The organism is Umezawaea sp. NPDC059074 (assembly GCF_042738955.1).
Taxonomy (GTDB): Bacteria; Actinomycetota; Actinomycetes; order Mycobacteriales; family Pseudonocardiaceae; genus Umezawaea.
On the sequence record NZ_JBHYHC010000081.1, the window covers coordinates 1 to 41,858 of the forward strand.

39 protein-coding genes and 1 pseudogene are annotated in these 41,858 nt (G+C 73.0%); 20 read left to right on the top strand and 20 right to left on the bottom strand.

The annotated features are described in order from the left end of the window. The 3 genes from ACFWW9_RS29955 to ACFWW9_RS29965 all read right to left on the bottom strand — a co-directional run. Positions 1–371, bottom strand: a 371-nt coding sequence (locus ACFWW9_RS29955) for a hypothetical protein (RefSeq protein ID WP_390384802.1), incomplete at its 3' end; no start/stop codon positions are given. 161 nt (positions 372–532) lie between these two features. Then, positions 533–1,126, bottom strand: coding sequence for a dihydrofolate reductase family protein (locus ACFWW9_RS29960; RefSeq protein WP_390384804.1), 594 nt, complete (start codon positions 1,124–1,126; stop codon positions 533–535). Between the two features lie 12 nt (positions 1,127–1,138). Beyond that, positions 1,139–2,272 (bottom strand): FAD-dependent oxidoreductase, encoded by a 1,134-nt coding sequence (locus ACFWW9_RS29965; protein ID WP_390384806.1) that lies wholly within the window; start codon positions 2,270–2,272, stop codon positions 1,139–1,141. Between the two features lie 69 nt (positions 2,273–2,341). Between ACFWW9_RS29965 and ACFWW9_RS29970 the strand changes: the two genes are divergently transcribed. Then, positions 2,342–2,965 carry a TetR/AcrR family transcriptional regulator gene (locus tag ACFWW9_RS29970; RefSeq protein ID WP_390384808.1) on the top strand — a complete coding sequence of 208 codons (624 nt, stop codon included), beginning with the start codon at positions 2,342–2,344 and terminating at the stop codon, positions 2,963–2,965. On the opposite strand, the gene ACFWW9_RS29975 is transcribed toward ACFWW9_RS29970, so the two are convergent. The 5 genes from ACFWW9_RS29975 to ACFWW9_RS29995 are packed head-to-tail and all read right to left on the bottom strand — an operon-like array spanning position 2,954 to position 7,413. Beyond that, positions 2,954–3,952 carry an amidohydrolase family protein gene (locus ACFWW9_RS29975; RefSeq protein ID WP_390384810.1) on the bottom strand — a complete coding sequence of 333 codons (999 nt, stop codon included), beginning with the start codon at positions 3,950–3,952 and terminating at the stop codon, positions 2,954–2,956. The two genes, ACFWW9_RS29970 and ACFWW9_RS29975, sit on opposite strands and share 12 nt — an antisense overlap. Then, the gene (locus ACFWW9_RS29980) at positions 3,949–4,725 is read right to left on the bottom strand and encodes a DUF1932 domain-containing protein (protein ID WP_390384812.1); all 777 of its coding nucleotides are present in this window, start codon (positions 4,723–4,725) and stop codon (positions 3,949–3,951) included. Before ACFWW9_RS29980 ends, ACFWW9_RS29975 begins: the two co-directional genes overlap by 4 nt. Then, complete coding sequence (locus ACFWW9_RS29985) at positions 4,722–5,672, bottom strand: VOC family protein (protein ID WP_390384814.1); 951 nt, start codon at positions 5,670–5,672, stop codon at positions 4,722–4,724. The genes ACFWW9_RS29980 and ACFWW9_RS29985 overlap by 4 nt, the downstream gene beginning before the upstream one ends. Next, positions 5,669–6,724, bottom strand: a complete 1,056-nt coding sequence (locus ACFWW9_RS29990) for a 4-oxalomesaconate tautomerase (RefSeq protein ID WP_390384816.1) — start codon at positions 6,722–6,724, stop codon at positions 5,669–5,671. Before ACFWW9_RS29990 ends, ACFWW9_RS29985 begins: the two co-directional genes overlap by 4 nt. Further along, positions 6,721–7,413, bottom strand: coding sequence for a 4-carboxy-4-hydroxy-2-oxoadipate aldolase/oxaloacetate decarboxylase (locus ACFWW9_RS29995; protein WP_390384818.1), 693 nt, complete (start codon positions 7,411–7,413; stop codon positions 6,721–6,723). Before ACFWW9_RS29995 ends, ACFWW9_RS29990 begins: the two co-directional genes overlap by 4 nt. 195 nt (positions 7,414–7,608) lie before the next feature. On the opposite strand from ACFWW9_RS29995, the gene ACFWW9_RS30000 reads away from it, so the two are divergent. The 4 genes from ACFWW9_RS30000 to ACFWW9_RS30015 all read left to right on the top strand — a co-directional run bounded on the left by ACFWW9_RS30000 (position 7,609) and on the right by ACFWW9_RS30015 (position 10,865). Continuing rightward, on the top strand, positions 7,609–8,286 hold the full coding sequence (locus tag ACFWW9_RS30000) for a GntR family transcriptional regulator (RefSeq protein ID WP_390384820.1): 678 nt from the start codon (positions 7,609–7,611) through the stop codon (positions 8,284–8,286). Between the two features lie 36 nt (positions 8,287–8,322). Next, entirely contained in the window at positions 8,323–8,832 is a 510-nt protein-coding gene (locus ACFWW9_RS30005; RefSeq protein WP_390384822.1) for a CGNR zinc finger domain-containing protein, read from the top strand. A 121-nt stretch (positions 8,833–8,953) separates the two neighbouring features. Then, on the top strand, positions 8,954–9,952 hold the full coding sequence (locus ACFWW9_RS30010; protein ID WP_390384824.1) for a proline racemase family protein: 999 nt from the start codon (positions 8,954–8,956) through the stop codon (positions 9,950–9,952). 67 nt (positions 9,953–10,019) lie between these two features. Then, positions 10,020–10,865, top strand: coding sequence for an SDR family NAD(P)-dependent oxidoreductase (locus tag ACFWW9_RS30015; RefSeq protein WP_390384826.1), 846 nt, complete (start codon positions 10,020–10,022; stop codon positions 10,863–10,865). Here ACFWW9_RS30015 and ACFWW9_RS30020 read toward each other — a convergent pair. Genes ACFWW9_RS30020 through ACFWW9_RS30035 form a run of 4 tightly spaced genes read right to left on the bottom strand, consistent with a single transcriptional unit; the run spans position 10,862 to position 14,095 of the window. Further along, a complete protein-coding gene (locus ACFWW9_RS30020) occupies positions 10,862–11,680 on the bottom strand; it encodes an IclR family transcriptional regulator C-terminal domain-containing protein (protein WP_390384829.1) in 819 nt (272 codons plus the stop codon). The genes ACFWW9_RS30015 and ACFWW9_RS30020 overlap by 4 nt on opposite strands. A gap of 23 nt (positions 11,681–11,703) precedes the next feature. Then, the gene (locus ACFWW9_RS30025) at positions 11,704–12,477 is read right to left on the bottom strand and encodes an SDR family NAD(P)-dependent oxidoreductase (RefSeq protein ID WP_390384831.1); all 774 of its coding nucleotides are present in this window, start codon (positions 12,475–12,477) and stop codon (positions 11,704–11,706) included. Between the two features lie 8 nt (positions 12,478–12,485). Continuing rightward, the gene (locus ACFWW9_RS30030; protein WP_390384833.1) at positions 12,486–13,232 is read right to left on the bottom strand and encodes an SDR family NAD(P)-dependent oxidoreductase; all 747 of its coding nucleotides are present in this window, start codon (positions 13,230–13,232) and stop codon (positions 12,486–12,488) included. Continuing rightward, on the bottom strand, positions 13,229–14,095 hold the full coding sequence (locus ACFWW9_RS30035; RefSeq protein ID WP_390384835.1) for a TIGR03619 family F420-dependent LLM class oxidoreductase: 867 nt from the start codon (positions 14,093–14,095) through the stop codon (positions 13,229–13,231). Before ACFWW9_RS30035 ends, ACFWW9_RS30030 begins: the two co-directional genes overlap by 4 nt. A 153-nt stretch (positions 14,096–14,248) precedes the next feature. Between ACFWW9_RS30035 and ACFWW9_RS30040 the strand changes: the two genes are divergently transcribed. Genes ACFWW9_RS30040 through ACFWW9_RS30075 form a run of 8 tightly spaced genes read left to right on the top strand, consistent with a single transcriptional unit; the run spans position 14,249 to position 21,491 of the window. Further along, positions 14,249–15,205, top strand: a complete 957-nt coding sequence (locus tag ACFWW9_RS30040) for a VOC family protein (protein ID WP_390384837.1) — start codon at positions 14,249–14,251, stop codon at positions 15,203–15,205. Beyond that, positions 15,202–16,008 carry an amino acid ABC transporter ATP-binding protein gene (locus ACFWW9_RS30045; RefSeq protein WP_390384839.1) on the top strand — a complete coding sequence of 269 codons (807 nt, stop codon included), beginning with the start codon at positions 15,202–15,204 and terminating at the stop codon, positions 16,006–16,008. Before ACFWW9_RS30040 ends, ACFWW9_RS30045 begins: the two co-directional genes overlap by 4 nt. Next, positions 16,008–16,748 (top strand): amino acid ABC transporter permease, encoded by a 741-nt coding sequence (locus ACFWW9_RS30050; RefSeq protein WP_390384841.1) that lies wholly within the window; start codon positions 16,008–16,010, stop codon positions 16,746–16,748. The genes ACFWW9_RS30045 and ACFWW9_RS30050 overlap by 1 nt, the downstream gene beginning before the upstream one ends. A gap of 23 nt (positions 16,749–16,771) precedes the next feature. Continuing rightward, positions 16,772–17,641 carry a transporter substrate-binding domain-containing protein gene (locus ACFWW9_RS30055; RefSeq protein ID WP_390384843.1) on the top strand — a complete coding sequence of 290 codons (870 nt, stop codon included), beginning with the start codon at positions 16,772–16,774 and terminating at the stop codon, positions 17,639–17,641. Between the two features lies 1 nt (position 17,642). Continuing rightward, positions 17,643–19,082: an FAD-dependent oxidoreductase gene (locus tag ACFWW9_RS30060; protein WP_390384845.1), complete on the top strand. Its 1,440-nt coding sequence runs from the start codon at positions 17,643–17,645 to the stop codon at positions 19,080–19,082. After that, a complete protein-coding gene (locus ACFWW9_RS30065; RefSeq protein WP_390384847.1) occupies positions 19,079–20,263 on the top strand; it encodes an NAD(P)/FAD-dependent oxidoreductase in 1,185 nt (394 codons plus the stop codon). Before ACFWW9_RS30060 ends, ACFWW9_RS30065 begins: the two co-directional genes overlap by 4 nt. After that, positions 20,260–21,183, top strand: coding sequence for a dihydrodipicolinate synthase family protein (locus ACFWW9_RS30070; RefSeq protein ID WP_390384849.1), 924 nt, complete (start codon positions 20,260–20,262; stop codon positions 21,181–21,183). The genes ACFWW9_RS30065 and ACFWW9_RS30070 overlap by 4 nt, the downstream gene beginning before the upstream one ends. Further along, entirely contained in the window at positions 21,180–21,491 is a 312-nt protein-coding gene (locus tag ACFWW9_RS30075; protein ID WP_390384851.1) for a (2Fe-2S)-binding protein, read from the top strand. The genes ACFWW9_RS30070 and ACFWW9_RS30075 overlap by 4 nt, the downstream gene beginning before the upstream one ends. A 19-nt stretch (positions 21,492–21,510) precedes the next feature. Here ACFWW9_RS30075 and ACFWW9_RS30080 read toward each other — a convergent pair whose 3' ends face one another. Next, positions 21,511–22,941: an NAD-dependent succinate-semialdehyde dehydrogenase gene (locus ACFWW9_RS30080; protein WP_390384877.1), complete on the bottom strand. Its 1,431-nt coding sequence runs from the start codon at positions 22,939–22,941 to the stop codon at positions 21,511–21,513. Between the two features lie 221 nt (positions 22,942–23,162). Between ACFWW9_RS30080 and ACFWW9_RS30085 the strand changes: the two genes are divergently transcribed. Genes ACFWW9_RS30085 through ACFWW9_RS30105 form a run of 5 tightly spaced genes read left to right on the top strand, consistent with a single transcriptional unit; the run spans position 23,163 to position 29,460 of the window. Further along, positions 23,163–24,530: an aminotransferase gene (locus ACFWW9_RS30085; protein ID WP_390384853.1), complete on the top strand. Its 1,368-nt coding sequence runs from the start codon at positions 23,163–23,165 to the stop codon at positions 24,528–24,530. Next, on the top strand, positions 24,527–25,612 hold the full coding sequence (locus ACFWW9_RS30090; protein ID WP_390384854.1) for an ATP-NAD kinase family protein: 1,086 nt from the start codon (positions 24,527–24,529) through the stop codon (positions 25,610–25,612). The genes ACFWW9_RS30085 and ACFWW9_RS30090 overlap by 4 nt, the downstream gene beginning before the upstream one ends. A gap of 16 nt (positions 25,613–25,628) precedes the next feature. Beyond that, the gene (gene gcvPA, locus ACFWW9_RS30095) at positions 25,629–27,023 is read left to right on the top strand and encodes an aminomethyl-transferring glycine dehydrogenase subunit GcvPA (RefSeq protein ID WP_390384856.1); all 1,395 of its coding nucleotides are present in this window, start codon (positions 25,629–25,631) and stop codon (positions 27,021–27,023) included. Beyond that, positions 27,020–28,528 (top strand): aminomethyl-transferring glycine dehydrogenase subunit GcvPB, encoded by a 1,509-nt coding sequence (gene gcvPB / locus ACFWW9_RS30100; protein WP_390384858.1) that lies wholly within the window; start codon positions 27,020–27,022, stop codon positions 28,526–28,528. The genes gcvPA and gcvPB overlap by 4 nt, the downstream gene beginning before the upstream one ends. Continuing rightward, positions 28,525–29,460, top strand: a complete 936-nt coding sequence (locus ACFWW9_RS30105; RefSeq protein ID WP_390384860.1) for a 3-hydroxyacyl-CoA dehydrogenase — start codon at positions 28,525–28,527, stop codon at positions 29,458–29,460. Before gcvPB ends, ACFWW9_RS30105 begins: the two co-directional genes overlap by 4 nt. A gap of 78 nt (positions 29,461–29,538) precedes the next feature. Here the strand turns inward: ACFWW9_RS30105 and ACFWW9_RS30110 are convergent, their stop codons facing one another. Both ACFWW9_RS30110 and ACFWW9_RS30115 read right to left on the bottom strand, forming a co-directional pair. Then, positions 29,539–30,327 (bottom strand): DUF899 domain-containing protein, encoded by a 789-nt coding sequence (locus tag ACFWW9_RS30110; RefSeq protein ID WP_390384861.1) that lies wholly within the window; start codon positions 30,325–30,327, stop codon positions 29,539–29,541. 60 nt (positions 30,328–30,387) lie between these two features. Further along, the gene (locus ACFWW9_RS30115; RefSeq protein WP_390384863.1) at positions 30,388–31,428 is read right to left on the bottom strand and encodes an SDR family oxidoreductase; all 1,041 of its coding nucleotides are present in this window, start codon (positions 31,426–31,428) and stop codon (positions 30,388–30,390) included. Positions 31,429–31,562: 134 nt separating this feature from the next. Between ACFWW9_RS30115 and ACFWW9_RS30120 the strand changes: the two genes are divergently transcribed. After that, entirely contained in the window at positions 31,563–32,414 is an 852-nt protein-coding gene (locus ACFWW9_RS30120) for a helix-turn-helix domain-containing protein (RefSeq protein ID WP_390384865.1), read from the top strand. Between the two features lie 12 nt (positions 32,415–32,426). On the opposite strand, the gene ACFWW9_RS30125 is transcribed toward ACFWW9_RS30120, so the two are convergent. Next, a complete protein-coding gene (locus ACFWW9_RS30125; protein WP_390384868.1) occupies positions 32,427–34,445 on the bottom strand; it encodes a cellulose binding domain-containing protein in 2,019 nt (672 codons plus the stop codon). A gap of 115 nt (positions 34,446–34,560) precedes the next feature. Between ACFWW9_RS30125 and ACFWW9_RS30130 the strand changes: the two genes are divergently transcribed. Further along, entirely contained in the window at positions 34,561–35,106 is a 546-nt protein-coding gene (locus ACFWW9_RS30130) for an AAA family ATPase (protein ID WP_390384870.1), read from the top strand. Positions 35,107–35,116: 10 nt separating this feature from the next. Here ACFWW9_RS30130 and ACFWW9_RS30135 read toward each other — a convergent pair whose 3' ends face one another. The 4 genes and pseudogenes from ACFWW9_RS30135 to ACFWW9_RS30150 form a co-directional block, all read right to left on the bottom strand. Beyond that, complete coding sequence (locus tag ACFWW9_RS30135) at positions 35,117–36,754, bottom strand: helix-turn-helix domain-containing protein (protein ID WP_390384871.1); 1,638 nt, start codon at positions 36,752–36,754, stop codon at positions 35,117–35,119. Between the two features lie 82 nt (positions 36,755–36,836). Next, positions 36,837–37,925: a M20 family metallopeptidase gene (locus tag ACFWW9_RS30140; RefSeq protein ID WP_390384873.1), complete on the bottom strand. Its 1,089-nt coding sequence runs from the start codon at positions 37,923–37,925 to the stop codon at positions 36,837–36,839. Then, positions 37,925–41,176 (bottom strand): serine hydrolase, encoded by a 3,252-nt coding sequence (locus tag ACFWW9_RS30145; RefSeq protein ID WP_390384875.1) that lies wholly within the window; start codon positions 41,174–41,176, stop codon positions 37,925–37,927. Before ACFWW9_RS30145 ends, ACFWW9_RS30140 begins: the two co-directional genes overlap by 1 nt. A 26-nt stretch (positions 41,177–41,202) precedes the next feature. Next, positions 41,203–41,858: pseudogene (locus ACFWW9_RS30150) on the bottom strand (ABC transporter ATP-binding protein); the annotation flags it as partial.

Below are 41,858 nucleotides of genomic sequence, written 5' to 3' on the forward strand. Positions count from 1 at the left end.
ACCTTGCCGAGGGTGTCGGAGTCGTTGGCGCCGTACCAGGAGGTCGAGTCGGGGCGGCCGGAGAACACCTTCGCCCAGTCACCGCGCTCGATCGCCTGCCACTGCGGGTCGAGGGCGGTCAGCTCGGCTTCCAGCGATCCGTCCGGCTTGGCGGACACCTTCCTGGTCGGTGTCGTCAGATCCAGAACGGTCACGTCCGCGTGCTGCTCACGCGCCGCCCGCACCGCCAGAACGGTGTCCGCGGCCTCGGTGATCCTCGGCGTTTCCCGGTGGACCGGCGGCGCGACCGGCACGGCGGCCCCCGCCGCCAGCACGGCCACCACGGCGGTGAGCCGCCACGTCAGGCCTTCCGCACCTCGTGGACTCCTCATCGACACTCCTCGGCTCGGCGCGCCCGGTCCCCTACCGAGCGCGCCTCACCTTGGGGGAGCCACCTTGCACGCGGCCGGCACGGCGGAAAGGCGCTGGCCGGACAGGCGTCGGAGTGTCGTCAGGAAGCCGGTGACCGCCACGTGGAGGCCGACCGGATCGGTTACGCGCGGGCGTAGCGGAGGTGCGTGATCCTCGGGGTGGCGCGGGCGTCGACCTGGACCAGGTCGGTGAGCGCGCCGCCGTCGAAGAGCCGTGCGCCGGAGCCCAGCAGGACCGGGGCGACGTGCAGGCGCAGTTCGTCGACCAGGCCCGCGGCCAGGAACTGGTTGGCCGTGGCCGCCCCGCCCGCGATCGAGATGTCCCTACCCGCCGCGGCCTCCCGAGCCCGGTCGAGGGCTTCGGTGGCACCGCCCGTGACGAAGTGGAAGGTCGTGCCGCCCTCCCTCGGGATCGGGTCGTGCTCGTGCTTGGTCAGCACGAACACCGGCCCGTGGTACGGCGGGTCCTCGCCCCACCAGCCGGTCCAGTCCGCGTCCCACACCCCGGCTCCCGGTCCGGCGAACATGTTGCGCCCCATGATGAACGCGCCCGCGTCCACGATGGCCTCGATCTCCCGTTCGTGCTTCTCGGGCTCGTCGAACTTCCACTGGTGCAGCTTGATCCCGCCCACGCCCAACGGGGTGTCCCGTGTCTGGTCGGGGCCCGCCAGGTAGCCGTCCAGGGAGATCGCCAGGTCGCAGTACACCGTGCCCATGCTTCGTCCGTCCTACTCGGTCCTGGTCGGGCCGAACATCTGCTCGGCCCGACGGCGGGAGTCGGCCACGACCTCCCGCGCGTGCCCGATCATCTCCCGCTCGTACTCCGCCAGCCCGTCGACGCCCCGATCGCGCAGCGCGGCGGTGAGGAGGGCGGCGTCGTGCAGCGCGGTGTTCGCCCCCGCCCCGGCGGCCGGGGTCATCGGGTGGACGGCGTCGCCGAGCAGCGTGACCCGGCCGGTGGGCCACGGGTCGATCCGCGTGCACGAGCGCAGGGTGATCGGGAACGCCGCCGTCGCGTCCGCCGCGGCGACGACCTCGCGGATCGCCGGGTGCCACCCCGCGGTGCCCTCCACGACGACCTGCCACAGCGCGTCCGGGCCGAGCGCGAACAGCTCCTCGTCGGAGTGGCCGAGCAGCTCCGGCGTGCCGGTGAACACGACCATCAGGTAGTCGCCGTACTCCTCGGGGCGTTCGCGGAACAGCACCGGCGCGAACCCCGCGCCCCGACCCGTGCCGTCCGAGGCGAAGCAGAAGCCGCGCAGGAACGCGGGCGGGACCTTCGCGCGCACGGCGTCGGTGAGCGGCAGCTTGCCGTAGACGCAGCGGACGCCGATGTCGACGACCTCGAAGTCCGGCAGCAGCCCCGCTCGCACCCGCGACCCCACGCCGTCCGCGCCGACCAGCACGTCGGCCGTGGCGGTCCGGCCGTCGGCGAAGCGCAGCTCCACGCCGTCGTCCGTCACGGTGTAACCCGCGAACTCGTGGCCGAAGTGGACCACGTCGTCGAGCCCGGTCAGCAGCGCGCGGCGGAACGCGAACCGGTCGACGGCGTTGACCGCGTCCGGGTCCGTCACGGGGAAGACCTGCTCGAACAGCGGCGTCAACGCGCTGTCGAACCCCGCCAGCAGGTCCCCTGGCAGGCAGGCGGTCTCGACGACCCGCCGGTGGACCGCGGGCGGCAACGTGGCTGCCAGCGCCCGGTTGCCGGTGGCGTCGACGTGGATCCGGTAGCCCTGGTTCCGCTGCCGCGGACCGGGGTCCCGCTCGTACACGCGGACGTCGACCCCCGCGGCGGCCAACCCCTGGGCCAGCGCGAGTCCCCCGACTCCTGCTCCGACGATCGCGACTTGTAGTGCGTTCATCCCATCCCCCTTAATCATCCATCTGGTTGACAGTAACATCTTCCTGGTTGATTCGGCTAGGATGCGGGGATGACCGACAAGCCGCCCCCTCGCCGTTCGCCCGAGCCCGCGGAACGGCAGCGCGACGCCGAACGCACCAAGCAGCTGCTGCTGGAGGCCGCGGTGGTCGAGTTCTCGGCGCACGGTTTCGGCGGCGCGCGCGTCAGCGACATCGCGGCCAGGGCCGGGGTGAACAAGCAGCTGATCTCGTACTACTTCGGCGGCAAGCAAGGCCTCTTCGCCGCGATCACCGACCGCTGGCGGCAGGACGAGCAGACCCTCACCGGCCCGGACACGCCGTTGCCGGAGATCGCCCGCCGGTACACGTTGCAGAGCGTCGGGTCACCGGACCTGACCCGGCTCGTCCTCCGGCAGGGCATCGACGGCACGGGAGCCACCCCGGAGAACGAGCAGGCCCAACGGGCGCGCTTCCAGGCGGTCGCGGCCGACCTGCGCCGCAGGCAGGAGGCGGGCGAACTCGCCCCGGACCTCGACCCGGCCGCCGTCGGCCTGGCCCTGTTCGCCCTGGCCGCCGCCCCGGTGAGCCTCCCGCACATCGCCGACGCCCTCGGCCTCCCCCCGGACTTCGGCGACCACTACGCCACGCAGGTCGCCCGCATCGTGTCCCTGCTGTCCGGGGCGTCAGACGGTTAGCCGGGGGAACACGCGGCGGGCGTTGAGGGCGTAGACCTTCTCCCGGTCGCCCGGCGGCAGCGCGAGGGCGTCGACGTAGCGGCGGGTGTCGTCGAAGTGGTGGCCGGTGGTCGGGTCGACGCCGCGGACCGCGCCGATCATCTCCGAGCCGAACAGCAGGTTGTCGACGCCGATGACCTCGAAGAGGAGGTCGATCCCCGGCTGGTGGTAGACGCAGGTGTCGAAGAAGACGTTGCGCAGCAAGGATTCGGCGAGCGGCGGGCGGCCGAGCATGTCCGCGAGCCCCCGGAAGCGGCCCCAGTGGAACGGCACCGCTCCCCCGCCGTGCGGGATGATCAGCCGCAGGGCGGGGAACGTCGTGAACAGGTCGGCCTGGAGCAGCTGCATGAACGCGGTCGTGTCGGCGTTGAGGTAGTGCGATCCGGTGGCGTGGAAGTTGGGGTTGGTCACCGCGGACACGTGCACCATCGCGGGCACGTCCAGCTCGACCACGGCCTCGTAGAACGGGAACCAGCTCGGGTCGGTGAGCGGGGCCGACGTCCAGTGCCCGCCGCTGGGGTCGGGGTTGAGGACGCAGCCCACGAACCCCAGCTCCAGCACGCACCGCCGCAACTCGGCCACCGAGCGGGCGATCGGAACGCCCGGCGACTGCGGGAGCTGGCAGACGCCGGCGAACCGGTCCGGGTAGAGCCCCACCACGCGGGCCACCAGGTCGTTGCACGCCCGCGCCCACTTGGCGCTGACCCGCTCGTCACCGAAGTGGTGGCCCATCGCCGAGGCGCGCGGGGAGAACACCGTGAGGTCGACGCCGCGGGCGTCCATGAGCCGGAGTTGGCCGCCCTCCACGGTTTCGCGGATCTCGTCGTCGGAGATCCGGGGGTACGGCGGGGGTCGCCGCCCCTCCTCGAACGCTGCCTGCTGCGCCTCCCGCCACGCCGTGTGCGCGGCGGGCGCGGTCGTGTAGTGGCCGTGGCAGTCGATGATCACGACGGGTTCTCCTGGTCTCGCAGGCCGATCAGCAGGTCGCGAGCGGCGGCGGCCACGAGCGGCCGCACGCCCAGTTCGGCGAGCTGCTCGCTCGCCGCCGCCATCTCGTCGGCGCGGCGGCGGGCGTGCCGGTGCGTGCCGTCGACCAGCCGGTCGACCGCGTGCCCGTCGAACCCGGCCAGCACGGCGGCGATGTCGTCGTGCAGCCACGCGGCGCACCCCGCCGCCTCGGCCCCGGCCAACGCCTCCACCACCGCGGCGGCGAGCCCCTTGTAGAACACGCTCCGCAGCAGCTTGCGGGACATCGCCGCGCCAGCCGGACCGGGCACCGTCGTGATGTCCGCGCCGAAGCCGGTCAGCACCGAGGCATACCGGGCCGCGCCCTCGCCGGAGACGAACATCGGCGTGCGCACCCCCTTGCCGGGCACCGGGGCCATCAGGGCGACGTCGGCGAACGGCACGCCGTGCCCCGCGAGCCGGTCCGCCAGCGCGGCCTTGAGCCGGGGCGCGGCGGTGTTGAGGTCGGCCCAGAGCGTTCCAGGGCGCAGCAGGGGAAGCGCGCTGTCCACTGTGGACACGGCGTCGTGCGCGCTGGTGACGCTCAGCACCAGGTCCGCGTCGCGGACGGCGTCGGCGTCGCCCGTCCTGGGGTCCACGCCGGGCGGCGCGTCGACCAGCGGGTCGAAGCCGCGGACGTCCGCTCCCGCCGCCACCAGGTCGCGGGCGATCTCCCCGCCCGCCTCCCCCAGTCCCAGCACCGCGATCCGCGTCACGGCGTGCCGTGGGTGTGGAAGGTGTCGATGGTCTTCAACCCCCACGCCTGGCCCTTCGCCCGCTCCTCGCGGTTCCAGCTGATCGTGCGCCAGTCGGGGGCGAGGATCAGCCGGGCGCCCGCGTTGCACAGCTCGATCCGGTTGCCGCCCGGCTCCCACACGTACAGGAAGAACGTCTGCTGGATGGCGTGCTTGTGCGGCCCGGTCTCGATGTGGACGCCCGCGTCCAGGCACACGTCCGCGGCCCGCAGGATCTCCTCGCGGGTGTCGGTGGCGAACGCGACGTGGTGCAGCCTGCCGGACGAGCCGGTCCAGTCCTCGGTGTGCACGAGGTCGTAGGTCTTCTGGCCGACCGAGTACCAGACCGCCTGCGGGCTCCCGTCGTCCTTCACGATCTGCTCGGTGCACCGCGCGCCCAGCACGTCCCGCAGGAACGCCGACATCGCGGGCACGTCCGCGGTCAGGTAGTTGACGTGGTCCAGCCGACGCAGGTTCGCGCCCCGGCCGGGGTAGGCCGCCGCCTGGTTCTTCAGCGCGGGCCGGTCGGTGTCGTCGGCGGTGTACCAGTCGACGTCCCAGTACAGCCCCATCTCGTGGCCGTCGGGATCAGCGAACAGGAAGACGTCCCCCAGGCCGTGGACGACGGTGACGACGCCCCGGCCGAGGCCCGCCGCGTCGATGGACGCCCGCAGCCTGCCGACGGCCTCGGGACTGGCGGCGCGCAGGTACGTGCGGCCGATGCCCGCCGTGTCGCGCTGGACCAGCCGGACGGTCCACGACTGGTAGTCGTCCCACGTGTGCAGGTAGATCGAGGTGTCGTCGCGGTGGACCTCCCGCAGCCCCAAGACCATCACGAAGCAGTCGCGGGACTCCTCCAGGACAGGGGTGTACAGCTCGATCGGGCCCACGTGCGCGATGTCGCGCCTGCGGTCCGGGTCGTGGTTCATCCGGTCGCCTTTCCGGTGCGCGGCCACACGAGGCCGTCGGACAGCTTGCGGGCCGTGCGGACGACGGAACTGCGGAGCAGGCGGGTGTCCGCGCCGCTGCCACCGAGGTCGACGGACACGGCGAAGGTGCCGGTCGGGTGCTCGATCAGCACCGGGTCGCCCGCGGCCGCGCTCGCGACGGTGCCGGGAGCGAGGACCCCCGCCGCGACCGACACCGCGCCGAGCACGCCGATCGCGGTGTGCACCCGGTGCGGGATGAAGGTCCTGGTCGTCACGCTGCCGCCGTGGCGGGGCGGTGACACGAGGGTGACCTTGGGAACGGTCGCGTCCCGGACGTCGCCGAGGCCCATCGCCCGACCGGCCGCCAGCCGGATCGCCTCCAGCCGGGCGCGGAGCCCGTCGTCTGCCTCGAGTTCCCGCGGCGACTCGGTGCCGTCGACACCGAGGTCGGCGGCGCGGACCAGCAGGACCGGCATCCCCCCGTCCACGCAGGTGACCTCGACGCCGTCGAACCGGTCGACGAGCCCGCCGGTGGGGAACAGCGGCGCGTCGCCGCCGGGGAACTCGAGCAGGACGGGCGCGGCGGGGAACGGCGTGCCCGCCATGACGGTGTCCCCGTCGTAGGTCACCCGACCGTCCGGAGTGGACACGGTCGCCACGGCGTGGCCCACCACCGGGTTGAGGAGACGAACGCGGACGTCGGTGGTCTCCCCCGCGACCGGGACCAGACCGCGCTCGATCGCGAACGGCCCCACGCCCGCGAGCAGGTTGCCGCAGGTCTGGGTGTCGGTGACGAGCGCCCGGTCGGGCACGACCTGGAGGAACAGGTAGTCGACGTCGGCGTGGTCGGACGGGGACACCACGGCCACCTTGCTGGTGAGCGGGTGCCCGCCGCCGATCCCGTCGACCTGCCGCTCGTCCGGCGAGCCCATCACCCGCAGCAGGAGATCGTCCCGCTCGGCCGGGTCCGCGGGCAGGTCCGAGGCCAGGAAGTACGCGCCCTTCGAACTACCGCCGCGCAGCTGCATGCAGCGGATCCCGTCGCCGCTCACGACGGCGCCCGGTCCACGTACGCCACGCCGAGGTCGGCGAGCAGCGGACGAAGGCCGTACAGGTCGACACCGAGCGTTCCGCCCGTCAGGGTCTCGCGCTTGCCGGCTTCGGCGGCGAGTCTTCGCTCCGCGGCGACCGCCACCGCCGGGGCGGACGTGACCGGCAGGACGACGACCCCGTCGTCATCGGCGACGACGACGTCACCGGGCCGCACGACCTGGCCGTCGGCGACGACCGGGACGTTCACGGAACCGGCACTCGCCTTCACCGTGCCGCGCGCGTGCACGGCCCGCGACCACACTGGGAAACCCATGTCCCGCAACGCCGCGAGGTCGCGGACACCCGCGTCGATCACCAGCCCGACGACGCCGCGCGCCACCAGCGAGGCCGCCAGCAGATCCCCGACCATGCCGTCGGTCGACCGCGAGGTCGTGGCGACGACCAGGACGTCACCGGGTCGGCACACCTCGACGGCCGCGTGGACCATCAGGTTGTCCCCCGGCGGGCACGACACCGTGATGGCCGACCCGGCGATCACGACGCCCGGCTGCCGTGCCCGGACCGCGGGGCCGAGCAGCCCGGTCCGGCCCGCCGCCTCGTGGACGGTGGCGACGCCCGCGTCGCGGAGGGCGGCGATGGTGTCGGGATCGGCCCGGTCGACGTGCCGGACGACGTAGTGGGAGGCCATGCGCGCCTCAGCTCGACGGCGACGGGGTCGTGGTGGTCATCGGCGGTCCTCACTCGGAGCGGGTGGTTCCCCTGTCTACGCGCGCCATCGATTGCGGTCAAGATTGTCTTCAGGATTGTTGACAATCCTCGTGGTCTTCCCCGGCCGCGGTGGAGGTCGACGTGATCCCGATCGTCGACCTCCCCGCCGATTACCATGGCCACCCGTACCACCGACACCGACTGGGAGCGCCGACCGACCGCGATGAGTGACGTGCTGATCGAACTCCGGGCCGCGATCCTCCGCGGGGAGTACGCCCCCCGCCAGCGCCTCATCGAGAGCGACCTGGTCGAGCAGTACGACACCAGCAGGTTCGTCCTCCGCAACGTGTTCACCCGGCTCGCGAACGAGGGCCTGCTGGAGTTGCAGCCCAACCGCGGCGCGCGGGTCCGCGAGATCACCGTCGCGGAGGCCATCGAGATCACCGAGATCCGGCGGGCCGTCGAGGGGTTCGTGGCGGCGCGCGCGGCCGAGCGGATCACCGACGAGGAGGTCGTCGACGTCCAGGCGCTCGGCGCGGAGATGGCCTCGGCCGTGGAGCACGCGGACATGGTGCTGTACTCCGAGTTGAACGCGCGGCTGCACGGCAAGGTGCGGTCCATCGCGGGGCACTCGTCGGCCACGCGGATCCTGGAGCAGCTCAACGGCCAGATGGTCCGCCACCAGTTCCGGCTCTCCCTGGTGCCCGGCAGGCCGTCGGTGTCGCTGCCGGAGCACCTGGCGATCGTGGACGCGCTCTGCTCCCGCGACCCGGACCGCGCCGAGCGGGCCATGCGGGTCCACCTCACCAGCGTGCTCGACGCGCTCGCCGCGTTCACCCCTCCGACGTCGTAATGTAACCTGTCACGACGATGTTTGGAGGTTAGGACAATGGTCGACACCGACGAGACGCTGCTGCTCGACCTGCTCAACACCACGCCGGTCGTCGACGGCACCCCTCGCGACGACCTCGCCGACGCCGCGGCGGGACGCCGGTGGCTGACGGCCCACGGCCAACGGTCGTCCGACACCGAGTGGCGCGCCGTGCTCGACGCGCGCACCGCGCTCCAGGACGTCGTCCGCGGCGACAGCGCCCCCTCCTCCCTCGCCCCCTTCGTCGACGGCGTGCGTTCGCGGGCCGTGCTGGCGGACGACGGCGTGACCTGGATCCTCGACCTCCCCGAAGGGCGCTCGACGGCGGCACTGGCGGTGCTCGCGTGGGACGCCCTGCGCCTGTCCGACCCCGGCCGCCTCCGCCCGTGCGCCAACCCGGAGTGCAGGCTGTTCCTGATCGACCACAGCAAACCCAACAGCGCCCGCTGGTGCTCGATGGCGGTCTGCGGCAACCGCATGAAGGCCCGCCGCCACTACCAGCGCACCAAGCAGGCCCCGGAGAGCTGACCCGGTCGGGACTGGCCCATGCCCCCGTGAGGAACGCGCGCCGAGGCCGTCCACGCCAGTCCCCCTGGACCGCCCCTCTGTGTACTGTGGACGGCGAGGGGTAGTGAAAAGGGTTGTGCCAGTGAGGTTTTCCCGACAGGTCCAGGCGATCGACACGCACACCGAGGGCATGCCCACGCGGATCGTGACCGGTGGTGTGGGAGTGCTGCCCGGTGACACGATGGCCGCGCGGCGCGCGTACCTGCTGGAGCACATGGACGACTTCCGGACGTTCCTCATGTGCGAGCCGCGCGGGCACGCGGCGATGGCCGGGGCGCTGCTGCAACCGCCCGTCCTGCCCGGCGCGGACGTCGGGGTGGTCTACCTGGACGCCGAGGGCAGTGTGCCGGTGTGCGGGCACGGGGCGATGGGGGTCGCGATGGCCCTCGTCGAGACCGGCGCCGTCGAGGTGCGCGAGCCGGTCACGACCGTGCGGCTCGACACGCCCGCGGGGCTGGTCACCGCGGACGTCGAGGTGTCCGACGGTCGGGCGCGGCGGGTGTCGGTGACCGGGGTGCCCTCGTTCGTGCTGGGGCGGGATCTCCGGGTCGAGGTGCCGGGGTTCGGCGAGATCACCTACGACCTGGTGTACGGCGGCAACCACAGCGTCGTGCTCGACCTCGACCAGCTCGGGCTCCCGTTCGACCTCAAGGCGCGCAAGGAGATCCTGGCCGCCGGGCTCGCGATCGTCGCCGCGGTCGCCGAGACCCGGACGTTCACCCACTCGTCCGGCGCGCCCGCGACGCTGCGGCACGCGCACCTCGTGGCCCCCGGAGCGACCGGGACGCTGTCGCGGCACGCCATGGTGATCAGCCCCGGCTGGTTCGACCGGTCGCCGTGCGGCACCGGCACCGCGGGCCGCATGGCGCAGCTGCACGCCAGGGGCGACCTCCCGCTCGACACCGACTTCGTCAACGAGTCGTTCCTCGGCACCCGGTTCACCGGGCGGCTGCTCGGCGAGACCACCGTCGACGGCGTCCCGGCCGTGGTCCCGCGGATCTCCGGCCGGGCCTGGATCACCGGCACCGCCCAGTACAGCCTCGACCCGGACGACGTTTTGGCGCGGGGCTTCCTGCTCTAGCCGGAATGGCGCACACCTGCCGACTTCCCCGTCGAAAGACGATCACCGGGTGGGTAGCGTCGTGGCCATGAGCAAGCCACTGGCCGGGAAGGTCGCCGTCGTCACCGGCGCGAGTCGCGGGATCGGCAAGGGCATCGCCCTGGAACTCGCCGCCGCGGGCGCGACGGTCTACTTCACCGGCCGCACCCTCACCCCCGGCCCGCTGCCGGGCACGCTCGGCGAGACGAAAGCCGAGATCGAGCGCTTGGGCGGCGAGGGCGTCGCCGTCGCCTGCGACCACCACGACGACACCCAGGTCGAGGCGCTGTTCACGCGGGTTCGCGCCGAGCGCGGCAGGCTGGACGTGCTGGTGAACAACGTGTTCTCCGCCCCCGATCTGGCCCCGTGGCTGAACAAGCCGTTTTGGGAGCTGCCGACCGGGGTGTGGGACGAGGTCATCGACATCGGGCTGCGGTCGCACTTCGTCGCGAGCGTGCACGCCGTGCCGCTGCTGGCCGACGGCGGCCTGATCGTGAACGTCTCCAACAACACCGCGGGCCACAGCTACAACCTGCCCTACGACGTCGGCAAAGCCGGTCTGGACAAGATGACCACGACCATGGCGGCGGACCTGCGCGACCGCCGGGTCGCGGTGCTGTCGCTCTGGCCGGGCCTGGTGCGCACCGAACTCCTGCTGCTCGGCGCGCGCACCGCGGAGGACGGCGGGCTGGTGCTGGACATCCCCGGCCAAGGCGCGTTCGACCTGTCCGGCGCGGAGTCGCCGCGGTTCGCCGGGCGGGCGGTCGCGAGCCTCGCGGCCGACCCGACCCTGCTCGACCGGACCGGATCGGCCGCCACCACGCGGGACCTCGCGGACCGCTACGGCTTCACCGACGTGGACGGCGCGGCCCCGGAGGTCCGCACCCCGCTCTAGTCGGCCCAGTTCGTCGAGTGGCTCAGGCCCAGCTCGATGTCGGCGGCGGCCTGCTGCACCAGCGGGACCAGGTCGTGCATGTCGCCGACCGACTTGCGGCCCACGTGGGTGGAGAGGTTGATCGCGGCGCGCGCCCGGCCCATCCGGTCGCGCACTGGCACGGCGACGGCGACCAGGCCCTCTTCCAACTCCTGGTTCACCAGCGCGTACCCCTGGTCCCGGATCTTCTTCAGCTCCTGCCGGAACTGGGCCGGGTCGGTGATCGTCCGGGGCAGTATCGGCGTCAACTCGTTGCGGCGCAGGTACTCCTCGATCGCCAGCGGCGGCAGGTCGGCCAGCATGACCCGGCCCATCGCGGTGGCGTGCGCCGGACGGCGGGCACCGACGTTGACCGAGATCGTCATGAGCGCGGGTCCCGGAACCCGGACCACGTAGACGATGTCGCCGCGGTCGAGGATCGAGCCCTCGCTGGCCTCGGCCGTCTCGGCGACGAGCTTCTCCAGCCGCGGCAGCGCGATGTCCGGGAACGACAGGGCGGACAGGTAGGAGTAGCCCAGTTCGAGCACGCGGGGGGTGAGCTCGAACCGGTTGTTCTTGCCGTCGACGTACCCCAGCTCGGTCAGCGTGAGCAGGAACCGCCGGGTCGCGGCCCTGGTCAGCCCGGTGGTCTGGGCGATCTCCGACACCGTCATCGACGGGTGCTCGGCGTCGAACACGCGGATGATCGCCAGGCCGCGTTCCAGTGACTGGACGAAGTCGCGGGACCTGCCGGCGGTCTCGCCGTCGGCCACCGGGTCGTCTGACGGGTCAATCACGAAAAGCCCTCCTCCGCAAGGAACTACCGGACGTACGACGCGCCGTTGACGTCCACTGTGGACCCCGAGAGGCTGGGGACGGCGTCCGTGACGAGGAACGCGATCAGCGCCGCGATCTCCTCCGCCTCGACCAGTCGGCCCATCGCGAGACCGTCGGCGACGGCGCGCGTCTGCGCCTCGTCCTGCCCGGCTATCGCCATCCCCGTGTTGACCACCCCAGGTGCCAGCACGTAGACCCGCAAGCCCTCCCTCGCGAAGTTCCGCGCGAACGTCTGGGCAAGGTTACGCACCGCCGCTTTCGAGGCCGCGTAGGAGGTCAGGTCCCGCAGCCGGGACCCCTGTTCCGCCGCCCAGCTCGACAGCACGATGATCGTGCCCGAGCCCCGAGCGACGAAGTACCGGGCGGCCTCGCGCATCAGCGCCCCGGTGCCGATCACGTTGACCTGCAACGCTTCCTGCCACCCCGCGTCCCACACCTCGTCCGGGCCGTCGAACGGGGTGTCCGGGATGACGCCCGCGTTGAGCACCACCACGTCGATGTCCGGGTCCCACGCCAGCGCCGCCCGCCACAGCTCGCGCGCGGCCGCCGGGGTGTCCAGACCACCTTGCAGAACGAGTTTCTGCTGCTCCGGCAGGTCTTCCACGGCCTCCTCTGCGCCCTCCCGCTGATTCCGGTAGGTGGCGATGACGGTGGCGTTCGCCGCCGCCAGGGCCCGTGCCGTCACCGCGCCGATGCCCCGTGAGGCGCCGGTCAGCAGCACGGTCTTGCCGGTGAGCGCTTTCGCGTCCAGGTGCACGACTCCCCCTAGTGGATTCCGCCGTCGACGTTGACGCACTGGCCGGTCACGCCCGACGACAGGTCGCTGGTCAGGAACGCGATCGCGTCCGCCACCTCGGCCGCGGTGGCGATCCGGCCGAGCGCGGTCGACTCCGCCGCGCGGCGCAGCGCGTCGTCCACGCCCAGCCCGGTGACGTCCTGCCGGGACTCCATCCGCCCGCGCAGCGCGTCGGTCGCGATCGGGCCCGGCGCGACGGCGTTGACCCGGACGCCCGACCGGCCGAGCGCGAGCGCGGCCGACCGGACGACGCCGAGCGCCGCGTGCTTGCTCGCCGCGTACGACACGATGTTCGGGTCGCCGCGCCACGAGTTGAGCGACGCCACCACGGTGATCGTGGAGCCGGGGCCGAGCACCGGCGCCACGTGCTTGATCGTGCAGGCCACCCCGCGGGCGTTGATCGCCACCACGCGGTCGAAGTCGTCGAGGTCCAGCGCGTCGAGGCGCTGCCAGGACGGCACGACCCCGGCCGCGGCCACGACCCCGTCCACGCCGCCGAGCCGTCGCGCGGATTCCGCGACGGCCTCGCGCACCGAGTCCTCGTCGCGGACGTCCACGGGGGCCGAGGTCCAGCCCTCCGGCGGGTCTGCGGTGGCGGACGCCAGGTCCAGCACCACGCCCGTCGCGCCCAGGTCGGCGAACCGGCGCGCGACGACCGCGCCGATCCCGTTCGCGCCCCCGGTGACGACCACCCGGCGTCCGGTCAGCAGCGTCATGCGCCCGCCCCGTCCCTCAGCACGGCGTGGTCGGCCGCGGCGTCCTCCACGTCCACGACGACCTCGTCGACACCGGCCTTCGCCAGCTCGCCGAGACGGCGGGCGACCTCGTCGGCCCGACCGGCGGCCTGCACGATCCGCAGCACCACGTCGAGCGCGTCCGGGTCGCGCCCGGCCTTCTCGGCGGCGGCCCGGATCACCCCGATCTCGGCGGCCAGCACGGCGGGGTCGAGGTCCGGCAACGACTGCTGGGCCAGCCAGCCGTCACCGAGCCTGCCCGCGCGGCGCAGTGCCGTCGGCGAGTGGCCACCGACGAGCAGCGGGATCGGTCGGGCGGGGGCAGGCAGGACCAGGGTGTGCGGCGGCAGGTCGTAGTGCTCGCTCGTCCGTCCTTCGGGGCGGCCGGTCCAGCAGTCGCGCAGCAGCGCGATCCACTCGACCATCCGCGGGCCGCGGGTCTCGAACGGCATGGCGAGCGCGTCGAACTCCTCCTTCAGCCAGCCCGCGCCGACGCCGAGCACCAGCCGTCCGCCGGAGAGCGCGTCCACGCTGGCCGCCTGCTTGGCCAGCAGCACGGGATTGCGCTGCGGCAGCACGAGGGCGGCCGTGCCGAGGCGGACCCGGTCGGTCACGGCGGCCGCGGCGGCGAGCGCCACGACGGCCTCGAAGTACGGGGTGTCGGTCGGCCAGGTCGCCTTGCCCTCGGGGTCGAAGGGGTACCAGGACTCGATCCGCTCGGGCAGCACGACGTGGTCGCTCACCCACAGCGAGTCGAACCCGGCCAGTTCCAGCTCACGGGCGCGGGTCGGGATGGAGGGCCCGGTGACCGGGCCGGTGTGGGGCAGCTTGACGCCGATCCTCATGGTCACTGAACGTAGGCACCGGACGCCTGGTCGTCAAGCGCACATTTGTGCGCTAAGAGAAACGTTGCACGTATTGCGGCCACCCGATCGGTATGCGAGCATCGGCCAACTCGCTTAGCCAAGCGGCGGCCCAGCCAGGAGGTAGCTGGACAAATGGTTGAAACCACACGCAGGCACGGCACGCTCACCGGGCTCGACCACATCGGCGTCGGGGTGTCCGACATGGCCGCGTCGGTGGCGTTCTACGCCGAGCTGGGCTTCACCGATGTCGCGTTCGACTACACCGGACCACTGCCGGGGTTGCGCACAGTGACCGGGCACGACGACACCGAGGCCAGGGTGGTGCTCCTGCGGACCGCCAACCCCACGGTGCTCGGCCGCGCGGCGATCAAGCTCGTGCAGACCACCAGCCGGACCCCTCCCCCGATGCCCGAGGGCATGGCGTGGGGCGAGCCGGGCATCTGCGAGGTCTGCGTGCACGTCAACCGACAGGGTGATTTCTACCGGGACCTGGTCGCCCGCGGGCACACCGGCCTGATGGAGCCGAACGAGGCCGACCTGCCGCCCTACGAAACCCACTGCGGGCTGTCCTACGTGGCCGACCCGGACGGCGCCAAGATCGAGCTGATCGAGTGGTCCACGCTGGAGTCCGGGTGGCCCGTCGAGCCCGGCCCGCAGGGCGTGAACCACGTGGCGTTCGGCGTGGCCGACGTCGAGGCCACCAGGGACTTCTACCGGGAGCTGGGCTTCACCGGGCAGCTGTTCGAGTCCGACGGCTACTTCGAGCCGATGCACCCGTGGTTCCACCAGCGCACGCCCCCGAGCATGCGGATGATGCTGCTGACCAGCCCGTACGGCGGGGCGCTCGAACCGGTGCAGCACGACCCGCCGTCGCCGGACATGCGGGGCGAGTGGGGACATCTGGGCACCTTCGAGTTCGCCGTGGGAGCACGCTGCATCGACAGTGCGCTGGACCATCTCACGGCGCGCGGGATCGCGCTCGTCGGAGAACCGGCCGAGATCGACCTCGGTGGCGGCGCGAGCTGGCGGTACGCCTACTTCAAGGACCTCGACGACCTCTACGTCTGCGTCACGGAGGTTCGCGCGTGAGCACCCGGCAACCGTCCACAGCGGAGCAGTCCACAGCGGACCGGACCACCGCGGACCCGGTCATCCGGATCCGCGGCCTGCGCAAGTCCTTCGGCAGCCTGGAGGTGCTGCGCGGCATCGACCTGGACGTCACCCGAGGCGAGCACGTCGTCATCTTCGGCCCGTCCGGCTCCGGCAAGTCGACCGTGCTGCGAAGCATCAACCTGCTCGAACAGCCCAGCTCCGGCTCGCTGAAGGTGGCGGGCGTGGAGTACGGGCCGGGCCTGCCGGGCGAGCCCTCCCCGCAGCGCGGCAAGGTGCTGCAACTGCGCCGCACGGTCGGCATGGTGTTCCAGCAGTTCAACCTGTTCCCGCACCTCACGGCGCTGGACAACGTCGCGCTGCCGCTGCGGTCGGTGCACGGTATGAAGAAGGCCGAGGCGCAGCACAAGTCGGCCGAGGCGCTGCACCGGGTCGGGCTGCTGCCGCGCGCGGCGCACTACCCGACGCAGCTGTCCGGCGGGCAGCAGCAGCGGGTCGCCATCGCCCGCGCGCTGGCGCTCGACCCGCAGGTGATGCTCTTCGACGAGCCGACGTCGGCACTGGACCCGGAGCTGGTCGGCGAGGTGCTCAAGACCATGCGGCTGGTGGCGGAGACCGGGATGACGATGGTGATCGTCACCCACGAACTGGGCTTCGCCAAGGACATCGGCGACCTCAACGTGTTCATGGAGGACGGTGTGGTGGTGGAGAGCGGTTCCCGCGGCTTCTTCGAGAACTGCGTCAGCCCGCGGGCCCGCGAGTTCATCAAGGCGGTGCGCTGATGGGGTTCGCGGACTACGACTGGGGCCTGATCTGGGACAACCACCAGATCCTGCTGGACGGTCTGCTGACCGCGGCGAAGGTGTCGGTGATCGCGCTGGTCATCTCGATCGCAGGTGGCCTGCTGCTGGCGGTGATGCGGCAGTCGAAGCCGCCGATCTCGTGGATCGCCATCGCCTACATCAACGTCTTCCGCGGGGTGCCCGCCCTGGTCAGCGTGATCTGGGTGTACTTCGGCATCTCGCTGCTGCTGGGCGTGAACTTCACCGTCTTCCAGGCGGGCGTGATCGCGCTCTCCTTGCTGTACAGCGCTTTCATGGCGGAGATCTTCCGCTCCGCGCTCGACGCCGTGCCGCCGGGGCACCGCGAGGCGGGGCAGGCGCTGGGCATGCGGTCGAGCCGGGTGTTCTTCTCGGTGATCCTGCCGCAGGCCATCAAGATCGCGCTGCCGAACCTGGGCAGCATGTACATCGGCATGGTCAAGGACACCTCGACCTTCACCGTGATCGGGCTGCTGGAGGTGGTCCGGGTGACCCAGAACCTGGTCTCCCAGACGTTCCAGCCGTTCGTGCTCTACACCGCGGCCGCGGCGATCTACGTGCTGGCGGCGTTCGTCATCGACATCGTCTTCCGCCTGGTCGAGGGCGCGTACGCGCGTCCGCCGCGCGGGGCGGTCTCGCAGGTACTGCGCTCCCGGCAGCGGCGGCGCATCGAGCAGCTGATGGCCGAAGTCGGCAGCTGATCTTCCCCCAGAGAGGAAAGCCTGTGTTCAGGAGTTCTCAGAAGCGCGCGGCCAGACGCCTGTCCCTCGTCGGCGCCGCCTTGGTGTCCTCGCTGGTCCTCGCCGCGTGCGGCGGCGGCAGCGGCTCGTCCGGCTCCACGGCCGCCGCGGGCGGCGACTCGGGGGCGACCGGCCTCAACGCCGCGGGCACCCTCACGGTCGGGATGAACCTCCAGTTCAAGCCCGAGATGTACCTCGACGACGCGGGCAAGCCCGCCGGGTACGACGTCGAGCTGCTGAACAAGCTCGCCGCCGACCTCGGGGTGAAGCTCGACATCCAGAACCTCGACTTCAACGGCCTGATCCCCGGCCTCCAGAGCAAGAAGTTCGACATGGTGTCGGTCGGCCTCACCGCGACCGACGCCCGCAAGCAGGTCATCGACTTCACCCGCGAGTACGTGCCGTACACCAGCGTGCTGGCCGTGAAGCAGGGCGACACGACCGCGGCGACCGTCGACGCCTACAACACCCCGAACACGGTCATCACCGCCCTCCAGGGCTCGTCCGGCGAGCAGCTGGCCAAGAAGACGTTCCCGAACGCCCAGGTCAAGAGCTTCGCCGACCAGAACGCCGCGTTGCTGGAGGTGTCCACCGGCCGCGCCAACGGCAGCGTGCTGGAGGACTACATCCTGGCCCAGTACCAGAAGGCCAACCCCAACCAGGTGGCGAAGGCCGGGCTGCCCAAGCCGCTCGACCTCGGCTACGGCTCGTGGGCGGTGCAGAAGGGCAACAAGGCGCTGACCGACAAGCTCAACGCGTTCCTCTGCAAGGCGCAGAACGACGGCACGCTCAAGTCGACCTACACCTCGGTCTTCGGGGTCGACGACTTCCCCGAGATGCCGGGGGGTTGCTGAGTTGGCGGAGGTCGACCTGCTCGTGGTCGGCGGCGGGCCCGCGGGGATCTCCGCCGCGGGCACCGCCGCCCGCGCCGGGCTCCGGGTCGTGCTGGCCGACGAGCGGCCCACGCTCGGCGGCCAGATCTTCAAGCAGCCGGGTCCGGGGTTCACCGTCACCGACCCGGCCGCGCTGGGCCGCCAGTTCCGGTTCGGCCGGACCGTGATCGACTCGCTGGACGGCAAGGGCGTGGACGTCCGGCTCCGGACCAGCGTCGTCGCCCTGGAGGGGAACGAGGCCGTCCTGGTCACCGACGGGCAGCCCGCCCGCACGGTGACCGCGCGGCGGCTGCTCCTCGCGCCGGGCGCGCACGACCGGCCGGTCGCGTTCCCCGGCTGGACCCTGCCGGGCGTCATGACCGCGGGCGGGTTGCAGACGCTCGCCAAGACGCAACGGGTGCTGCCCGGCGAACGGATGCTGTTCGCCGGGTCCGGCCCCGTCGCGCTCGCGTTCCCGGCGCAGCTCGCCGACTACGGCGCGACCGTCGTGGCCGCGCTGGAGGCCGGGCCCGCGCCGCGGCCGGGCGACTTCGCCCGGCTGGCCGCCGCCGCGCCCGGCAACGTGGACCTGCTGCGGGACGCGGCGCTGTACCGGGCTTCCCTGGTGCGCCACCGGGTTCCGCTGCGGTACCGGCGGATCGTGGTGCGCGCCGAGGGCGACGGCCGGGTGGAACGGGTAGTGCACGCGCGGGTCGACGCCGACTGGCGCGTGCTCCCCGGCACCGAGGAGACCGTCGAGGTGGACGTGCTCGGGCTCGGCTACGGCTTCGTGCCGTCGCTGGAGCTGCCGCGGCTGGCGGGGTGCGAGTTCGACTACGACGAGGACCTGGGCGGGCACGTCGTCCGCCGGGACGACTGGTGCCGGACCACCGTGGACGGCGTCTACGCCGCGGGCGACGGGGCCGGGGTCGAGGGCTCGTACGTGGCCGTCGACGAAGGCCGGATCGCCGGGCTCGCGGCCGCGCTGGACGCGGGCGCGATCACCGTCGCCGGGGCGTCCGCGCTCGCCGCGCCCGCCCGCCGACGGCTCACCCGCCGCCGGGCCCTGACCGCCGCGACGAAGCGGCTCTACCGCGTCGGGCCGGGGATCTACGAGCTGGCCGAGGACTCCACCGTGATCTGCCGCTGCGAGAGCGTCCGCGCCCACTCGATCACCGACGCGGTCGCGACCACGGCCGACATCAACGTCGTCAAGGCGTTCACCCGCGCTGGGATGGGCCCGTGCCAGGGCCGCAACTGCCAGCGGCACATCGCCGCGATGATCGCCGCGGGCCACGGCAAACCCGTCGCCGACGTCCCGCTCGCCACGCCCCGGATGCCGGTGCGGCCGGTGCCGATCAGCGCGCTGGCGGACCACTCCATCGAGGGCCCCACTCTCTTCCTGCCCGAGGAGGGCTCGTGAGCACCCCGGACCTTCCGTCGAGCACGGACGTCCTCGTGATCGGCGGCGGGATCGCGGGCACGGCCATGGCGTTCTACCTGGCACGGGAAGGGGTCGACGTCGTGCTCGTCGACCGCGGCGAGCTGAACCGCGAGGCGTCCGGCACCAACGCGGGCAGCTTCCACCTCCAGCTGGCGATCCACCAGCTGTCCGGCCAGGGCGGCGCCGACGAGCGGGAGCGGCTGCTCGCCGACGCGCGGCACAGCCTGGAGGCGTTCGAGGTGTGGCAGGGCCTCGGGGCAGAACTGGACGGCGACCTGGACCTCCACCTCACCGGCGGGTGGATGGTCGCCGAGACCGACGAGCAGCTGAAGACGTTGCGGGACAAGCACGAGCTGGAGCAGCTCGCGGGCATCGAGACCGAGGTCGTCACCGGCGACGACCTCCGGCGGCGGGCCCCGTACTTCAGCGAACGCGTGCTCGGCGCGACCTACTGCCCGCTCGAAGGCCACGCCAACCCGCTCGTCGCCGCCCCGCTGTACGCCCGGCGCGCGGAAGAGCACGGAGCCGTCGTCCGCACGCACGTGGACGTGCTGGGCGTCGACGTGCACGGGCCCCGGCGGTTCACCGTCCGCACCAGCGCGGGCCCGGTCGACGCGGCCCGGATCGTGGACTGCGGCGGCGCGTGGGCCGGGGAGCTGGCCGGGTTGGTGGGCCTGAGGTTCCCGGTCCGCAGCGAGGGACTGCACGTCAACGTGACCGAGCCGCGCCCGCGGATGTTCCACCCGATGATCCAGCACATCGGGCGCAGGCTCACGTTGAAGCAGACCGACAACGACACGTTCATCATCGGCGGCGGCTGGCCGACGCCCACGGCCCCTCCCCCGCGCCGCTACCCGACGAGCTGGCACAGCGCGGCGGGCAACACCGCCGTCGCGGTGTCGGTCGTGCCGGGACTGGCGGACGTGCGGGTCGTGCGCACCTGGTCCGGGGTCATCGTGTTCACCGACGACTTCTCGCCGATCGTCGGCGAGTCCCTTGCCGTGCCGGGCTTCCACGCCTGCGTCTCGTCGACCGGCTTCACCTTCAGCCCGATGTTCGCCCGGCAGCTCGCCGAGCAGATGGCGAACCCCGCGAACGCCTCGCCGTTCCCCGCGCGCTACTCGCTGGACCGGGCCACCCACCGATTGGAGTTCCGATGAATCGCGACGACGTCGACTGGCAGGGCTACTTCCCCGCCTTCGTCACCCCGTTCACCGAGTCCGGGGACCTCGACCTCGACACCCTGCGCGCGCTGGTGGACCACTACGCGGCCGAGGGCATGCACGGCATCGTGGTCAACGGGACCTGCGGCGAGTGGTTCTCCCAGACGACCGAGGAGCGCCGCGCGGTCGCCGAGGCCACGGTCTCGCAGGCCGCGGGCCGGATGCGCGTGCTCATCGGCTGCACCGCCTACACCGCCAAGGAGACGGCCGAGTTCGCCCGGCACGCCCTGGCCGCGGGCGCGGACGGCGTGCTGGCGTCACCGCCGCCGTACGCGAAGCTGTTCCCGGACGAGGTCGTGGCGTTCTACGAGGACGTGAACGCGGCGATCGACGGCCCGCTGGTGGTCTACAACTGGCCGCACGGCAGCGGCGTGGACATCGGCACGGACTTGGCCGACCGGCTGGCCGACATCGGCCAGATCGTCGGGATCAAGGACAGCACGCCGGACGCCGACCAGTTCTTCGCCACGTCCCTGCGGGTGCGCGACCGGGTCCGCGTGTTCGGCCCGTACATGTCCGCCCGCGGCGTGGAGGTCCTGCGCACCGAGGGCGGCGACGGCACGGTCGGCGGCGGGTCGCTGTTCGGCAGGCCGGACCCGGAGTTCTGGGAATCGGTGTGGCGCGGGGACTTCGACAGCGCGGCGAAGCACGCCGAGGCGAGCGACCGGCTGTTCCCGAAGCTGTGGCTGCCGGGCGGCTGGGCCGGGCACTTCGGCGCGTACCAGAGCCAGTTGAAGGCGCTCATGGCGATGCTCGGCCAGCCCGGTGGGCACGTGCGGCGGCCCCGGCTGCCGGTCACCGATCCCGAGAGCCTCAAGGCCATGCGGGCGGTGCTCGTCGAGGAGGGCCTGCTGTGAAGCGGCTCCCCGGTCACGGCCTGCGGCGGGGTCAGGCCGTGACCGTGACGGTCGACGGCGAGCCCACGGCCGCCTACCTCGGGGAGAGCGTCGCCGTCGCGCTGATGGCGCACGGCGACCTCTCCACCCGCGCCACGAAGGGCGGGGAGAACCGGGGCCTGTTCTGCGGCATGGGCGTCTGCTTCGACTGCGTGGCCGTCGTGGACGGCGTGCCGGGCACCCGCGCGTGCGTGACGTGGGTGCGCGACGGCATGGTCATCGAGCGCCAGGACGGACCGGGGGCGCGCCGTGCGGCGCCCGGCGGGTGACCCGCCGGGCGCCCGCCCGTCAGCCGAGGCCGTCGACGCAGAGGTACTTCAGGTCGGTGAACTCGTCGAGGCCGTGGCGCGAGCCCTCCCGGCCCACCCCGGACTCCTTGACGCCGCCGAAGGGCGCGCCCTCGTAGGAGATCAGGCCGGTGTTCACGCCGACCACGCCGAAGTCCAGCGCCTCGCCGACCCGCCACATCCGGCCGAGGTCGCGGGTGAAGAAGTACGACGCCAGGCCGAACGGCGTGTCGTTGGCGATCTCCACGGCCTCGTCCTCGGTGTCGAACCGGATCACCGCGGCCAGCGGTCCGAAGGTCTCCTCCCGCGCCACCAGCATGTCCCGCCGGACCCCGGTCAGCAGCGTCGGCTCGAAGTACGTGCGGCCCAGCGCGTGCCTGCCGCCGCCGCTGAGCACCTTCGCGCCGCCGTCCACGGCGTCCGCGATGTGCCGCTCCACCTTGGCCACGGCCTCCTCGGAGATCAGCGGCCCCTGCTCGGACCCGGCGTCGAAGCCGTTGCCCACGGTCAATGCCTCGATGGCGGCCTGGAACTTCTCGACGAACGCGTCGTGGATGCCGGACTGCACGAGGACCCGGTTGGCGCACACGCAGGTCTGCCCGGCGTTGCGGAACTTCGACGCCATCGCGCCCGCGACCGCCGCGTCGAGGTCCGCGTCGTCGAACACGATCAGCGGCGCGTTGCCGCCCAGTTCCAGCGCGACCTTCTTCACCGTCCGCGCGCTCTGGGCCATCAGCAGCTTGCCGACCTCGGTCGACCCGGTGAAGCTCAACGCCCGCACGCCGGGGTGCGACGTCAGGATCTCCCCCACCAGTTCCGGTGGGCCGAGCACCACGCTCAGCACACCCCGTGGGATCCCGGCGCGCGCGGCGAGTTCGGCCAGCGCCAACGCCGACAGCGGCGTCTCGTCCGCGGGCTTGACGATCATCGGGCAACCCGCCGCGAGCGCGGGGCCCGCCTTGCGCAGGATCATCGCGGACGGGAAGTTCCACGGCGTGATGGCGGCGCTGACCCCGACCGGGGTCCGCAGCGTCATCAGCCGCCGACCGTCCACGTTGGTCGGGATCACGTCGCCGTAGGCGCGCTTGCACTCCTCGGCGTACCACTCCACGAACCCCGCGCCGTACAGGATCTCGCCGCGCGCCTCGGCCAGCGGCTTGCCCTGCTCCGCGGTGAGGATCGCGGCGAGGTCGTCGGCGTGCTCGACGATCAGCTCGTACCAGCGGCGCAGGATCCGGGCCCGCGCGGGCGCGGTCGTGCGACCCCAGCCCGGCGCGGCGGCCTCGGCGGCGGCGATGGCGCGGCGCACGTCGTCCTCCGTCGCGAACGCCACCTCGGCGATCACGTCGTCGGTGGCCGGGTCGGTCACCTCGATCCGGTGGCCCGCCGATCCCGGCGCCCACTCGCCGTCGATGAACAACTCGGTCCGCAACAGGCTCGGGTCTCGCAACCCCGAGCGGTCGAACTGGGAATCCACGGCGTCTGCCTTCCTGACGAACTCCTGGGAATTCCGGCGAATCAGACGAGAACACGAGCCCCCGACGTCCAAGTGGCCGGTATGCGCACGATAGTACGCTTTGCGGCCACCCCTTGCTACAGTGCAGCCGCAGTCACCTCCCCACAACCGATCCCGACGGATGCGTAGGCCAGCCCATGACGATCGAGGACATCGACAAGCAGTTCGTCTTCCACCCGTTCACCAACCTGCGGGAGCACGAGCGGTCCGGACCCCTGACGATCACGAAGGGGCGCGGGTCCACGCTCACCGACACCCAGGGCCGGACCTACCTCGATGCCATGGCCGGGCTGTGGTGCGTGAACATCGGCTACGGCAACACCGAGATGGCCGAAACCCTGCGGGCGCAGGCGGAACAGCTCCCCTACTACCACGCGTTCGCCTCGATGGGGAACGAGCCGGTGGCCCGCCTCGCGCAGCGGCTGATCGCGATGGCGCCCGGCTCGATGTCCAAGGTGTTCTTCGGCAACAGTGGCTCGGACGCCAACGACACCCAGGTCAAACTGGTCTGGTACTACAACAACGTCCTGGGCAGGCCGGAGAAGAAGAAGATCATCTCGCGCAACCGGGGCTACCACGGCGTGACGGTGATGTCCGGCAGCCTGTGCGGTCTTCCCGGCATGCACGCGGGGTTCGACCTCCCGCTGCCGATGGTCCGCTACGTCCGCGCGCCGCACCGGTTGTGGGAGCAGAAGGCCGGGGAGTCCGAAGAGGACTTCGTGCGCGGCCTCGCCGACGAACTGGAGCAGCTGATCCTCGCCGAGGGCCCGGACACCGTGGCCGCGTTCATCGCCGAGCCCTTGCAGGCCGCCGGTGGCGTCATCGTGCCGCCCGCGTCGTACTTCCCGGCGATCCAGGAGGTGCTGCGCCGCCACGACGTGCTGCTGATCGCCGACGAGGTGGTGACCGGGTTCGGTCGCACCGGCGCGGACTTCGGCTCGCAGGTGTTCGGGATGCAGCCGGACCTGATCACCGTGGCCAAGGGCATCACCTCCGCGTACGTGCCGCTGTCGGCGTGCCTGGTCTCGGACGCGGTGTGGGACGTGATCGCGAGCGGCACGGACAAGTACGGGCTGTTCAGCCACGGCTACACCTACTCCGCGCACCCGCTCGCGGCCGCCGCGGCGATGACCAACCTGGACATCATCGAGCGCGACGGCCTGACCGCGCAGGCGAAGGCGCGCGGCGACCACCTCGCGCACCAGCTCAAGGCGGCGTTCGGCGACCACCCGCTGGTGGGCGACGTCCGCGGCTACGGCCTAGTGGGCGCGGTCGAGTTCGTCCGGAGCCGCGACCCGCTCACGGCGTTCGACCCCGGTCTGAAGATGGCCGCTGCGGTCGTGAAGGCCAGCCGGGAGCACGGCGTGATCACCCGCGCCCTGCCCGCCGCCGACACGATCTCGTTCTCCCCGCCGTTCGTGGTGACCGAGGCCGAGATCGACGAGATGGTCGCCGGGACCCGTCGGGCGCTGGACGACGTCGTGGCGGAGCTGAAGCTGCTGTGATCACCGTCGGTGTCGTGGTCAACCCGGTCGCCGGAATGGGCGGCCGGGTGGGACTGCACGGCACCGACGGGCCCGCGCTCGACGCCGCTCGGCTCCGCGGCGCGACCCCCGTCGCACCGCACCGCGCCCGACGCGCGCTCGACCGGCTGCACGCGCTCGCCCCGGACGTCCGGATCGTCACCGTCGAGGGACCGATGGGCACCGACCACCTGTCGGGATCCGGGTGGCACACCGAGGTGCTGCCGGGCAGGACGCGGACCACGGCGGCGGACACCCGTGCCGCCGTCGAGGCGATGGCCGGGGTCGGGCTGGTGCTGTTCGTCGGCGGGGACGGCACGGCGCGGGACGTGGCCGACGTCGTCGGGACCGGCGTGCCGGTGCTGGGCGTGCCGTCCGGGGTGAAGATGCACTCCGGGGTGTTCGCGACCGGGCCCGAGGTCGCGGGCGCGACGGCCGCGCGGTTCGCCGCGGACCCCGCGCGGGTCGGCACGGTCGACGCCGAGGTGGTCGACCTCGACGGCTCCTCCCCCAGGCTGTTCGGCCTCGCCCGCGTCCCCCACGTCCGCGACGCCTTGCAGGGGGCCAAGTCCGCCGGGTCCGGCGGCGGCGACCTGGTCGGGCTGGGCCGGGAGGTCGCGGCGGAGACCCCGCCGGGCACGCTCCTGCTGCTCGGGCCGGGCACCACGGTCGCCCACGTGAGCGCCGCGCTGGGCGTGCCCGCGTCCCCGCTCGGGGTGGACGCGGTGCTCGACGGCGTGCTGCTGGCCGAGGACGCCGACGAGTCCACGCTGCTAGCTCTGCTGGCCCGGCACCCGCGGGCGCGGCTGGTGCTCGGCGTGGTCGGCGGCCAGGGTTTCCTGCTCGGCCGGGGCAACCAGCAGATCAGCGCCGACGTGCTCGCCGCCGTCGGCCCGGACCACCTCGAGATCCTCGCCGCGCCCGGCAAGGTCGCCGCGCTCGACCCGCCGGTGCTGCGGGTCGACCTCGGCGACGAGCGCGCGGCCGCCCCCGTCACCGGTTACCACCGGGTGCGCACCGGCCGAGGCCGGAGCACCGTCCTGCGAGTCGTCGCCCAGTTGTAGAAGGGAGCAGAAGCCCGTGGCCCACCCGTACATGCCCAACTCCACGCCGGAGACGAAGGCGACCATGATGAGGGCCGTCGGCGTCTCGGACGTCGACGAGCTGTTCGAGCAGATCCCGGCCGACCACCTCGCCGCGAAGCCGCTCGCGCTGGCGGCGGGCGTCAGGTCCGAGGCGGTGGTCGACCGGACGTTGCGGCGGCTGCTCCGGCGGGACACCGGTTGCGCGGAGAACCTGAACTTCCTCGGCGCGGGCTGCTGGCAGCACTACGTCCCCGCGGTGTGCGACGAGATCGCGGGCCGCAGCGAGTTCCTGACCCCGGTGTGGGGCACGCCGTCGTCGGACCACGGCCGCAACCAGGCGTGGTTCGAGTTCACCTCCCAGCTCGGTGAGCTGGTGGGCATGGAGTTCGTCGGGCTGCCGGTGTACAGCTGGGGCGCGGCCGCCGGACACGCGATCCGGATGGCCGCGCGGCTCACCGGCCGCCGCGAGGTGCTGGTGCCCGACACGATCGACCCCGAACGCCTCGCCGTGATCCGCACCTACTGCGGCACGGGGGAGCTCGGCGACCCGATCGCGGTCGTCACCGTCCCCCACGACCCCGCGACCGGCCGGGTCGACCTGGCCGCGCTGACCGCCGCGATCAGCGAGTCCACCGCCGCGGTGTACCTGGAGACCCCCACCTACCTCGGTGTCATCGAGGCCGACGCCGCCGCCGTGGCCGCGCTCGCCCGACGCGCCGGGGCCGAGATGATCGTCGGCGTGGACCCGATCTCCCTCGGCGTGCTGCTGCCGCCGTCGGAGTACGGCGCGGACATCGTCGTCGGCACCACGCAACCGCTGGGCGTGCACATGAACGCGGGCGGGGGCGTCGGCGGCTTCATCGCCACGCGCGACGAGGAGCGCTACGCCCGCGAGTACCCGACGCTCCAGGTCAGCCTGTGCGACACGCGCGTCCCCGGCGAGCGGGCGTTCGGCATGACCCTGTTCCACCAGACCTCCTACGGGTCGCGGGAGGACGGCAACGACTGGACCGGCAACTCGGTCTACCTGTGGGCCGTGGTCAACGCGGTGTACCTGGCCCTGATGGGGCCCAGGGGGTTCGCCGAGATCGGCGAGACGATCCTGGCGGGCAGCGCGCACGCCGCCCGGCGGATCGCCGACGTCCCCGGTGTGGCCGTGCGGTGGACGTCCGGGTTCTTCAAGGAGTTCGTCGTCGACTTCACCGGCACCGGCAAGACCGTGGCCGAGATCAACGAAACCCTGCGCTCCCAGGGGATCTTCGGCGGCAAGGACCTGTCCGAGGACTTCCCCGAACTGGGCCAGTCGGCGTTGTACTGCGTCACCGAGATCCACACCGAGGACGACATCACCGCGCTGGTCGGCGCGCTCACCGAGGCGGTCTCCGCATGAACCTCCGTCGCTACCACGCCGCCGTCTGGGACGAGCCGCTCATCATGGAGCAGGGCGCTCCCGGCCGCCGCGGCTACGTGCCGCCCGCGCCGATCGAAGCCGTCGAGGACCTGGTCCCGGCCGGGATGCGCCGCGTGGTCCCGCCCGCGCTGCCGGAGGTCGCCGAGCCGGACGTGCTGCGCCACTACCTGCACCTGTCGCAGCAGACGATGGGCATGGTCGGCATCAGCCTGTTCGGCACCTGCACGATGAAGTACAACCCGCGGGTCAACGAACGGCTGGCCGCCGAGATCGCCGACGTGCACCCGCACCAGGACGACAGCACCGTCCAGGGCCTGCTGGAGATCGTCCACGAGTTCGACCTCGTGCTGCGCGAGCTGTCCGGCATGGACCGGTTCGTCTTCCAGGCGGGCGGCGGGGCCGCGGCGGCGTACCTGCACGCGTGCGTCACCCGCGCCTACCACGAGTCCCGCAGCGAACTGGCCCAGCGGACGGAGATCATCACCACCTCGCAGGCCCACCCGTGCAACCCGGCGACCGCGGCGGCGGCCGGGTTCGACGTGATCACCCTGCCCGTGGAGGAGGACGGCTACCCCTCCGTCGAGGCGCTGCGGGCCGCCGTGAGCGACCGCACGGCCGCGCTGATGGTCAACAACCCCGACGACATGGGCGTCTACAACCCGCACATCAAGGAGTGGGTGGACATCGTCCACGAGGCGGGCGGCCTGTGCTTCTACGACCACGCCAACTTCAACGGCGTGATGAGCCGCATCCGGGCCGCCGAACTGGGCTTCGACGCGTGCATGTTCATGCTGCACAAGACGTTCGGCGTCCCCAAGGGCGGCGGCGGTCCGGCCGTGGGCGCGTACGGCTGCACGGCCGCGCTCGAACCGTTCCTGCCCGGCCCGCTCGTGGAGCGGACCGAGGACGGCTACGCGCGGCGGGAGAACCCCGGCGGCATCGGCCGGGTGCGGGAGTTCCTCGGCAACGTGCCGCAGGTGGTCAAGGCGTACTCGTGGGTGCTCGCGATGGGCGCGGACGGCATCCGCGAGGCCGCGGACCTCTCCGTGCTGGCCAACAACTACATGGAACAGCGGCTGCTGGGGATCCCCGGCGTGACCAAGTCGTTCGACCACCTCACCGGGCGGCGGCTGGAGATGACCCGGTTCAGCCTGGGCACGTACACGGCGGAGACCGGGGTGACGGCCGTGGACGTGCAGAACCGCATGACGGACTTCGGCGTGGACGCGTTCTGGCTCAGCCACGAACCGTGGATCGTGCCCGAGCCGTTCACCCCCGAGGCCGGGGAGACCTGGTCGATCGAGGACGTCGACTACTGGATCGACGTGCTGGAGCACGTGCTGGCCGAGGGGCGTACCGATCCCGAGACCGTCCGCACCGCCCCGCACAACCAGGTCGTCGCCCAGATCGACGGGTCGAGCCTGGACGACCCGGCGCGCTGGGCCACGACGTGGCGGGCCTACCAGCGCAAGAACGCCCGATGACGGCGGTCGTCGGAGCGGGGAGCATCGGTGTCGCGTGGGCCGTCGTGTTCGCGCGCGCCGGGCTCCCGGTCGCCCTGTTCGACGTCTCGGCCGACCGGCTCGCCGCCGCCGTCGACGAGGTCAGGTCCACAGTGGACTCGCTGTGGCACAACGGGTTGCTGGACGAGGAGCCCGCCGCGCTGGTGGACCGGGTGCGGGTCGCGTCGTCGCTGGCGGACGCCGTCCGCGGCGTCCCGCACGTGCAGGAGTGCGTCGCCGAGTCGTTGCCCGTCAAGCGGGAGCTGTTCGCCGAGCTGGACGAGCTGGTGCCACCGGACGCCGTGCTGGCCAGCTCCACGTCCATGATCCCGTGCTCCCGGTTCGCCGCCGACCTGCCCGGCCGGGCGCGCTGCCTGGTCGTGCACCCCGGCAACCCGCCGTACCTGCTGCCGATCGCGGAACTCGTGCCCGCGCCGTTCACCGACCCCGCCGTGGTCGAGCGGACCCGCGTCCTGCTGGCGGACGCGGGCATGACGCCGGTGGTCGTGGCGAAGGAGGTCGAGGGCTTCGTCTTCAACCGCCTCCAGGGCGCGGTGCTCCGCGAGGCGTACACGCTGGTCCGGGACGGCGTCATCAGCCCGGCCGACCTCGACCTCGTCGTGAGCCACGGCCTCGGCCGCCGCTGGTCGGTGCTCGGGCCGTTCAGCACGGCCGACCTCAACACCCGCGGCGGCCTGGAACGGCACGCCGAGGTCATGGGCCCGGCCTACGCCCGGATGGCGGGCGAGCACGCCCCGTGGACCCCGGACCTGGTGGGCGCGGTGGCGGACACCGTCCACACGACCCTGAAGCCGGACGAGTGGACCGACAACGTCCGCCGCCGCGACCACGCCCTCATGCTGCTGGAGGCGGCCCGGCGCACCGCGCCGGAACTCTTCACCCCGAAGGCCTGAGACCGCCCGCGGCCCGAGAGCCGCGGGCGGCCGGTACCGCGACGCCCGACCAGGGCCGCACCTGGACGACCTCGGGCGCTAGTGGTGCGGACCCGTGCGGCCCAGGGTCTCCACGGGGGTCGCGCCGGGGCGGGACCACTGCGGCACAGGACGGCTGGTCGGGCCCCAGGTGGCGTGCCCGTCCGCGTCCGAGCGCCAGGACCAGCACGCCTGGCCCGCCACCGACGGGTGACCCTCCAGGACGTTGCCGAGCACGGGCCTGCTCTCCGGGGCGTCCTCCCAGGACTCGCCGCGGCCGTAGGGCGTCATGTCGAGCAGGCCCATCGACGAGTTGACCCGCTCGTTGCCGCGACCGGTCGTGGAGTAGGTCAGGAACACCCGGTCGCCGTCGCGCAGGTAGGCGCTGAGGTACCCCATCTCGCCGCCGACCGGCTCGTCCACGCCGCGCACCGAGTACCAGGGCTGCGTGTAGCCCATGAACTCGACGAACGCCGCGACCTCCTCCCACGGGCCGGTGGTCACGACGGCGTACGAGACGCCGCGCGCGTTGAGGTAGACGGCGTCGTCCAGGTGCCAGGCCGTGGTGGTGCAGCCCTCGCACTGCCCCTGGTGGGGCGCGCCGTCGTACCACATGTGCTTGTACGTCACGAGTTCGTCGCGGCCCTGGAACAGGTCCAGGAACGGGACCGGGCCGTCGGGTCCGACGACCTCGACCTTGCCGTCGAACTCCACTCTCGGCAGCCTGCGGCGGGCCGCCGCGATCGCGTCCCCCTCACGCGTGTGCGCCTTCTCGCGGACCAGCAGCTCGTCACGGGCGGCCTGCCAGGTGGCCAGGTCGACGACGGGCGGGACGGTCGAGTCGCTCATGGGTCCTCCTCGGTGTGTCCGTACGACACGAGTACCGACCCGCGGCGAGCCCGAAACTCATCACACCTCGACGAGGGACTTCCGGACCAGGCTCTCGCCCGCGGCGGTGACGGCGTCCTCGGAGGCGCGCGGCTGCCAGCCCAGCACGCGGCGGGCCTTCTCGCTGGAGAACTTCTTCACGTACCCGAGGTCGGGCACGAGGGTCCGGAACTCGCGGTTGAACACCGCGCCGAGCCGCACCACGGCGTTGGGGACGGTCCGGGTCGGCACCCGCTTCGCGGCGGCGCCGAGGTGGTCCCGCAGGATCTCGCCGATCCGCCGCAGCTCGAGCGCCGGCCCGCTGGAGACGAGGAACCGCTGCCCCGCCGCGCCGGGCGCGGTCATGGCCAGGACGTGGGCGCTCGCCACGTCCCGCACGTCGACGACCGGGATCCACAGGTGCGGGAAGCCGGGCATCCGCCCGTCCAGGCAGCGCTGCACGAGGTGGTTCGCGCCGGAGACGTCCTGGCCCATCACCGGCCCCATGACCGCCACGGGCAGGATCGTCGTCAGCTCCATCCCACGCCCCTCCGCGGCCACGAAGTCCCACGCGGCCCGCTCGGCGAGGACCTTGCTGCGTCCGTACGCGTCCATGCCGGGACCGTCGAGCACGGACCAGTCGTCGTCGGTGAACGTGTGGTCGTCGTGCGGGTGGCCGTAGCCGATGGCGTGGAACGCCGAGGTGAGCACGACCCGCCGGACGCCCGCGTCACGAGCCGCGCGCAGCACCCGCAACGCCCCGTCGCGGGCCGGGACGATGACGTCGTCCTCGTTCTCCACGTGGCCGGGCTGCACGGGCGACGCCACGTGCAGCACGAAGTCGCAGCCCTCGACGGCGTCGGCCCACCCCTCGTCGCTCGTGAGGTCGGCCGCGACGAACTCCAGGGCGTCGCCGTTCACCATGCCCGCGTCGGCGAGCACGGTCCGCACGGCGTCCTCGCGCCGGAGGGACCGCACGGTCGTGCGCACCCGGTAGCCCTGGTCGAGCAACTGGAGGACGCAGTGCCCGGCGATGAAACCGGACCCGCCGGTGACGAGGACGCGCTGCTGGGAGGTGGTCATGTGATCGCCCCGGTGATCGGTGGGATGTGTCGTCCACGACGATCCGGCCGCCGCCGAGGTCGAGCCAGTGCCCCTGTCAGCCTGGGGTGTGGCAGGACCAGGCACGGAACCGTCCTCGCCCTTACCGTGAGGGTATGACCGAGGCCCCGAACCCGCTGGGCGACTTCCTCCGCGCCCGCCGCGAACTCGTCACCCCCGAGCAGGCGGGCGTCCCCGTCCTGGGCGTGCGGCGCGTGCCGGGCCTGCGCCGCGAGGAGGTCGCGATGCTCGCGGGCATCAGCGCCGACTACTACCTGCGGCTGGAACGCGGTCGCGACCGCAGGCCGTCGGTGCAGGTCCTCGAAGCGCTCGCCCGCGTGCTGCGGCTGGACGACGACACGCGGGCGTACCTGCTCGGGCTCGCCGCCGACAAGCCCCGCCGCACCCGCCGCCCGCCGAGGGAGACCGTGCCGCCCGGCACGGCCAAGTTCGTGGCGGCGCTGCCGATGCCCGCGTTCGTCGAGGGCCGCTACCTCGACGTCCTCGTGGCGAACCCGCTGGCCACGGCCCTCTCACCCCGCCTGGTGCCCGGCGGCAACCGGCTGCGGGACGTGTTCCTCGACCCGGCCGAGCAGGCCATGTTCCCCGACTGGGAACGGGCCGCGGCGGGCCTGGTCGCGGGCTTCCGCGAAGCGGTCGGCACCGACACCGACAACCCGAGGTTCATCGAACTCGTCGGCGAGATGTCGCTGGCCAGTCCCCTGTTCCGCAAGCTGTGGGCCCGGCACGACGTGCGCCACCGCGGCAGCGCGGTGATGCCCTTCCACCACCCGCTGGTCGGCGACCTCACCCTGAACAGGGAGAAGCTGCTCGTCGCCGGCACGGAGGGCGTGATGCTCGTCGTCTACCACGCCGACCCCGGCTCGGAGGCCGCCGACAAGCTGGCGCTCCTGGGCTCCGCCGCGCTGCCGCCCGCCACCAGGGTGGAGTCCGACCGGCTCGGGTAGTGCCCTCACGCGTCACCACACCGCGCACGGCACGCCGTTGAGCGTGAACGCGATCGGCGGCACGTTGGGTCCCTGGTAGGCGCCGACGAAGCCGACGTTCGTCGTGGCCCCAGGAGCGAGGACGCGGTTGTCGGCGGTGTTGACGACCTGCACGGCGGCGCCGGTCTGCGTCCACGTCCCGTTCCAGCCGCTGGACACCTGCTGCCACGCCGTGGGCCAGGTGAAGCCCAGCGTCCACGAGTCCACCGGCGCGGAGCCCGTGTTGGTGACGTCGACCGCGCCCACGAAGCCGTTGCCCCAGTCGTTGGTGTCGGTGAACGCGACCGCGCAGGTCGACGCGGACGGGGTCGCGGTGGTGAAGGTGACCGGCGGGGACGACCACGAGACGCGGCCCGCGCCGTCGCGGGCGACGACGGTGACCGTGTAGCGGGTGCCAGCCGTGAGGTTGTGGACGGTGAACGAGGTCCCGGTGGTCTCGCCCCACTGCTCGGTGGTCGCGCCGACCTGGCGGTGCACCTCGTACTTCACGCCGGCCGCGGTCGGCGTCCACGTGAGGGTGGCGTCGTGGTCGGTGACCGAGGCCGCGGCGGGGCGGCTCGGCGCGGCGGGCAGGGCGGCCGACGACTTGGGGCGCAGGACGAGCGTGGTCAGCGAGTACGGCGGGAGCGTGGTGGAGCCGCTGACGCCCGTCGTGGTCGTGATGCCCGTGGAACCGTTGGTGTAGCTCAAGACCTGGGCGGTCGCGGCCGGGGTGTACCCGGCGTAGTCGAGGGTGACGGTCTTCGCCGCGTCGGGGTCCTGGTTGACCAGCAGGACCGCCAAGCCGCCGTCGCGCTTGCGGGTGGCGTGCACCTTGACCAGCGGGTCGGACGCGGAGGCCCGGATCAGCTGGTCGCCGGGCGCGGCGAACTTCGAGGTCATCGCCAGCGCGTGGTAGGGCGCGAACGGGGTGTTGAGGGCGGGCTGGCAGATCGTCCCGTCGGCGAGGCACCCGGCGCTGGAGAGCAGGCCGAAGTCGGCGTAGTCGGGCTGCCCGGCGACCGTGGAGAACGCCGTCGGTCCGTTGTGGACGTTCCACCAGTCCACGGTGAACACGCCGTTCTCCAGCAGGGTCGCGACCGCGTCCGCCGCGAACAGCGCGCCCGGCTGGGTGTTCATCCCGTACGAGGTGTTGACCTCGGTCAGCGCGAGGGGCAGGTCCTTGTGCGCGTACCGGGCCGCCTGCTCGCGGGCCATCCGGGTGAAGTCGGCGATCCGGTCGGTCTTCGCCAGCGACTCGGGGCCGTTCGCCCCGGTCGGGTACCAGTGCAGGATGCCGAAGTCGACGACCGGTCCGGCGATCGACAGCACGACCTGGTTCCACGAGCCCGCGTCGCCGCTCGCGGTGATCCCGTCCGGCCAGTCGCCCGGCGTGGTGAGCACCGCGCCGACCTTGATCGTCGGGTCGACCGCCTTCATCGCCTCGGCGTACTGCCGCACGAGGGTCGCGTACTCCGCCGGGGTCTTCTCCGGGTGGTCGTCGGCCTCCCACGCCGAGCCGTAGTGGCCATTGCCGTACAGCTCGTTGCCGATCTCCCAGTACTTCACGCCGTAGTGCTTCTCCACGTTGGCGTAGCGGACCCAGTCGGCGGCCTCCTGGGGCGTGCCGGTGCCGTAGTTGGCGGTGACGATCGGCTGCGCGCCGGTGCGCTGGGCACCGGCCATGAAGTGGTCGAAGTCGGTGTTCGGGGCGACGTAGCCGCCGGGCGCGGTGTGGTCGCGCCAGTGGTAGATGTCGGAGTACGAGCCGCCGGGGTAGCGCAGCGCCCGGACGCCCGCGCCCTTCATCAGGTCGGCGACCTCGGGCGTGCCGAGGGTCGTGTCCCAGATCGCGTGGTTCGCGCCGACCGCCGTGTCGCTCACGGTCTCCAACCCCGCTCGGGCGTTGACCGACACGCTCACGCCGGGGACGGGTTGGGCGGTCGCGGTCGGCGCGGAGAGCTGCGCGGCGACCAGCACCAGGGCAGGCAGAACCGTGAGACGTGTGCGCATCGTCGGATGTCCTCATTGACGTTTCGGCGACTGGGAGCGCTCCCAGAGTGGTGTGGAGACCCGGGGGTGTCAATCGCCACGACGGCCTAGCGACCCTCCCCGCTACGGTGGGGCGATGATCATCTGGCTCAACGGCGGGTTCGGGGCGGGGAAGACGACGCTGGCGGCCGAGCTGCGCCGACGGCTCCCGGACTCGGTCGTGTTCGACCCGGAGGACCTCGGCATCACGCTGTGGAAGTGGCTGCCGCCCAACGACGACTTCCAGGACCTGGCCAGCTGGCGGGAACTGGTCGTCGCGACGGCGGTGTCGCTGCGCAAGCACCACGCGAGCACGCTCGTCGTGCCGATGTCGCTCGTCCGCGACGACTACCGGACCGAGATCCTCGGCGGTCTGGCCGACGCGGGCGAGGAGGTCCTGCACGTGTTCCTGGCGGCGGACTTCCCCGTGCTGTGGGCGCGGATCGTCGCCCGCTCCCCCGTCCCCGACAACCCGGAGACCGGCCACTCGGCGGCCGAGTGGGCGCGCGGCCGGGTGGAGGCGGCCGTGGCCGCCGCCGAGCACCAGCCGAGCGGGACGCTCGTGCTGCGGTCGGACCGGCTCTCCACGTCCGAACTGGCCGACGAGGTGCTCGCCGCGGCGGGCCTGCGGCAGGTCGGCTGAGGCCGGGGCGTCACACGTCGGTCGGCGGTTCCAGCGTGGAACCGACGCGGACCACGCGGAGCTGGAGCATGGCGGCGAAGCGCTGGTCCGGGTCGGCGAGGTCGACGCGACCCACCTCGGCGACCCGGCGCAGCCGGTAGCGGAAGGTGTTCTGGTGGACGAACACCGACTCGGCGGCCGCGGCCACGTCACCGAAGGCGTCCAGCCAGGCCCGCAGCGTCTCGACCAGCGCGGTGCGGTGCTCGCGGTCGTAGTCGAGCAGCCGGGCGAGCGCGCCGGTCGGCTCGTCGCCGCGGGCCGCCGCGAGGTCCCGCAGCTCGATGACCAGCGCCTCGCCCTGGAGTTCGTCGAGGCTGCCGACCCGACGGCCGACCCGGCCCTCGCGCAGCACCCGCAGCACGCGGTCCACGCAGGAACGGCTGTGGGCGACACCGGACAGCGTGAGCGCGACCGGACCCGCCGCAGCGACGGCGGGCAGGCGGTCGCCGACCCGATCGAGGAAGTCCTGGAGGATCCGCTCCGCGCGGGTCCCCGCCTTGTCGTCGGCGCCGGTCGGCGGGAGCAGGCCGTAGACGACGTCGCCGAGCGCCGCGGCGGCCGAGCGGGGGTCGATCGCGGCGAGGTGCAGGGCGAACGCGTCGCCGAGCCGCTGGAGGTCGTGCACGGCCGCCGCGCTGACGGACTCGTGCTCGACCAGCCCGACGCCCAGCACCAGCAGCGACCGACCCGCGAGGCCCAGCCGTTCCAGCGCCTCCCCCGCGCCCGCGCCTCCCTCCAGCGCCGAGCCGAGCAGATCCGCCCGCACGCGCCGCCGCACGTCCGCGCCCGCCCGGACCCGGAGCAGGTGCAGCGCCACCAGCTTCGCCGACTCCCGCAGCGCCCGGTCGCGCTCCGGGCTGAGCCGACCGGGCACGGCCGCCCAGATCGAGCCGAGCACCTCGTCTCCCGCCCGCACGGCGATGGCGACGCGCGGCAGCGTGAACCCGCCCTTGCCGTCCGGGATGGGGTCGATGACGACGGGCTGGTCGCCGCGGAACAGGTCGCGGAACACCCCGCGCTCGCGCAGGATGCGCGAGATCCGCTCCGGCACCTGGCGGCCGAGGATGGTCTCGACGCGCGACGGGTCGGCCTCGTCCTGGCGGCCGGAGAACGCGAGGATCCGGGAAGCGCGGTCCTCCAGCGTGACCGGCGCGTCGAGCAGCGACGCGATGGCGTTGGCGACCGCGAACAGGTCGCCCGCGGGCAGGCCGCCGAGCGAGTCCTCGCGCTCGGCGCCTTCGGCGAGCAACGACCGGAGCATCTCGCCGAGGTGGCTCCACGGCGCTCCCCTGCTCAACCCGAGCACGGCCACGCCCGCGTCGTCGGCGGCCGAGCGCACCTCGTCGGGGAGGGCGACCGGGGCCCGCAGCACGAGGGCCGCCGCACGCTGACGACCGAGGGCGTGCAGCAGGCCGACGATCTGCTCCGGATCCTCCACGCCGACGCCGAGCACGAGCGCGTGCGGTGAGAGGACCGGCTGGTCCAGCGGGTCGTGGATGACGACGCCGCTGATCTCGCCCGCCCGGTCCCGATCGCCGTGCACGAGGTCGAGCAGGGTCGCGCCCAGGTCGTCGAGCACCCGGCCCAGGCTCCCGCGCGAGTGCCTCATGCGGTCACGGTAGGCCGAGGCCCGAACGCCCGCTAGGCGGATCGCACCGGATCGACGGGCGCGGTTCGTCGGATCCGACAGGTCAGCCGAGGTCCGCCGCCAGCAGGTCCTCGACCAGGGCGCGCAGCAGCGCGGTCCGGCCGGGCAGGTGGTCGACCAGCACGTGCTCGTCCTCGGCGTGAGCCCCACCGCCGACCGCGCCCAAGCCGTCCAACGTCGGGGTGCCCACGCCCGCGGTGAGGTTGCCGTCGGACGCGCCGCCGACGGCGGCCGAGGTCGGCGCGGGCAGCCCGAGCCGCAGGGCGAGGTCGTGGACCCGGTCGTAGAGCGCCGCCGACGCGACCGCCTCCAGCGGCGGCCGGTTCACCTCGCCCAGCACCTCGATCGTCGCGCCCGGCAGCACCGGCGGCAGGGCGCGGATCGCCCGGTGCACGCGGTGCTGCTCCGCGGCGGTCCGGGCGCGGACGTCGACCGCGAACGACGCCGAGGCGGGCACCGTGTTGGCGGTCGTGCCGGAACGAGCGGTGGTGGGCGTGACCGTCGTGCCCCTCGCCAGGTCGGCAAGGGCGCTCACGGCCAGCACTTGGTGGGCGAGTTCGAGGGTCGCGTTCACCCCGCGCTCGGGTTCGAGGCCGGCGTGGGCGGCCCGGCCGGTCAGCCGCACCTCGTAGGACGACGCGCCCTTGCGCTCCGTCTTGAGGGCGCCGCCGTCGGCCGACGCCTCCAGCACGAGCGCGGCGACGGCCGCCTTCGCCTCCTCCTCGACCAGTGCGCGAGAGCTCGGCGAGCCGATCTCCTCGTCGCCGGTCACGAGCAGCGTCACGCCGTCCAGTCCCGCGGCCGCGTGGAAGGCCATCACCAGCCCGGCCTTCATGTCGAAGCAGCCCGGTCCGCGCAGCACCCCGCCCTCGACCGAGTACGGGCGGGTGGCCAGCGACCCGAGCGGCCACACGGTGTCGTGGTGGCCGAGGAGCAGCACCCGTGACGGCGTCGACCCGAGCCGCCAGCGCAGGTGGGTCCGGCCGTCGAGCACGATCCTCTCGGGCTCGACGCCCAGGCGGGCCGTGCCGATCCGCGCGACCACATCGGCCGAGCGGGCGACGGCGGCCAGGTCGCTGGACGGCGACTCGCACTCGACCAGCGCCCGCACGTCGGCGAGGAAGTCCTCCATCAGGACACCTTCGGCGTGGCGCGGACACCGAAGTGCAGGTACCGCTCGCCGGTCGGCAGCTCGTAGAAGGTGACCGGCGCCCACGTCTCGGCCTCCGGCGGTTTGACCGCGAACAGCGCGGGACCGGCCGGGACCAGCGGGTGCTCCTCGACCGGGTCCGGCACCAGCGCCGCGAGCGGGCCGGTGATCGTCGTCCGCAGGAGCGGCCCGTCCGAGCCGTTCTCGACCTCCATCCGCACGCCGGACCGCTCGTACACGCCGACGTACGGCTCCACGTCGACCTCCACGGGTTCCGCGGGCGGCGCGAACGGCCGGGGCATCTCGACGCCCGCGACCTCGGCGAAGACCTCGCGGTAGAGGTCCTGGTAGAGGTCGCGGGTGTGGCCGCCGTTGGTGAGCAGCGCGACGGCGAGCCCCTGCTCCGGCAGCACGCGCAGGAACGCCGCCTGGCCGAGGGTGTTGCCGTCGTGGCCGTACAGCCGGTGGCCGTCCCAGCCGAAGCGGATCCAGCCCAGTCCCCACGAGTCGCCGAGGACGAGCCGGTCGGGCAGGTCGGTCTGGTGCGCGGTCATGGCCGCGGCGCTCTCCGCGCTCAGCACGCCCTCTCCGCCGAGCAGGTACATGCGGGCGAACGCGAGCACGTCGGCGACCGTGGAGGTGACCAGCCCGGCCGGGCCGAGCGAGCGCGGCAGACCCCAGGCCCGCACGGGGACCAGCTCGCCGTCGCGTTCGTCGTGGCCGGTGGCCGCGCCGAACAGCAGCGCCTCCTCCGGCAGCGTCACGGTGTGGTCGAGCCCGAGCGGCGTGAACAGCCGCTCGCGCATCGCCTGGTCCCACGTCCGCCCGGTGACCTTCTCGACCACCCGGCCCAGCAGGGAGTAGCCGGAGTTGCAGTAGGACCAGGTCGCGCCGACCGGGTGGTTCTGCCCGGCCTCGCCGAGGACGTCGACGTAGCGCTCCAGGCAGTCGTCACCGCGACCCGTGTCGGTGAAGACGTCGCCGTCGATGCCGCTGGTGTGGGTGAGCAGGTGCCGGATCGTGACGGACTTCGTGACGTCGGGGGTGGCGAGCCGCAGTTCCGGCAGCAGGTCGACGACCGGGGTGTCCAGGTCGAACAGCCCTTCGTCGACCAGCGCCATCGCCACGGTCGCCGTCCACACCTTGGTGATCGAGCCGATCTGGAACAGCGAGTCGGTGGCGACCGGCGCGCCGGTGCGGACGTGCAGCACGCCGTGCGCGACCTCGACCAGCTCGTCGGTGTCCAGCCGGAGGATGCCGAGCTGCGCGCCGGGCACGGAGTGGCGCTCGGCGAGCCGGGTCAGCCGGTGCTGCCAGTGGGCGGCGTCGAGCGGGGCCCGACCGGCGCGGGTGACGTGCCGCTCCAACCAGTCGAGCACGCGGTGGTTGAAGTCGACGCGCTGCGAGGGCGGCCCGAGCAGGATGAACACGTGCGAGGCGTCCGGGTAGACGACCAGCCGGGTCGGCACGCTCTGTTCGCGCAGCGCGGTGTGCCACTGCTGGGCCTGGCCGATGGGGCACGTCAGGTCGTTCGCGCCCTGGATCACCAGCGTGGGGGTGCGGACGTGGGACACCCGCGTGAGCGGGGACATGGCGGCGTACCTCTCCGGCTCCTGCCACGGCGTGCCGCCGAGTTCGTAGACGCTGAGGAAGTGGCTGTCGTCGCTAGTGCCGCCCATGCTCACCAGGTCGCTGACCGGGCCGCCCGCGACTGCCGCGGCGAACCGGTCGTCGTGGCCGGTCAGCCAGCACGCCATGAAGCCGCCGTAGCTGTACCCCGCGACCGCGAGCCGGTCGGGATCGGCGAAGCCCTCCGCGACGAGCACGTCCAGCGGTTCCAGGAAGTCGGCGGCGTCCGCGACACCCCACGCGCCGCGGACGCCGTCGTAGAACGCCTCGCCGTACCCGTCGCTGCCGCGCGGGTTGACCAGCAGCACCGCCCAGCCCCGGTCGACGAGTTCCTGGTGGTACAGGTGCATCTCGTCGGCCGCGGCGTTCCACGCGTTGTGCGGGCCGCCGTGCACGTCGAGCAGCACCGGTCGGGGCCCGGTGCGCGCGGGGTCGTGCGTCAGCCACGCCTGCACGGCGGTGCCGTCGGAGATGGTGAACCACCGCTCCTCACGGGGGTGGAGGTCGATTCCCGCGCTGTGGTCGGTCAGCACGGTCTCCGCCCCGGTCGCCAGGTCGACGACCGCGATCTCGCCGTAGGACGCGGGCGTGGCCAACGCCACCGCCGCGCGGCCTCCGGCGACCGACAGCCCGGAGACGACCCGCCCCGCGCCGTCGACGACCGGGCAGGCGTCCGTGCCGTCGAGGGCGACGGACCACAGGTGCGTGCAGCCGTGGTCGCGCAGGCAGAACCACACCCGGCCGTCGTGCTCGCGCGGCAGACCGCCGGGGTACGCGGTCGCGCCGGGCATCACGTTGCGGTCCAGCGCCCCGGACAGGTCGGTGACCTCGTCGCCCTCCACCCGGAACAGCCGGGCGTGGGCGACCGGGTCGCCGGGCCAGCCGACCACCAGCAGGGCAGCCCCGTCCGCCGTCCAGTCCACTGTGGACGCCACGCCGTCGGCGAACGCGGCCACGCGCGGCCGGGCGTGCGGGTCGTCCACCTCCAGCACCTGAACGGGCGTGCGGTGGCGCAGGTCGTCGTCGGTCTTGCGGGTGAACGCGAGGGCCGTGCCGTCCGGGGACCACGCCGGATCGCCCGCGCCGTGCGGCCCGTCGGTGAACTGCCGGACCACGCCGCTCGCCGGGTCGACGACGTGCACCTGCGGGCGGACCAGGCCGAACATCCCCCGGCCGTCCGCCTGGTAGTCGAGGCCGTCGGTGACCATCGGCCCCCGCGCGCCCCCGCTCGGGTCGACCGGCGCGGTGAACGCGAGCCGCCGACCGTCCGGGCTCCAGCGCGGCGCGCCCGCGCCGAGCGGCAGGTCGGTCACGCGCTCGGGCTCCCCTCCCCCGGCCTCGAGCACGGCGACCTGCCCGTCGCGCAGGAACGCCAGCCGCGTCCCGTCCGGCGACCACGCGGGCGCGGCGTCGGCCGGGCCGGACGTGAGGCGGCGGGGCGGGCCGCCGTCGGTGTCGACCAGCCACAGCTCGTCGACGGCCCGGTCGCCTTCGGCGTCCTGGCTCCGCAGCACGTAGGCGATCCGGCCGCCGTCCGGCGACAGCGCCGGCTGCGACGGGACCACGATGTCGGTCAGGTCCTCGACGCGCGTCCGTCGGGTCATCACTGGCTCCTTGGCGTGGGTCGGCCGGGCACGGCGGCGAGCAGTGCGCGGGTGTAGTCGTGGGAGGGCTCGGTGAGCACCCGGTCGGCGGGTCCCTGCTCGACGACCCGGCCGTGCCGCAGCACGGCGACGTGCGAGGCGACGTAGCGGACCACCGCGAGGTTGTGGGAGATGAACAGGATCGTGAGGCCGAGTTCGCGCTGGAGTTCGCGGACGAGGTTGAGCACGGCCCCCTGGACCGAGACGTCCAGCGCGGAGGTGATCTCGTCGGCGATGATCACGCGGGGACGGGCGGCCAACGCCCGTGCCAGCGCGACCCGCTGCCGCTGACCGCCGGACAGCCGCGACGGGACGCTGCCCGCGCAGACCGGGTCGAGGTGCACCAGGTCCAGCAGCCGTTCGACCTCCGCCCGCCGTTCGGCCCGCGAGCCGCCGGGCGGCATCGCCTCGGTGACGCTCTCGCCCGCCGTCATCCGCGGGTCGAGCGAGGAGTACGGGTCCTGGAACACCATCTGCAACGGCCGGGGCCTGCCGCGGGTCGGGACCGGCGCGCCGCCGAGGGTGATCCGGCCGCCCGCCAGCGGGGCCAGGCCGACGGCGGCCCGCGCGAGCGTGGACTTGCCGGAGCCGGACTCGCCGACGAGCCCGACGACCTCCCCTTCCGGGACGGTCAGGCTGACGC

Excerpts from the sequence above, each read along its gene's own strand:
- ACFWW9_RS30145 (WP_390384875.1), bottom strand. The coding sequence starts at position 41,176 with ATGACCCGACGGACGCGCGTCGAGGACCTGACCGACATCGTGGTCCCG.
- ACFWW9_RS29965 (WP_390384806.1), bottom strand. The coding sequence starts at position 2,272 with ATGAACGCACTACAAGTCGCGATCGTCGGAGCAGGAGTCGGGGGACTC.
- ACFWW9_RS29985 (WP_390384814.1), bottom strand. The coding sequence starts at position 5,672 with ATGAACCACGACCCGGACCGCAGGCGCGACATCGCGCACGTGGGCCCG.
- ACFWW9_RS30130 (WP_390384870.1), top strand. The coding sequence starts at position 34,561 with ATGATCATCTGGCTCAACGGCGGGTTCGGGGCGGGGAAGACGACGCTG.
- ACFWW9_RS30135 (WP_390384871.1), bottom strand. The coding sequence starts at position 36,754 with ATGAGGCACTCGCGCGGGAGCCTGGGCCGGGTGCTCGACGACCTGGGC.
- ACFWW9_RS30035 (WP_390384835.1), bottom strand. The coding sequence starts at position 14,095 with ATGAGGATCGGCGTCAAGCTGCCCCACACCGGCCCGGTCACCGGGCCC.
- ACFWW9_RS30085 (WP_390384853.1), top strand. The coding sequence starts at position 23,163 with ATGACGATCGAGGACATCGACAAGCAGTTCGTCTTCCACCCGTTCACC.
- ACFWW9_RS30115 (WP_390384863.1), bottom strand. The coding sequence starts at position 31,428 with ATGACCACCTCCCAGCAGCGCGTCCTCGTCACCGGCGGGTCCGGTTTC.
- ACFWW9_RS30050 (WP_390384841.1), top strand. The coding sequence starts at position 16,008 with ATGGGGTTCGCGGACTACGACTGGGGCCTGATCTGGGACAACCACCAG.
- ACFWW9_RS30070 (WP_390384849.1), top strand. The coding sequence starts at position 20,260 with ATGAATCGCGACGACGTCGACTGGCAGGGCTACTTCCCCGCCTTCGTC.
- ACFWW9_RS30030 (WP_390384833.1), bottom strand. The coding sequence starts at position 13,232 with ATGACGCTGCTGACCGGACGCCGGGTGGTCGTCACCGGGGGCGCGAAC.
- ACFWW9_RS30015 (WP_390384826.1), top strand. The coding sequence starts at position 10,020 with ATGAGCAAGCCACTGGCCGGGAAGGTCGCCGTCGTCACCGGCGCGAGT.
- ACFWW9_RS29995 (WP_390384818.1), bottom strand. The coding sequence starts at position 7,413 with ATGGCCTCCCACTACGTCGTCCGGCACGTCGACCGGGCCGATCCCGAC.
- ACFWW9_RS30005 (WP_390384822.1), top strand. The coding sequence starts at position 8,323 with ATGGTCGACACCGACGAGACGCTGCTGCTCGACCTGCTCAACACCACG.
- ACFWW9_RS29970 (WP_390384808.1), top strand. The coding sequence starts at position 2,342 with ATGACCGACAAGCCGCCCCCTCGCCGTTCGCCCGAGCCCGCGGAACGG.
- ACFWW9_RS30110 (WP_390384861.1), bottom strand. The coding sequence starts at position 30,327 with ATGAGCGACTCGACCGTCCCGCCCGTCGTCGACCTGGCCACCTGGCAG.
- ACFWW9_RS30000 (WP_390384820.1), top strand. The coding sequence starts at position 7,609 with ATGGCCACCCGTACCACCGACACCGACTGGGAGCGCCGACCGACCGCG.
- ACFWW9_RS30040 (WP_390384837.1), top strand. The coding sequence starts at position 14,249 with ATGGTTGAAACCACACGCAGGCACGGCACGCTCACCGGGCTCGACCAC.
- ACFWW9_RS29960 (WP_390384804.1), bottom strand. The coding sequence starts at position 1,126 with ATGGGCACGGTGTACTGCGACCTGGCGATCTCCCTGGACGGCTACCTG.
- ACFWW9_RS30140 (WP_390384873.1), bottom strand. The coding sequence starts at position 37,925 with ATGGAGGACTTCCTCGCCGACGTGCGGGCGCTGGTCGAGTGCGAGTCG.
- ACFWW9_RS30105 (WP_390384860.1), top strand. The coding sequence starts at position 28,525 with ATGACGGCGGTCGTCGGAGCGGGGAGCATCGGTGTCGCGTGGGCCGTC.
- ACFWW9_RS30120 (WP_390384865.1), top strand. The coding sequence starts at position 31,563 with ATGACCGAGGCCCCGAACCCGCTGGGCGACTTCCTCCGCGCCCGCCGC.
- gcvPB (WP_390384858.1), top strand. The coding sequence starts at position 27,020 with ATGAACCTCCGTCGCTACCACGCCGCCGTCTGGGACGAGCCGCTCATC.
- ACFWW9_RS30125 (WP_390384868.1), bottom strand. The coding sequence starts at position 34,445 with ATGCGCACACGTCTCACGGTTCTGCCTGCCCTGGTGCTGGTCGCCGCG.